This is a genomic window from Nesterenkonia sandarakina (genome assembly GCF_014138825.1).
In the GTDB taxonomy this organism is placed as follows: Bacteria; Actinomycetota; Actinomycetes; order Actinomycetales; family Micrococcaceae; genus Nesterenkonia; species Nesterenkonia sandarakina.
In genome coordinates, this window is sequence record NZ_JACJIH010000001.1 from 1309565 (window position 1) to 1367235 (window position 57671).

General features: G+C 64.4%; 48 protein-coding genes (1 of these 48 cut by a window edge). 17 read left to right on the forward strand and 31 right to left on the reverse strand.

The window, feature by feature from the left end; translation table 11 throughout:
* Positions 1–73: 73 nt before the first annotated feature.
* The 3 genes from HNR24_RS05965 to HNR24_RS05975 all read right to left on the reverse strand — a co-directional run bounded on the left by HNR24_RS05965 (position 74) and on the right by HNR24_RS05975 (position 2206).
* On the reverse strand, positions 74–301 hold the full coding sequence (locus HNR24_RS05965; RefSeq protein WP_179441967.1) for a hypothetical protein: 228 nt from the start codon (positions 299–301) through the stop codon (positions 74–76).
* 131 nt (positions 302–432) lie between these two features.
* Complete coding sequence (locus HNR24_RS05970; RefSeq protein ID WP_182495295.1) at positions 433–1338, reverse strand: serine hydrolase; 906 nt, start codon at positions 1336–1338, stop codon at positions 433–435.
* Entirely contained in the window at positions 1328–2206 is an 879-nt protein-coding gene (locus tag HNR24_RS05975) for a serine hydrolase (protein ID WP_182495296.1), read from the reverse strand. Before HNR24_RS05975 ends, HNR24_RS05970 begins: the two co-directional genes overlap by 11 nt.
* Positions 2207–2542: 336 nt before the next feature.
* On the opposite strand from HNR24_RS05975, the gene HNR24_RS05980 reads away from it, so the two are divergent.
* Both HNR24_RS05980 and HNR24_RS05985 read left to right on the forward strand, forming a co-directional pair.
* Entirely contained in the window at positions 2543–2986 is a 444-nt protein-coding gene (locus tag HNR24_RS05980) for a YajG family lipoprotein (protein ID WP_182495297.1), read from the forward strand.
* Positions 2987–3207: 221 nt separating this feature from the next.
* The gene (locus tag HNR24_RS05985; RefSeq protein WP_182495298.1) at positions 3208–3741 is read left to right on the forward strand and encodes a hypothetical protein; all 534 of its coding nucleotides are present in this window, start codon (positions 3208–3210) and stop codon (positions 3739–3741) included.
* A 32-nt stretch (positions 3742–3773) separates the two neighbouring features.
* Here HNR24_RS05985 and HNR24_RS05990 read toward each other — a convergent pair whose 3' ends face one another.
* On the reverse strand, positions 3774–4667 hold the full coding sequence (locus tag HNR24_RS05990; protein ID WP_182495299.1) for a dihydrodipicolinate synthase family protein: 894 nt from the start codon (positions 4665–4667) through the stop codon (positions 3774–3776).
* 64 nt (positions 4668–4731) lie between these two features.
* The gene (locus HNR24_RS05995) at positions 4732–5049 is read right to left on the reverse strand and encodes a hypothetical protein (protein ID WP_058888556.1); all 318 of its coding nucleotides are present in this window, start codon (positions 5047–5049) and stop codon (positions 4732–4734) included.
* Between the two features lie 100 nt (positions 5050–5149).
* Here HNR24_RS05995 and HNR24_RS06000 point away from each other — a divergent pair, with 100 nt between their 5' ends.
* The 8 genes from HNR24_RS06000 to HNR24_RS06035 all read left to right on the forward strand — a co-directional run bounded on the left by HNR24_RS06000 (position 5150) and on the right by HNR24_RS06035 (position 17521).
* A complete protein-coding gene (locus tag HNR24_RS06000; RefSeq protein WP_425571812.1) occupies positions 5150–5467 on the forward strand; it encodes a cupin domain-containing protein in 318 nt (105 codons plus the stop codon).
* A gap of 81 nt (positions 5468–5548) precedes the next feature.
* On the forward strand, positions 5549–6247 hold the full coding sequence (locus tag HNR24_RS06005) for an 8-oxoguanine DNA glycosylase OGG fold protein (protein ID WP_182495301.1): 699 nt from the start codon (positions 5549–5551) through the stop codon (positions 6245–6247).
* Between the two features lie 130 nt (positions 6248–6377).
* Complete coding sequence (locus HNR24_RS06010) at positions 6378–8840, forward strand: ATP-dependent DNA ligase (protein WP_182495302.1); 2463 nt, start codon at positions 6378–6380, stop codon at positions 8838–8840.
* Positions 8841–8928: 88 nt separating this feature from the next.
* Positions 8929–9405 carry a pyridoxamine 5'-phosphate oxidase family protein gene (locus HNR24_RS06015; RefSeq protein WP_182495303.1) on the forward strand — a complete coding sequence of 159 codons (477 nt, stop codon included), beginning with the start codon at positions 8929–8931 and terminating at the stop codon, positions 9403–9405.
* Between the two features lie 653 nt (positions 9406–10058).
* Positions 10059–12491, forward strand: coding sequence for a type I restriction-modification system subunit M (locus HNR24_RS06020; protein WP_182495304.1), 2433 nt, complete (start codon positions 10059–10061; stop codon positions 12489–12491).
* Positions 12488–13711: a restriction endonuclease subunit S gene (locus HNR24_RS06025; RefSeq protein ID WP_182495305.1), complete on the forward strand. Its 1224-nt coding sequence runs from the start codon at positions 12488–12490 to the stop codon at positions 13709–13711. The genes HNR24_RS06020 and HNR24_RS06025 overlap by 4 nt, the downstream gene beginning before the upstream one ends.
* Positions 13708–16794 carry a type I restriction endonuclease subunit R gene (locus HNR24_RS06030; RefSeq protein WP_182495306.1) on the forward strand — a complete coding sequence of 1029 codons (3087 nt, stop codon included), beginning with the start codon at positions 13708–13710 and terminating at the stop codon, positions 16792–16794. Before HNR24_RS06025 ends, HNR24_RS06030 begins: the two co-directional genes overlap by 4 nt.
* A complete protein-coding gene (locus HNR24_RS06035; RefSeq protein ID WP_182495307.1) occupies positions 16781–17521 on the forward strand; it encodes a M48 family metallopeptidase in 741 nt (246 codons plus the stop codon). The genes HNR24_RS06030 and HNR24_RS06035 overlap by 14 nt, the downstream gene beginning before the upstream one ends.
* A gap of 38 nt (positions 17522–17559) precedes the next feature.
* Here HNR24_RS06035 and HNR24_RS06040 read toward each other — a convergent pair whose 3' ends face one another.
* Positions 17560–18102, reverse strand: coding sequence for a hypothetical protein (locus tag HNR24_RS06040; protein ID WP_182495308.1), 543 nt, complete (start codon positions 18100–18102; stop codon positions 17560–17562).
* Between the two features lie 84 nt (positions 18103–18186).
* Between HNR24_RS06040 and HNR24_RS06045 the strand changes: the two genes are divergently transcribed.
* Positions 18187–22137 carry a PDDEXK-like endonuclease domain-containing protein gene (locus tag HNR24_RS06045; protein ID WP_182495309.1) on the forward strand — a complete coding sequence of 1317 codons (3951 nt, stop codon included), beginning with the start codon at positions 18187–18189 and terminating at the stop codon, positions 22135–22137.
* Positions 22138–22242: 105 nt separating this feature from the next.
* Here the strand turns inward: HNR24_RS06045 and HNR24_RS06050 are convergent, their stop codons facing one another.
* The 8 genes from HNR24_RS06050 to HNR24_RS06085 all read right to left on the reverse strand — a co-directional run bounded on the left by HNR24_RS06050 (position 22243) and on the right by HNR24_RS06085 (position 32167).
* Positions 22243–23706 (reverse strand): hypothetical protein, encoded by a 1464-nt coding sequence (locus HNR24_RS06050; RefSeq protein WP_182495310.1) that lies wholly within the window; start codon positions 23704–23706, stop codon positions 22243–22245.
* Positions 23696–24754 carry a hypothetical protein gene (locus HNR24_RS06055; protein WP_220477168.1) on the reverse strand — a complete coding sequence of 353 codons (1059 nt, stop codon included), beginning with the start codon at positions 24752–24754 and terminating at the stop codon, positions 23696–23698. Before HNR24_RS06055 ends, HNR24_RS06050 begins: the two co-directional genes overlap by 11 nt.
* A gap of 55 nt (positions 24755–24809) precedes the next feature.
* A complete protein-coding gene (locus HNR24_RS06060; protein WP_182495311.1) occupies positions 24810–25739 on the reverse strand; it encodes a restriction endonuclease in 930 nt (309 codons plus the stop codon).
* A 344-nt stretch (positions 25740–26083) separates the two neighbouring features.
* Positions 26084–26782, reverse strand: coding sequence for a DUF6308 family protein (locus HNR24_RS06065; protein ID WP_182495312.1), 699 nt, complete (start codon positions 26780–26782; stop codon positions 26084–26086).
* A gap of 302 nt (positions 26783–27084) precedes the next feature.
* Entirely contained in the window at positions 27085–28959 is a 1875-nt protein-coding gene (locus tag HNR24_RS06070) for a DUF262 domain-containing protein (RefSeq protein WP_182495313.1), read from the reverse strand.
* 129 nt (positions 28960–29088) lie between these two features.
* On the reverse strand, positions 29089–30147 hold the full coding sequence (locus HNR24_RS06075; protein ID WP_182495314.1) for a polyphosphate kinase 2 family protein: 1059 nt from the start codon (positions 30145–30147) through the stop codon (positions 29089–29091).
* A 62-nt stretch (positions 30148–30209) separates the two neighbouring features.
* Positions 30210–31100 carry a polysaccharide deacetylase family protein gene (locus HNR24_RS06080; protein ID WP_182495315.1) on the reverse strand — a complete coding sequence of 297 codons (891 nt, stop codon included), beginning with the start codon at positions 31098–31100 and terminating at the stop codon, positions 30210–30212.
* Between the two features lie 44 nt (positions 31101–31144).
* A complete protein-coding gene (locus HNR24_RS06085) occupies positions 31145–32167 on the reverse strand; it encodes an asparaginase (protein WP_182495316.1) in 1023 nt (340 codons plus the stop codon).
* Between the two features lie 341 nt (positions 32168–32508).
* Here HNR24_RS06085 and HNR24_RS06090 point away from each other — a divergent pair, with 341 nt between their 5' ends.
* A complete protein-coding gene (locus HNR24_RS06090; protein WP_182495317.1) occupies positions 32509–33993 on the forward strand; it encodes a benzaldehyde dehydrogenase in 1485 nt (494 codons plus the stop codon).
* An 88-nt stretch (positions 33994–34081) separates the two neighbouring features.
* Here HNR24_RS06090 and HNR24_RS06095 read toward each other — a convergent pair whose 3' ends face one another.
* A complete protein-coding gene (locus HNR24_RS06095; RefSeq protein WP_182495318.1) occupies positions 34082–34687 on the reverse strand; it encodes a TIGR03085 family metal-binding protein in 606 nt (201 codons plus the stop codon).
* Between the two features lie 55 nt (positions 34688–34742).
* Between HNR24_RS06095 and HNR24_RS06100 the strand changes: the two genes are divergently transcribed.
* Positions 34743–35288: a TspO/MBR family protein gene (locus HNR24_RS06100; protein WP_182495319.1), complete on the forward strand. Its 546-nt coding sequence runs from the start codon at positions 34743–34745 to the stop codon at positions 35286–35288.
* Between the two features lie 98 nt (positions 35289–35386).
* On the opposite strand, the gene HNR24_RS06105 is transcribed toward HNR24_RS06100, so the two are convergent.
* Positions 35387–35647 (reverse strand): glutaredoxin domain-containing protein, encoded by a 261-nt coding sequence (locus tag HNR24_RS06105; RefSeq protein ID WP_058888544.1) that lies wholly within the window; start codon positions 35645–35647, stop codon positions 35387–35389.
* A 68-nt stretch (positions 35648–35715) separates the two neighbouring features.
* Entirely contained in the window at positions 35716–37242 is a 1527-nt protein-coding gene (locus HNR24_RS06110; RefSeq protein ID WP_182495320.1) for a TIGR01777 family oxidoreductase, read from the reverse strand.
* A 113-nt stretch (positions 37243–37355) separates the two neighbouring features.
* On the opposite strand from HNR24_RS06110, the gene HNR24_RS06115 reads away from it, so the two are divergent.
* From HNR24_RS06115 to HNR24_RS06125, 3 genes are all read left to right on the forward strand, one after another.
* On the forward strand, positions 37356–37712 hold the full coding sequence (locus HNR24_RS06115; protein WP_058888542.1) for an HNH endonuclease: 357 nt from the start codon (positions 37356–37358) through the stop codon (positions 37710–37712).
* A gap of 81 nt (positions 37713–37793) precedes the next feature.
* A complete protein-coding gene (locus HNR24_RS06120) occupies positions 37794–39977 on the forward strand; it encodes a RecQ family ATP-dependent DNA helicase (RefSeq protein ID WP_182496117.1) in 2184 nt (727 codons plus the stop codon).
* A 181-nt stretch (positions 39978–40158) separates the two neighbouring features.
* Complete coding sequence (locus HNR24_RS06125; protein ID WP_182495321.1) at positions 40159–41829, forward strand: FAD-dependent oxidoreductase; 1671 nt, start codon at positions 40159–40161, stop codon at positions 41827–41829.
* Here the strand turns inward: HNR24_RS06125 and HNR24_RS06130 are convergent.
* The 5 genes from HNR24_RS06130 to HNR24_RS06150 are packed head-to-tail and all read right to left on the reverse strand — an operon-like array spanning position 41816 to position 46012.
* Positions 41816–42724 carry a ribokinase gene (locus HNR24_RS06130; protein WP_182495322.1) on the reverse strand — a complete coding sequence of 303 codons (909 nt, stop codon included), beginning with the start codon at positions 42722–42724 and terminating at the stop codon, positions 41816–41818. The two genes, HNR24_RS06125 and HNR24_RS06130, sit on opposite strands and share 14 nt — an antisense overlap.
* Before the next feature lie 17 nt (positions 42725–42741).
* A complete protein-coding gene (locus HNR24_RS06135) occupies positions 42742–43020 on the reverse strand; it encodes a metal-sensitive transcriptional regulator (RefSeq protein WP_058888539.1) in 279 nt (92 codons plus the stop codon).
* Between the two features lie 33 nt (positions 43021–43053).
* Positions 43054–43896: a sulfite exporter TauE/SafE family protein gene (locus tag HNR24_RS06140; protein WP_182495323.1), complete on the reverse strand. Its 843-nt coding sequence runs from the start codon at positions 43894–43896 to the stop codon at positions 43054–43056.
* Positions 43893–44564, reverse strand: coding sequence for a rhodanese-like domain-containing protein (locus HNR24_RS06145; RefSeq protein WP_220477169.1), 672 nt, complete (start codon positions 44562–44564; stop codon positions 43893–43895). The genes HNR24_RS06140 and HNR24_RS06145 overlap by 4 nt, the downstream gene beginning before the upstream one ends.
* Positions 44565–44620: 56 nt before the next feature.
* Positions 44621–46012: an MBL fold metallo-hydrolase gene (locus tag HNR24_RS06150; RefSeq protein WP_182495324.1), complete on the reverse strand. Its 1392-nt coding sequence runs from the start codon at positions 46010–46012 to the stop codon at positions 44621–44623.
* A gap of 326 nt (positions 46013–46338) precedes the next feature.
* Between HNR24_RS06150 and HNR24_RS06155 the strand changes: the two genes are divergently transcribed.
* On the forward strand, positions 46339–47685 hold the full coding sequence (locus HNR24_RS06155) for an MFS transporter (protein ID WP_182495325.1): 1347 nt from the start codon (positions 46339–46341) through the stop codon (positions 47683–47685).
* A gap of 593 nt (positions 47686–48278) precedes the next feature.
* Here HNR24_RS06155 and HNR24_RS06160 read toward each other — a convergent pair.
* The 9 genes from HNR24_RS06160 to infB form a co-directional block, all read right to left on the reverse strand.
* A complete protein-coding gene (locus HNR24_RS06160) occupies positions 48279–50513 on the reverse strand; it encodes a polyribonucleotide nucleotidyltransferase (protein WP_182495326.1) in 2235 nt (744 codons plus the stop codon).
* Positions 50514–50794: 281 nt separating this feature from the next.
* Complete coding sequence (gene rpsO, locus HNR24_RS06165; RefSeq protein WP_058888534.1) at positions 50795–51064, reverse strand: 30S ribosomal protein S15; 270 nt, start codon at positions 51062–51064, stop codon at positions 50795–50797.
* Positions 51065–51279: 215 nt separating this feature from the next.
* On the reverse strand, positions 51280–52197 hold the full coding sequence (locus HNR24_RS14250) for a class I SAM-dependent methyltransferase (RefSeq protein WP_182495327.1): 918 nt from the start codon (positions 52195–52197) through the stop codon (positions 51280–51282).
* A 15-nt stretch (positions 52198–52212) separates the two neighbouring features.
* A complete protein-coding gene (locus HNR24_RS06175) occupies positions 52213–53340 on the reverse strand; it encodes a bifunctional riboflavin kinase/FAD synthetase (protein ID WP_182495328.1) in 1128 nt (375 codons plus the stop codon).
* Positions 53337–53807, reverse strand: a complete 471-nt coding sequence (locus HNR24_RS06180; protein WP_375139265.1) for a hypothetical protein — start codon at positions 53805–53807, stop codon at positions 53337–53339. The genes HNR24_RS06175 and HNR24_RS06180 overlap by 4 nt, the downstream gene beginning before the upstream one ends.
* Positions 53789–54154, reverse strand: a complete 366-nt coding sequence (locus HNR24_RS06185; RefSeq protein ID WP_058888530.1) for a hypothetical protein — start codon at positions 54152–54154, stop codon at positions 53789–53791. Before HNR24_RS06185 ends, HNR24_RS06180 begins: the two co-directional genes overlap by 19 nt.
* Positions 54151–55170 carry a tRNA pseudouridine(55) synthase TruB gene (gene truB, locus HNR24_RS06190; RefSeq protein ID WP_182495329.1) on the reverse strand — a complete coding sequence of 340 codons (1020 nt, stop codon included), beginning with the start codon at positions 55168–55170 and terminating at the stop codon, positions 54151–54153. The genes HNR24_RS06185 and truB overlap by 4 nt, the downstream gene beginning before the upstream one ends.
* 27 nt (positions 55171–55197) lie before the next feature.
* Positions 55198–55689 carry a 30S ribosome-binding factor RbfA gene (gene rbfA / locus HNR24_RS06195; protein ID WP_182495330.1) on the reverse strand — a complete coding sequence of 164 codons (492 nt, stop codon included), beginning with the start codon at positions 55687–55689 and terminating at the stop codon, positions 55198–55200.
* A gap of 143 nt (positions 55690–55832) precedes the next feature.
* Positions 55833–57671: the 3' portion of a translation initiation factor IF-2 gene (gene infB, locus HNR24_RS06200; protein ID WP_182495331.1), read on the reverse strand. The gene runs 1011 nt beyond the window's last position; 1839 of the gene's 2850 nt are visible here — the last part of the coding sequence; its start codon lies off the right edge, out of view — the gene reads right to left on this strand; it ends in the stop codon at positions 55833–55835.

The following is a 57671-nucleotide window of genomic DNA, read 5'->3' on the forward strand; positions in this document are numbered from 1 at the left end:
TAGAAGAATCCGTCGAGCATGCAAAAGAGGCACCGCCGATGATCGGCGGTACCCCTTGAGAGAAATGCTGGAATCAGCGCTTCTTGCCCTTGTTCTCATACTGCGAGAGCGCCAGGCCCAAACCGAAGAAGGTGGGGGCCCAGTGGCCTACGAAGATGCCCCAGCGATCAGCCTGCGGCTTGGAGTCATCCTTCTTGAAGCGGGAGACGGTCCAGCTGCCGAAGGACAGCGCGACCGAGGCGAGCGCAGCGTTGTAGGCGTGCTCCGAACGGAAACCGAGATTGTGCAGTGTGGTCAGCATGTGACTCCTCACATCGAATCGTTGTCAGTACCCGAATGAATTTGGCACCTGACTAGAACCTATGGGCGTCACCTGGTGATTTGCTCTGCGTTGCCTCGGCGCCGACCGAACCACCGCAATAATGGAGCTGGTCAGCGGCCTGCTGAGTGGTAGGCCGCGAGGCCCAGGGTCCCGAGCATGGCGGAGACGTCCCGCGGAGAGACAACACCCGCCGACGACGGCGGCAGGTGGGCTGCCACGTGCACCCACTCCCCTGCCTGGTTGGGCAGAGACAGGACCGAGCTGTATCCGCGCTCCGCGCCGGCATCAGTGAGCTCCCAGCCGAACAGCGTCTGGTGCGGCACTCGACGCGGACCGTACCCGGGCAGTGCCGAGGCCAGGCCGGCGGGTTCGAAGACCTTGCCCATCCACGCGTCGATCCGGTGCCGGGTCTCGGAAGAGACACCTCGGGACGCGGCCGGGAGACCCTCGGGGTTGTCGGCGGTGCCCATGGCGCGCAGCAGATGAAGGGTCGCGGCGGGGGTGGTGGTGCCAAGCAGCCCCTCGCCCCACGACTCATCACGTTCCAACCCGGAGAGCTGCACCGCGTGCAGTCCCAGCGAGGCGACCAGGCCTTGGGCTTCGGCGAGCAGGTCGACTCCCTCAGCGGCGGCGAAGTCCGACAGGGCAAGGACGCAGGCGCCGTCTCCGGTGGAGAGGACCAGGTTCACCGCATCATCCACGCTGAGCGTCAGCTCCCCGGTCATCAGGCGCAACGTGCCCGTACGGGCTCCGGCGCGATGCTCCGCGGTGACGGTGATCGGACGCTCCAGGAGGCCCTCGTCGCCCTCGCCCAGGTGGGCCAGGGTCAGGCCGAGCAGCAGCTTGCCCGTCCCGGCGAGGTCATGCGGCTCATCAGCATGGGATGCGGCAACCACCCCGGTAGAGCCAGCAGACCCGGTTTCCCGAGCCGATCCGGCGGCGCCCACGGCGAAACGCAGCTCAGGATAGGCGGACACGCATTCCTCAAGACGCAACATCTTCAGCTCAGCGACCACGGGCCCACTCCTCGACTGCCAGTCCCAGCTCGGCAAACAGATCAAAGACCGCGACTCGCCCGGGGATCCCGGAGGGCAGCACCGTGGGGATGTTCTCGGCGTAGGCGGCGACCGCGGCCAGCGGTGCACCCGAGGTCGCGAGTGCGAGTCCCACCTGGGAGAGGCTGCGCAGTCCGCGCCCGTTCTTCTCCGCGAACCGGATCTGGGTGCAGGCGACGCCGAGTGCGGGGGTGAAGAGTCCGAGCATCGCGTCGCGCGCGAACTCGCACAGCTCTTTCGAGAGCAACAGCTGCGCGGCGGTGCCTTCGTCGATGCACCCGCGGCCCAGCTGCTCCAGCAGGTGGGACTGATCCCGCGCCGTCGTCGTGGTGAGGGTGTCCAGGGAGTGGCTCCAGGTGAGATCGCCGGTGCGGGGGAAGATCTCGCGGTGCAGGGTGGCGTGGAGACCCATCCAGGCGCAGTAGTCGTTGACCCATTGCAGCGGGTCGGGACGGACCGAGCCGATCGCGGCGAAGACCAGCTGGGTGCAGATGTTGTCCGAGGTGCTCATCATCTGCAGCAGCGAGTCGCGCAGGCTCAGCGTGATCTCGGCGGAGAGACTGCGCATGATTCCGGCCTGGACGCCGTCCTTCATCTCTTCGGTGATGGTCGAGCGGTCTTCCAGGCTGAGCTCGCCGGTCTCGACCAGCGCGAGGCAGGCCAGGAGCACGCTGACCTTGCGGGTGCTGAAGGAGGCGACGGCACGGGTGGCGTCCTGACCGATCACCTCACCGGTGCCGATCGCGCGGATCTCCCAGGACAGCGCGAAGGGCTGGTCTGTGGCCAGGCGCGTGACCGTGGCGTCGAGCTGCTGGAGCGACTGCTGCACAAGACTCCTCATCACCACGCGTGCCGGACAGACCCAGCATAATGGCGGCCCCTCACCTAAGGACTCCGAGAGTCTCCGATCAGGGGCCGCTATCTTGCGAAGTGTGCCTCAGTGCTGCGCGACACCATCCACTTTTCGGCGATCTCACATCTTCATCCACTCGTAGACGAAATTCTATAGACTGTTGATTCACTCGCTGAAGTTTGCCAGGACTCACTTAGTGTTGGGTGAAAGCGTCGTTGATGTCAGTAGTTTTCTCGCACAAGTTTGTGTCGAAGCGATGCACACTGGGGATTCTCCATGTAGTTCCCCGCTCTTCGAAATGGAAGGACCGCCGTGCGGAACCTCTTTATAACTTTGGCAACTTTGAGCGCTCTGGCCTTGAGCGGGTGCGTTTCACCTGGCTCGTCATCCGAAGAGCCAGCTCAGTCAGCGGCCACGGTGACGGCTCCCGCTCCCGAGCAGCCAACAGCGACGGTCACAGTCACTCCTGAACCTGAGCTTCAAGAAGTCGGGGTTGTGCCTCAGGAGTGCCTCGATACGATCGTCCACGCAAACACTCGGTCCGGGGAGTTCGATGAACTTGTAGATATCTTCATCGAAGGGTTGGAAGCCGCTGACCTGCGTGATTCATCCCGCCTTGAAGCGATGACTATTGATCTTGAAGACCTGCTCGATCGGGCCGAGACGAGTGGCGAGTCCTATAAGGCTGATGCGCTGGAGTGTGCTGGTATCGCCCGAGATAATGGGCAGGACATTCCCGATGAGCTATATGAGTAATAGCCAGGCCGTCTCTGCCGATCGGTCCAACTGTGAGTCCAGGGTCACTCATCCAGACCTAACCAAACAAAGTCATTGAATCCATCTGGATAGGGCTTAGATCCAAGGACGCGCCTACTTCGCGACCGCAGGTCAGCCAGATCAGGTATCACTTATCGGCGTGGCATAGCCCCTCCCCTGCTGAGCCCGGTTCAAGACACCCCCACGAGAATGAGTCAACCGTGAAACCGTACGTTCTGGCCGTCGCCGCCATCACCCTAAGCCTCTCCGCCTGCTCCACTGATCCTGGTGAGAACGAGACCAAAACTGAGACTCCGGAGGTCAGCACGGAATCTCAGTCGCCTGGGTCGGCCGAATCCACGGTAGCACCCGAACCCACGGAGCCAGTTGAATCTACCGAGGCTCCTGAACCCACGGAACAGGGACCTTCGGAGAACGAGCAATACGTCGAGCTCTTCCTCGAGGCGCTGGATGCCCTAGATATCGAATACAGCGAACCCGAACGGGTCGAAGCCGGGGGGCTGTCCTCGGCCTCCTATGACATGACGGTCAATGGATCAAGTTCTGGGATTCAGGTTTTTGCCACCGAAGAGACCCAGGCAGCATGGGTAGAGGCCAGCAACTCACTTGGTGGCATCTGCGTCGTCATTGATGGTGCAGCCTTGTCGCTCAACTCCTCAGAGGGGATTGCGGATTCGGCCGACATCGCACCCCAAATTGCAGAGGAAGTCGGGGGCACGGCCCACGGAAACTGACCCGTCGATTCTGGCATGAAGACAGGAGCCCTTCACCCGGTGAGCTCCAGCTCCTCAAGGACCTGCACGAGGCGTGCCCGCGCGGACCTGTCGAGGCCCTGGACCGGGCGGGGCAGGCAGTCGGCGGCGGCCAGGCCCAGGTGTTCGATGATCGCCGCGGTGACCCGGTAGCTGCCGTGTGCGGCGAACAACGCCCAGAGCGGCTCCAGTCGGGTTGATTCTGCGAGCGCCCCTGCGTGGTCCCCTGCGAGCGCGGCCCGGGTGATCTTCAGTGCGGGGGTCGGCAGCGTGCCGCCGATGACGGAGTACCAGGCGTCGCAGCCAGCAATGAGCCCGCGGGCTGCGGCGTCGTCGCCGGAGACGCCGAGGGTGACCGTGTCGGGGATGTGGGTGCGGATGGTCGCCACGCGCTCGGCGGCGAGGTCGGGCTCAGCCGGGACGCCGGGGATCTTGATCGATGCCACGTGAGGCAGGGTGGCGATCCGGGCGTAGAGCTCATCGGTGAATTGCACGTGGGTGGTGCGGGGATTGTCATAGACCACCAGGGGCACCGACAGCTCTGCGGTGACGTCCTCGAAGAGCCCGAGGACCTCCTCGGGCGTGAGCGCCTGATAAGTGACCGGGGCCAGCAGGACAGCACTGGCGCCGGCGTTCTGCGCGTCCTCGGCGAGCCGGTGCACCTGGGCGGTGCGCAGCGCGCCGATGCCGACCATCACCGGGACAGCGCCAGCACGCTGCACCGCGGTCTTCGCGGCGCGCCGCCGTTCCTCGCGGTCGAGGTACATATAGGACCCGGTGGATCCCAGCGCCGTGATCGAGTCGACTCCCACTGCTGCCAGGCGCTCGATGAGACCGGCATAGGCCGCCTCGTCGAAGGCGTCGTCGCGCAACGGGGTGTGCGGGAACGCGCTGAGGCCGGTGAACATCGCGGCTCCGATCCTTGAGGCTGGAGATCATGAGGGTTCACGACCCTCCGGGTTCCAGCATGCCTCAGATGTCGTCTTCATAGGCGCGGCCGCCCTCGTCCTCCCAACGGGTCAGCTGACGGACCCGGGAGGCGTTGTATTTCCGCCGGACGCCGTAGCCGCCCTGATCGTCCTCGTCGAAGAACACGACGCCGAACTCTTCCAGCGCCCGGCGCAGTCGCTTGTTCGCGTCGGGAGACAGGGCGAACCCGCGATGCTCGAAGTTCCGCACCAGCTGCGGCTCAAGCGAGGCGGCCTCCGCGATCTCTTCGACCGACACCTGGGTGAGCGCGCGTGCTGCCCGGCCCAGGTCCGGGGTCAGTGAGGCTTCGAAGCGCTTCATAGATACAGTGTGGCAAACCACACACCGCAGGGGAACGGCCGCGAGATCAGCATCGCGGTGACATCGAAGAGATCGGACGATCACGATGCAGAAGACGTCATTGATCGCACTGGCACGGCATGAATTGGAGCAGGCCCGCGAGGCCTCCAGCGGCAGGAGCGCGAAGACGGTGTTCGGCGGCCACGAGCATCAGCTCCGGCAGACACTCATCGCGCTGCGCGCCGGTGAGGGGCTCGCCGAGCACGAGAACCCCGGGGAGGCCACGCTGCAGGTGCTGGAGGGCCGGGTTCTGCTCAAGTCAGGTGAGGCGTCCTGGAACGGGTCACCCGGAGATCTGCTGACCATTCCGGACGGCCTGCATTCGCTGGACGCGGTGGAAGACGCCGTCGTCCTGCTCACGGTGGTCAAACAGCGCTGAAACCCACCCGAGAACCCTCGTAGCCGGCTCAGCGTGCGGCAGGTGGGGCCCACAAGAGGCTGGGCGCATTAGGGTTGGACCATGATCAATGAAGACGCACGACTGCCCCAGGACATCCTGCACTCACTGCCCGGCTCCAACGCGGTGATGAAGCACGGTGTCACTGTCGACGCCGCCCGCTGGCGCGCCGAACTCGCCAAGCGCAACCTCCCCGAGCTCACCGGCATGCTCCGCAGCCTCGACAAGGTCTCGCTGACCCGCCGCGACGTGTTCGAGATCGGTGACCGCGAGCGCACCGCCGACAACGCCTTCCAGCTGTTCTACTACTCGCTGTCCTGGGGTCTCGGACCCAAGGTCCCGCGTCTGCACCACCGCCTGGACAACTTCGCCTCCCACCGCGAGGAGGCCTCCGAGCTGCTCCTCTCTGCATGGAACGCAGCCCGCAGCGAAGAATTCGCGAAGGACGCCTTCAGCATCCTGACCACCGAGGACGGCGCCGGCCGGATCCCGTGGTTCGGACCTGCTTTCTCCACGAAGTTCCTCTACTTCGCCCAGGGCGCGGCCGCCGCGCCCAAGCTGATCAGCCTGGACCGCGACATCGCCGCGAACCTCGCCCGCGATGCCTGGCCCGACGGCACCACCGACGTCTGGGTCCCCGAGGTCTACGACAAGTACTGCACCCTGATGACCGAATGGGCCGATGAGGCCTCCCAGGACTCCTCGGTGGACCGCACGGTCCGCGCCGATGAGATCGAACTGGCAGTCACCCGCCGGGCATAAGGCACTCCCCCTTCGGGACATCACTGCGGCGGGCGCTTCTCGACGGAAGCGCCCGCCACAGTCATGTCACGCCCCGGCAGAGACACGTCTCACCCAGCCAACGCCCAGCCTCCACCACCAGGGTTGACCCATGGCAAGCAACCGGCAGCAGACTGTCACCGTGGGCGGTCACAAGCTCCGGCTCTCCAACCTGGACAAGGTCCTCTTCCCCGCCTCGGGCACCACCAAGGGTGAGGTGGTCCACTACTTCCAGACCGTCGCGGACGCGATGCTCCCGCACACCAGGAACCGCCCCGCCACCCGGAAGCGCTGGCCCGACGGCGTCGGCACCGAAGCCAAGCCGAACGAGCCGTTCTTCCGCAAGAACCTCGAGGACTCCGCGCCGGCCTGGGTGCCGCGCCAGGAGCTGGAGCATTCTGATCACAGCAACACCTACCCGCTGGCGAATGAACCAGCCGTGCTGGCCTGGTTCGGCCAGGTCGGCGCCCTGGAGGTCCACGTCCCGCAGTGGCGGTTCAGCAAAGACGGTGAACCGCGGAACCCGGACCGGTTGGTCCTGGACTTGGACCCCGGTCCCGGCGCAGAGCTTGCCGACTGCGCACAGGTGGCCCGCTGGTGCCGCGAGATCCTCGATGAGATGAACCTGCCCTCGGTCCCGGTCACCTCCGGGTCCAAGGGCATCCACCTCTATGCCGCGCTCAACGGCAGCTACACCTCCGAGCAGGTCTCCCAGGTGGCCCATGAGCTGGCCAAGGCTCTGGAGGCCGATCACCCGGATGAGGTGGTCAGCGATATGAAGAAGTCGCTGCGCCAGGGCAAGGTGCTCATCGACTGGTCGCAGAACAACCGGAACAAGACCACCATCGCCCCCTACTCATTGCGCGGCCGCCCTGGGTCATCCAACGGACCATATGTGGCCGCCCCACGCACCTGGGAGGAGCTCGAGGATCCCGACCTCGCCCAGCTGGACATGCACCAGGTCATCGACCGCATCGCCGAGGGCACGGATCCGTTGGCTAACTTCACCGCCGACGACGACGCCGCGGACGCCCTGCCGCACACGCAAGACGCGCTGTCGACCTACCGGTCGATGCGCGACGCCGCGAACACTCCTGAGCCTGTCCCCTCTGACTCCCCTGCCTCCCGGAGCGAAGGTCCGAGCTTCGTGATCCAGGAGCACCACGCCACCGCGCTGCACTATGACACCCGACTGGAGCGCAACGGGGTGCTGGTCTCCTGGGCGGTGCCCAAGGGGCCTCCGTTGGAAGTCGGCCAGCAGCGGCTGGCGGTAATGACCGAGGACCACCCGATCGAATACGCCGAGTTCGAGGGCACGATCCCGAAGAACGAATACGGCGGCGGTGAGGTCACCATCTGGGACACCGGCACCGTGGAGATCGAGAAGTGGGAGCAGGCCGAGGGCTCCGGCAAGGTGGTCTTCGTCCTGCATGGGGCACCGAAGGGCGGTCTCGGCGGGGTACCCCGGCGCTATGCGCTGGTGCAAACCGACGAGGCGGGCAAGAACTGGCTGATCCGAATGACCAAGGACCAGCCCAAGGCTGAGAAGTCCTCGAGGACCTCGTCTACTCCGAAGAAGTCCACGAAGCGCTCAGGCAAGCGCGGCACGTCCGACGAGGACGCCACGTTCCCCGACCCGCTGCCCTCCCCCATGCTCGCCTCCCCCGGCAAGCCCACCGACATCCGCGGCAAGGGATGGATCCTGGAAGGCAAGTGGGATGGCTACCGCGCGATCGCCGCAGTCCACGCCGACGGCCGGGTGGAGATCCGCAGCCGCAACGGCAAAGACTTCACCCAGACCTTCCCCGAACTCTCCGAGATAGCGGACCTCATCCCCGCCGGCACCGTGGTAGACGGCGAGATCGTCGCCCTGAACTCCGGCAGCCGCCCGGACTTCGGTCTTCTGCAGCGCCGGGGCAAGCTGACCAAGGCCAAGGAGATCGAGCAGACCGCGAAGAAGATCCCGGTGCACCTGATGCTCTTCGACGTGCTGCACACCGCAGAGCACGGCGACCTCACCGGTGAGCCTTATGCACGCCGCCGGGAGATCCTGGAACAGCTCGCCGAGAGCGGCAAGCACGTGCAGGTCCCAGGTGACCTGGGTGATTCCCTGGACGAGGCCATGGATGTCAGCCTGGAGCTCAAGATCGAAGGACTCGTGGCCAAGCGCGCCGACAGTCCCTACCGCGCCGGGCGACGCTCTGAGGACTGGGTGAAACTCAAACACGAGAGCCATGCCAACGTCGTGATCATCGGCTGGCGCCAGGGCAAGGGTGGCCGCGCCAAGACCTTCGGCTCCCTGCTGCTGGGCATGCCCGACGACGACGGTGAACTCCACTACGCCGGACGTGTCGGCACCGGCTTCAGCGAGGTGGAACTCATTGATCTCCGTGCCCAGCTGGAGAAGCTGGTCCGCAATACCTCACCCGTGGATGACGTGCCGGCCGAGGACTCCTCGGACGCCACCTGGGTGACACCGAAGCTGACGGCCGAGGTACGCCACTCCGGGGTGACCAGGGAGAACCGGCTGCGCCACCCCACATGGAGGGCCGTTCGGACGAATAGCGGGCCCTGAACTTTGCTCAGCGCGGACGCGCTGTACTCAAGACCTCTGATCCGTAGACTGCGAATGAAGACGCACATACCCAACCCAGGAGATCGATATGACTGATATGACTGCAAACGACCTCGTCAAGAAGCTGAACAGCATCGGTACCTGCATGTTCACCACAGTGGATCAGAACCACCGGATCGTCTCCCGCCCGATGGGTGTCACCGAGATCGATGACCAGCACAAGTTCTGGTTCTTCACCCCGCTGAACTCGGACAAGATCGAGGACATCATCGGCGAGGGGGAGGTTAACCTCGGCTTCGTGGATTCCCACACCTGGGTCTCCATCGCCGGCAGAGCCCAGGTGATTGATGATCTCGAGCGCAAGAAGGAGCTGTGGGACCTGGGCCCGAAGGCCTACTTCGAGGGCGGTCCCGAGGACCCCAACGCCGTGCTGATCGAGGTGACCCCGGAGACCGCCCAGTACTGGGAGGGACCGGGCAAGGCTGCGGCTTTCGTGAAGATGGCGAAGGCATCGCTGTCCTCCGAGACCCCGAGCATGGGCGACCAGGGACGCGTAGATCTGTAATTAGCTCAGAGTTGAGAATGGGTGGGTCACTTCTGTGGCCCGCCCCTTCTTGCACTGTTGGACAGAACTCTCCTGGACCGCCTTCCTTTCGAAGACCTCCAACAGGGGCCCAACACAGAGACAGACACTCGGGCAGCCTCGCTCATCGGTGCTTCTCTCCGAATTCAACTGGCGATTCATCACCAGGAATGTCCGCGCTATCCATGTGGTGGCCTTTTGTCCTGTCGTACAGAAATTGGCCCCCTGCGGCCAAGCCGGTTGCCCTGACCCGACGACGTTGCCAGTCTGTGCGCACTGTTTCATTCCGGCAGCTTAGCCCTTGCCGTAGCGGTTACCCCACGCTGCATCGCCCATCTGCAGCCTCCCAATATGTTTCTGGTGCGGGCATAAACGCCAGGACTGGCTAAGGGTTTCCCGAGAATGCACTATCTTGCAATAATACGAGCCGTTCTCAACAACCCGTTTTGAGTAGATCCACTCCCGAAGGCGACCGTTTCCACTCCCTTTCAGCCCGGTGCGGTGGTAGGGCCCGTTTCCTGGAGCGCCGGTAGGGTGGGACTATAAGTACCTGACGCGCCTCTGGGTGGGGAGAATCATATGTATCAGCAGTCAACTTTTGCACAGTCAAGCGGCTCGAGGGTGGTGGCGTGGTAATGGCTCTTAAGAAATCAGATCTCTACAGGTCCCTATGGGCGAGCTGCGATCAGTTACGGGGCGGTATGGATGCCAGCCAGTATAAGGACTACATTCTGACCCTGTTATTCGTTAAATATGTCTCCGATAAGGCCAAGACGGACCCCAGCAGCCTGATCGATGTGCCAACTGGAGGATCCTTCGACGACATGCTGGCGTTCAAGGGCGACAAGGAAATCGGCGATCGGTTCAACAAGATCATCGGCCGCCTGGCAGAGGCAAACGACCTTCGCAATGTCATCGATCTAGCGGACTTTAACGACGAGGAAAAGCTCGGCCGAGGCAAGGAGATGCAGGATCGTCTTTCCAAACTGGTGACGATCTTCAAGGATCTCGACTTCCGCGGCTCTAGAGCCGAGGGAGATGACCTTCTTGGAGATGCATACGAGTACCTCATGAGGCACTTCGCCACTGAGTCGGGCAAAAGCAAAGGCCAGTTCTATACACCTTCGGAAGTCTCACGCGTCCTTGCCAAAGTCGTCGGAATCGGAAGCCATACACGCCAAGATGAAACTGTCTACGATCCCGCCGCTGGATCGGGGTCGCTACTGCTGAAGGCCGCCGCCGAGGCGCCGCGCGGCATGACGATATACGGCCAAGAAAAAGACAACGCTACTTGGGCATTGGCCAAGATGAATATGATCCTTCATAGTCATGAGATCGCGGACCTTGCGAAAGGTGACACCATCACTAGCCCGCAGCACGCCATTGGCAACACGCTGCGGACATTTGACTTCGTGGTGATGAATCCACCCTTCTCCACGAAGTCGTGGAGCAATGGTTTGGAGAACGACTACGGACGCTTTGAATACGGTCGCCCGCCTGAGAAAAATGGCGACTACGCCTTCTTACTCCATGCCCTCAAGTCGCTGAAGTCTTCTGGCAAAGCGGCGATCATTCTGCCGCACGGTGTGCTTTTCCGCGGAAACTCCGAGGCAAGCATTCGCAGACGTCTGCTCACTCAGGGTTTCATCAAGGGCATCATTGGCCTGCCGCCAAATCTCTTCTATGGCACCAGCATCCCGGCCTGCATTGTGATTCTTGATAAGCAACACTCCCGATCGCGGAGAGGCGTCTTCATGGTCGATGCGTCCAAGGGTTTCATTAAGGACGGTAACAAAAACCGCCTGCGCAGCCAGGATATCCACAAAGTCGTTGATGCGTTCAATAAAGGCATCGAAGTCGAGCACTATTCGCGGATGGTACCTATAAGCGAGATCGCCGATCCGAAGAACAACTTCAACCTCAACATCCCCCGCTATATCGACTCATCGGATCCCGAGGATACACAGGATCTTCATGCACATCTGCACGGCGGCATTCCCGATGCGGACCTTGACGCGCTAAACGAATACTGGGGACCCTTTCCTCGGTTACGCAGCCAGCTGTTCAAGCCGAACCGACCCGGCTATAGCGACCTCGCTATTGATGTCAGCCAGGTGCAACAAAGAATCCTCGACGCTGCTGGGTTTCACAATCTCCGAAATCAGGTGACGGGCATCGTATCCGATTGGTTCGCAGGGCACCTAAGCGAACTGACAGCGATCAGTCCTGACACAAAGCCAGTCGAACTGATCGCAGCTCTTAGCGAGGATTTTCTCGAGCGCTTCAAATCGGTTGCACTACTCAACCAATATGACGTCTACCAGCAGCTTATGACGTACTGGCACGATGTCATGCACGATGACGTCTTTCTATTGATGAACGAGGGTTGGGTTGAGGCCGCGAAGCCACGCAAAACTATCGACGACAAGGACCGCAAACTCTCCGAAAACCCCGACTTGGTGCTCGGACTGGGGCGCAAGGCCACAAGGTACAAGATGGACCTCATCCCGCCTGCGCTAGTCGTCGCTCGCCACTTCGCCACCGAACAGGTACGCATCAATGAGCTTCACCTTGCCCAAGATGAAGCCAGCCGCGCGGTCGAGGAGTACATTGAAGAACACGCTACGGAAGACAGCGTGCTCGCCGAGGCGATGGAAGACGAAAAGATTAACAAGGTGCTCGTCACCAAGCGGCTCCGGGAGGTCAAGCACGAGGGCGATGCCGGCGAAATAAAGGCACTCCAGCACCTGGTGACGCTTTACGACACCGAAGCCGTAGCCAAGAAGTCCGCCAAGGAAGCCCAGGCCACATTCGACGAGCAGATCCTGCGAAAGTACGGCGATTTCACCAAAGCGGATGTTCAGACGCTAGTCCTCCACGACAAGTGGTACGCAACCATCTCCAATCGAGTCGACGGCGAAGTAACAGCGCTCACCCTCCATCTGGTGAATCGAATTCAGCAACTGGGCGAACGCTACGCCGAGACCGCTGACGAGTTAGACACGGAACTGAAAAAGCTCGAAGCGAAGGTCGCCCAGCACCTTGACAGCATGGGAGTCAAGTCGTGAGTGTCCCGTATACGCCTACCGACTGGGAGTTGGTAAGTCTCGGAGACCACTTCGAGATCACGTCGAGCAAACGCGTGTTTCAGCGTGACTGGCGGCCGACTGGGGTCCCATTCTACCGAGCCCGCGAGTTGGCGATTCTTGGCGATAGGGGCCGCGTCGATAACGAGTTGTTCATCGATCGCGGCATGTTTGACCGATATCGAAAAATGTACGGAGCTCCAAGTCCGGGGGATTTCTTAGTAACCGGTGTTGGAACACTTGGCAAGACGTATGTAGTTCAAGCCGGAGATGAGTTCTACTTCAAGGACGGAAATATCATCTGGCTCAAAGCGTCCGCTTCCGTTGACAGTGCTTTTCTTAAACAGCTGTACCGGACGCCATTTGTTCTTGACCAGGTTTTTGGTAATTCAGCGGGGTCGACCGTCGGAACTTACACGATCACCAATGCGAATACCACAGTCATTCCTCTCCCATCGAAGAGTGAACAGGTCGCAATAGCGCGCGCCCTCGCGGATGCAGACAGCCTGATTTCGGCCCTCGAATCCCGAATCGTCAAAAAGCAGGCGATCAAACAAGGCGTGATGCAACAACTCCTGGGGGGTGAGACCCGCCTCCCTGGTTTCTCCGGAGGTTGGCGAGAAGAGTCCATTGGCCAGCTTTGTTCGATGCGCAGCGGCGCGCCAAAACGGAGGATAGAGAGTGGTCGCTACTGGGTTGTAGATATGGGTTCAGTGACACGCAACTCCGAGCTTGTCGTATCGCGTAGGAGCGACGATGGTTCTGATCTTCTTCGCGCCGGTGAACTGGTGATGCCTAAGGACGACATTGGTGGCGGGAATATAATAGGGCGCACAGCACTGATCGAGCGGGATCACACCTACGTGCTGGCAGACCATGTTTATGCACTGACGCCGCGAAATATTGATCCTGCCTTCTTAAATCTTGCGATCAACTCCTATGAGGTCAACACCTCACTTCGCTCAAAAGTGACTGGAAGCGCGCAACTCGGTTTGTCTCGACGCGGCGTGCTCGATCAGAATGTTGTTTACCCGCGCGATGTCGTGGAACAACGGGCGATCGCGGGCATAGTAGCTGACGTAAATCGCGAGATTGACACACTACGGAGACGTCTCGTCAAGACCCGCGGCATCAAGTCGGGCATGATGCAGGAACTATTGACTGGTCGCACGAGACTGCCCGTCGAAGAGGTTTCGACATGAGTGATGTGGGCCAGATTGAACGCAGGTCTCAGGAGCGCATCGTTACGTTGCTCCGTGACCAGTTAGGGTATGACTACCTTGGCAATTGGCAGTATGAAGAGCGCAGCTCGAATATTGAGTCTGCCCTGCTGGCCCAGAATCTTCGTGCTCGCGGTTATAACGACAGTCTTATTGACCGAGCCCTGCACGAGTTGACGAAAGCTGCCTCAGTCGGCACCGGCCACGATCTGTACCAAGCAAATCGCGAGGTATACCAGCTGCTTCGTTATGGGGTGAAGGTGCGTCTCGGTGTAGGAGAACAGTCAAAGACGGTCTGGCTGGTTGACTGGACTACTCCTGAAGCGAATCACTTCGCTGTGGCCGAAGAGGTCACAGTCGCAGGCGTGAACCGCAAGCGTCCGGACGTAGTGCTATACGTGAACGGTCTGGCAGTCTCAACCCTTGAACTGAAACGCTCGAAAGTCGCCGTATCGGAGGGCGTTCGGCAGACGATCGGCAATCAGCGGCCAGACTTTATTCGTTCATTCTTCTCGACCGTGCAGCTGGTGTTTGCTGGCAATGATGTCGAAGGTCTGCGCTACGGCGTCATCGGAACTCCGGCGAAGTATTGGCTGGAATGGAAGGAACCTTCGAAAGTTGCCGATCCACTGGATCGTGCCCTGCTCCAAATGACTAGCAAGCACCGGCTGCTTGAGTTAATCCACGACTTTATGGTCTATGACGCCGGGGTGAAGAAAACCGCGCGTCACAATCAGTTTTTCGGAGTGAAAGCATCGCAGCAAAGACTGGCCAAACGTGAGGGCGGAATCATTTGGCATACCCAGGGTTCTGGTAAGTCGCTGACCATGGTGTGGTTGGCAAAATGGATCCGCGAAAACCAGCCAGACGCTCGGGTGCTGCTCATTACCGATCGCACTGAACTAGACGAGCAAATCGAGGGCGTCTTCAACGGCGTAGACGAGCAGATTTATCGAACCAAAAGCGGCACCGATCTACTGGAAACCCTCAACAAAAGTAGCGAGTGGCTTATATGCTCGCTAGTCCACAAGTTCCGAGCGTCGGATATCGAGCAGAGTAGCGGCAACCGTGACGCGCAGTTCTTGCGTGAGCTTGGCGCAAGCGTTCCGAAGGACTTTCGAGCCAAAGGCAATCTTTTCGTATTCGTAGACGAAGCTCACCGAACCCAGTCCGGCAAGATGCATACGGCCATGAAGCAGCTGCTCCCAGAAGCTATGTTCATCGGTTTCACAGGTACCCCGCTGCTCAAAGCTGACAAGGCAACCAGTATCGAAACCTTCGGATCGTTCATTCACACGTACAAGTTTGACGAGGCTGTCCAAGATGGTGTTGTGCTTGACCTCAATTATGAGGCACGGAACGTGGACCAGTCACTGGTCTCCCATGCGGCGGTAGACAAGTGGTTTGACGCGAAAACCCGAGGCATGACGGATTTGTCTAAGGCGGAACTCAAGAAGCGCTGGGGTACGGTGCAGAAAGTCAACTCTTCTGCTTCGCGAGCGCAGCAAATAGTCCAGGACATACTCCTGGACATGGAAACTAAGCCACGCCTCATGAACCAGAGTGGGAACGCCATGCTGGTGGGCTCGAGCATCTACCAGGCATGCAAGTTCTACGAGATGTTCTGTGAAGCCGGTTTCAGAGGCAAGTGCGCGATCGTGACCAGCTACACCCCGAACGCCACCGACATCTCTAAAGAAGATGCGGGGGCTGGTAAGACTGAGAATCTCCGTCAATACGAGATCTACCGTCGCATGTTGGGTGACTACTTCGGTGAGTCTGAGGACACCGCCATGCGCAAGGTGGAGCAGTTCGAGCTGGAAGTCAAGAAGCAGTTCGTAGAGAATCCAGGCCAGATGCGCCTTCTTATTGTAGTTGACAAGTTATTGACCGGTTTCGACGCACCCAGTGCTACCTACCTCTATATCGACAAAAAGATGCGTGATCATGGTCTGTTCCAAGCGATCTGCCGGGTGAACCGGCTCGATGGTGACGACAAGGACTACGGCTACGTCATCGATTACCAGGACCTTTTCAATTCACTCGAGAACGCAATTACGGATTACACGTCCGGCGCCCTAGACGGTTACGAAAAGAAGGACATCGACGGCCTTCTGAAGGATCGCATCCGGACCGCCCGGGAAGACCTAGATGAAGCACTAGAGCGAGTCCGCGCGATCTGTGAGCCGGTGCAAGCGCCTCGTGGTACCCGGGAATATCAGCACTACTTTTGTGCGTCAGAACCAGGGGACGCAGATCAAATTAAGTCTAACGAGCCTAAGCGTGTTGAACTCTACAAATCTGTGTCAGCCGTTTCTCGTGCTTACGCCAACCTGGCAAACGAGATGGTTGAAGCGGGCTTCACGGACGCGCAGACTGAATCTATTAAGAGAGAGATCGCTCTGTACGCGGACGTTCGCGCTGAAGTGAAGCTCGGCGCTGGTGAGGATGTCGACTTCAAGCAGTACGAGGCCGATATGCGCGTGCTACTGGATCGCTACATCCGCGCGGACGCAGCTAAGACTGTTACGGATTTCGGAGACGCGGGCCTGATCGAACTAATCGTCAACCTTGGAGACAAGGCAATCGACCGGCTGCCAGAGCGCGTGAAGAAAGACCCAGAAGCAGTCGCCGAGACGATCGCAAACAACATGCGCAAAGTCATCATTGACGAGCGTGCCATGAACCCGAAGTACTACGACAGTATGAGCGAACTGCTCGATGCGATTCTCGCTGAGCGTCGCGCGCAGGCGCTGGATTACCAGACGTACTTGGATAAATTGATCGACGCAGCACAAAAACTTGGCACCCGGGAATCTGATACCAAGTATCCCGACTGGGCCACGGATGGCGGCAAGCGCGCCCTGATCGACTTTTTCTGGGGTAGCGAAGACCTTGCAGTGGTGGTAGATCGCACTGTGAACCAGACCAAACCGCACGGATGGGTCGGAAATAGAATGAAGGAGCGACTTATTTTTCGAGAGATGCAACAAGTACTTCCTGTCGACTTCGACCGTACTGATGAGTTGTTCGAGCTATTGAAGGCACGCGATGAGTACCAGTAGTGCATACCTGACCGTTAGGGGCATCGACGTAGATGTGGTCTACAAAGACATCAAGAACCTCCATATAGGTGTATACCCACCTATGGGTCGAGTTCGCGTGGCGGCCCCGCGGCGCTTCGACGACGACCAAGTGCGTATTGCCATTGGACAGCGCCTGTCTTGGATTAAGCGTCAACAGAAAGAGCTCAAGGCAACACCGCGCCAAAGTGAACGCGAAATGCTAACTGGAGAATCCCACTACGTCTGGGGCCGACGGAAACGACTGAAACTAGTCGAGCGTCCGGGTCGAACCCATATCGAGATTCAGGGTGACCGACTGGTTCTCTTCGTGGCGGCGTCGGTCACGCAAGACAAGCGTCGCGAAGCACTTTCGCGCTGGTATAGGGAGCAGCTTCGCCAAGAACTGCCGACTCTTATTGCCGAATGGGAGCAGACACTAGACGCCGTGGTCCCCAAGTGGAGTATCCGCCGGATGAAGACGAAGTGGGGTTCATGCAATCGCGAAACCCATCACTTGTGGTTCAACGCCGAACTTGCCAAGAAGCATCCCGATTGCTTGGAGTACATAGTCGTCCACGAGATGTTGCACTACTTTGAACGCAGCCACGGCGAACGCTTCACTTCTCTGCTGGTTTCGGTGATGCCGGATTGGAGTCAGAGACGCGAGGAGTTAAATCGCGCTCCCCTGGCCGAGGAGCTCTGGAAAGAAGGGCGAACCGATGCTTGACGATGGCGGTCGCAACAAGGTTCTTCACACAAGTAACCTCAGCGTTCCCAGGTCAACGAAGGAGAGGTCGAGTCTGTGAAAAGTAGCGAAATTCGGTTTATGAGTATCCAGTACCTGATTCTGGCGGCGAAAAATCGACAGAAGCTCCCTACCGGCAGAGGAATTTCTACTTGAGCGACCTCCAATCCCACTCGGCAGGCGATTCCATTGTCGAGAAAAGCTTTAACCTCCTGGAGTACCTCTCCGCAGTGGCCCGCGAGATCGGGCCTGCGCCTGTCCGGAACGTGCACGGCCACGATTTTGCGCTGCTCCCAGCCCAGGTCCCGCAACATCCGGCAATCACCGTACAGCTGACTGATGAGACCTCTGAATACCTGCGTGTTAAGCGGGTCAAGGCACCGGATCCGATCTTCGTACCTCCAGCATTGCGTGTACTCCTCGGCGCAACAGAAGTTGAGACTCCTGACCCGGAACCTCAACTCACTGATGCCGCCCTCGAGGAACAACTCCGGCGAGAGATTCCCGACACCCCTGATGACCACGAGGGACACAGTGAGCGCGATGAAGAGCGTTCGGCCCACCGCCGTGCAATCCGCGAAGAGTTCGACAGCTGGAAGCAGTCAAGCTGGGAACCCTGGGCGGTCCGAACCCGACTCGACCTTCGCGTGAGAGAGATCTACAACAACCTCCATCACCTGCACCATGACATGGCCACCGAATCTGCCACCCATGAACTGGTCTGGGGTCAACTATTACTCAGCCACCGCGGCCAAGAGGCCACCGTCGTCGCCCCACTGATCGCGACTCGGGCCACAGTCGAAGTGGATGAGCAGGACGCCTCGATTCGCGTGATCGCCGATGGGACCTCGGAGATGGAGTTGGATGCTGTCGAGGGCATCGGACTGCCTGGTGTGGAGACGCTCAATACGCTGCGCGGTGAACTCCGGCATTCCGGGATCGACCTGACGACCTCAGAGGCACGGTTGACCCTCCGCGAGAAGATCGTCGCTCCCATGGGCCTCGACGCAACACTCTCCGATTCGACCGACCCGGTGAAACCCGGCCCAGAGCCCCAGCTAAACGACGGCTGGGTGTTGTTCCGCCGCCATCGTCCGCTGCGCCAGGAACGCTTCTACGATGAACTCGCCCACAAGATTCAGGCAGAGAACTTTGTCCCGGAGGCACTAGCCTCCCTCGTGGTCGACAACGACCACGTAGACCGCGCGCTCGTGGAGCAGGGCCAACCAACCGGCGTCGACGACGGCACCGCAGACCGGCTGCTCATGCCACTGCCTACCAATGAAGAACAGGAACGGATCGCGCGGCAATTGGCCCGCTCCCGCGGAGTGACGGTCCAAGGCCCTCCCGGGACCGGAAAGTCTCACACTATCGTCAACCTGATCTCCCATCTTGTTGCTCAGGGCAAGCGAGTTCTGGTTACGGCCGAGAAGGAACAGGCGCTTTCAGTCCTTCGCGACAAGATTCCAGAACCCTTGCGCGACCTGTCGGTTTCGGTCCTCGGGTCAACACCGGCAGCCCTGGAACAGCTCAGGTCTGCGGTGCAAGCCACCCAGGATTCGCTGTCCTCGCTCGAAATCGAGCGCGAATTGCCACTAATCGCCGAACGCGGACATCAGATCGACGGCCTCCGGGAAGAGCTCCGCCGGATCGATGCCTCGCTGGTCGAGGCGCTGCGCAGCGAGCAGCGTGAATTCCCTCTCCCCTCCGGACCTGCCAAAGCCCCGCAAGTGGCGCAATGGCTAGCAGAGAACCGTGAATTCGACGTCATCCCGGACAGCCTCGACGCCGACACCTCCTTCCCACTGGATCACCAGGAGTTCGCAGAGCTGGTCAGCCCGCTGCGCAGCATCTCCCCAGAGGACGCTGCAGCGGCGGTACAGGATCTCCCCACCGAGTCTTGGGTGCCGGTCGGAGACGAGATCGCCGCGACCCTCGAGAGGCTCGACGGACTGCGCCAACGCGTCACCACGCTTGAAGACAGCGGACTGAGAGTAGAGTCTCTCGATTCTTGGAGCCTGGAACGACTCCGTGCCGAGGCCTCCACCCTGCGCGACCGGGCTCAAGAGATGGACGCAATCACCGGCGACTGGGAAGACGTGCTCGCCGCCTCCGTGCGCGAAGGAAGCACTTCGGTGGCGTGGGTGCAGCAGCACAACCCGCATCTCCTTGAACGTATTTCCGCGGCCCAGGACATGGCCTCGAAACTCGTGGGCGTGACCGCCTCGGTCCCCGAAGGTGACCCGACCCTCCAGCTTGACTTGCTCAAGCAGTGGTCTGAACGGCTACAGGCGGGCAAGAAGATCTCGATTTTCGCAGCACGCGAACTCAAAGAGCTCAGCGCACAGGTCACGATCAATGGTCACAGTCCCACCACCGCTGGGCAGGTCGATCTCGCGGGGTGGCAGGTGCGTCTACGGGCCCTGCTGGCTGAAATTCACCGACTGATGACCCAGACCTACACGCCAGCCGACATTCCGGTCCCTGCCGTCGGTGACGCCACGCTCTTCCATGCAAGCTCGCGTGCACAGCGCGTCTCCGAGGTCCTGGCGTTCTGGTCCGGAACCTACCCGGAGCTGCGTATGTTCCTCGGCCAGTTGGTGCCGCTCCCCGACTCCTCCCTGAACCCCGCGATCGTGCGCCACACGGCGGGGCTGCTCGATGACGCCGCAGCCCGGATCGAGGAACGTTCAGTCTCCGCTGAGCTTGATCAGCTCACCACCCGGCTCTCAGAACGGTCGCGGTCCCAAGACGCGTCCCCGCTCTGGAAGGCCCTGCGCTCGGCCGTAGACACTGGCAACCCTCAGGAATGGGATCGGTGCACGGCCGAAGCGCAGCGGCTGCGCAGGGTGCGCACACTCGTTCTGCGGTACACCGACTTGATCCAGAAGATCAAGGACAGCGGGGCTCCCGAATGGGCCTCCGCAGTCCTCCACTCCCGGGCTGACCCTCAGATCACTCCGGACTACACCGGAGCTGCTCAGTCTTGGCAGCTCGCCCAAGCGCGAACCTGGCTGAAGGCGCTGCATACATCCACAGATGTCTCAGCACTGATGGACCGTTCGCAACAGGTGACGCGCACCCTTTCCGATGCTGTCATCGATGTTGCCAGCCGCTCGGCGCGCGTGGAACTGAAACGGAACTTGCGTGATCAGCAGCGCCGTGCCCTGGATACCTGGCTGACTGCCGTCAAGAAGATCGGCAAGGGGACCGGCAAGAACGCTCCGCGATTTCGGGCGGTGGCCCGTGAGGCGCTGCCCGCGGCGATGGGTGCGATGCCCGTGTGGATCATGCCGGTACACAGGGTGCTGGAGAACTTCGATCCGCAGGTCTCAGATCTCTTCGATGTGGTGATCGTGGACGAATCTTCGCAGTGTGACCTTTTGACGCTGGGCGTCCTAGCACTGGGCAAGAAGACTGTGGTGGTCGGTGATGACAAGCAGACCTCTCCGCAGCGCGTGGGTGTCCGGGTGGACAAGATCTCCGAGCTGCAGGACCAGCATCTGCGTGGTATTCCCGGCGCGAAACTGCTCACCCTTGACGAGTCGCTGTATTCCCTAGCCGGTCGGGCATACCCCTCGACCATCGCGCTGCGCGAACACTTCCGCTGCGTCCCAGAGATCATTGAGTTCAGCAACAGGTATTACAGCGGCGGAATTCAGCCGCTGCGCGAGGTCACCGTGCCCCAGATCGGCGAGCCGGTCCAGGTGGTCCATGTCCCTGAGGCGGTCTCGGAGAAACGCGGCGCACAACGAATCAACCTTGACGAGGCGGGTGCACTCGCCGATGCCCTGGCCAAATGTGTAGCCGATCCTGAATATCAGGGGCTGACCTTCGGCGTCGTCACCATGATGAGCGGACCGCAGGCTCAGCACCTCCAGGACATGATCCGCGAACGCATCGGTGAAGAAGAGTTCGAGTCTCGTCAGCTGCGTGTGGGAACACCCCCTCACTTTCAGGGCGATGAGCGCAACGTGGTGTTCATCTCGATGGTCGCTCACGACAATTCCTTCGCCTTCACCTCCGGCCACAACGCCCAGTGGATGAACGTGGCAGCGTCACGCGCCCGGGATCAGCTGTGGATCTTCCACAGCATGGACCCTAAGACGCTGCACCATGAGGATCAACGCGCTGCGCTCATCGAGTACGGCCGGAGCCGCAGCCGCGAGGAGCGCTCCGCCGACCTCTACGACGAGACCGACTCCCAGTTCGAGCGCGATGTCTTGAGGCAGTTGCTGCAGCGGGGATTCGACGTGGAGCCGCAGTACCGCGTAGGCCGGTACCGTCTGGACTTCGTGGTTCAGGTCGCACCCGGGGAACGCCTTGCCATTGAATGTGATGGCGACTCATTCCACGGGCCGGACGCCTGGGACGCCGACGTGCGCCGCCAGCGGGTCCTGGAGCGGCTGGGATGGACCTTCTGGCGGGTTCGTGCATCAAAGTACTACTTCGATCCGGAGGCAGCGATGAAGCCCCTCTGGGATCGGTTGGCTGAGATGCGCCGACGGGCTGAAGAGCGAGCCGAGCAGCGCGAGATGAAGAAGCAACGGGAAGAGCAGAGGGCTTTGTCGGAGGTGCGAGCTGTGGGAACCTCCTGAGATGACACTCCCGCTCACTCACCGGGGAGGCGAGCCGTGTTGCACCAAGACGGCCCTGTTCGCGATCTTGGGCCGACAGGCAGCTGGACGGCTGGAGATAGCTCGCTAGTCGAGGAAATAGGCAGAGACCTTCTCCTGCGAGTCCAAGACGTCCTCTGAGTCCACACCTAGCTCCACGGCGAGTTCCACAGACCCGGCTAGAGCAATCTCCACGTCTGGCGAGAACGCCCTCTCCAACAGGTCTATGTAGTCCGTCAGGGTCGACTCGAGAGCCTCGAGAAGCTCCTGTTGCTCAGAAGCCAGCTGGGCATCCAACTCCCGCTGTTCCTGTGCATAGCGCTCGACCAGTGCGGCTTCTCTCTCAGAGAGCGAGGTAGAGACCGCTCGGTACATGACGGTGCCGACGGTATTGCCAATCACTGCACCCAGGACCGGGACCGGGACGAGTATCTGCCCGAGGACGGAAGACAGCGCACTGACGGAAGCCTCCAATGAGATCAGCTCAGTATTCTGGATGAATTCCAGCTCGTTGATCTTCCCGACGCGCAGCAGATGCGCTTGCTCGGCGATCCCGAATCCAGCGGTCACGATGGAGCTCGCCACCGCTGCTGGAGTGGCCGTGAAGTTCGACAGCGCGTAGAGGCTGACACCACGAACAGAACCCTGGACCGCACCTAGTCCCGTAGCGCTCGCAACATCGATCCAATCCTGTTCGCTGAAGTCCTTGAACTTCTTGCCCTCCCGACGCTTGGCGGCCAATGCCAGTACGAGAGCAGCCCCTCCTTCGGCCGCCGCGGCTGTGGCGGTCGCCGTTCCCGCCTGTCGCAGTGAGGGGCGGCTCTGCTGATAGGCCTCATCGCGCAGCGACCGGTCCGTGGAGTGCAGAGAATTGCGCTCCGCCCCCAAAGTGGACTCGTAGACCTCCCTCTGTACCTGGTGATATTCCAGCGTCGACGGTTCAAGGGCATCGATGCTCACAGACCCGTCGGCAAAGAAGTCGCGCACCCGCTGCCAATCCTTGAGCGAGGGACCATCACCGCTCCGCGTCAGGAACTTGCCGGCCTCCTCAGCGGGCAGATCATTCAAGGCGCGAATCGCCTCGTAGTGGTCAAGAGGTATCTGATACTTACCGCCGTCGGCGAGGAAGTCGGGGTACTTCGAGAGATGTTCTGAGATTGCGCCCAGTCCAAGACGCCCACCGGATGCCACGAACTTCTGCTGGATCCCGAGACCTTCGCGTACGAGGTCAACAGGGCTGTTGTTGTTTATCCATTGATAGACAGCACCCTGGCCCTGAACCTGACTGCGAGCATTGCCGACTCCTACTTCGGCAACTTCAGCGATGAAGCCATGCATCCCCTTGACTCCGCCGCGGTTGGTGAACACCACTTCCAGGTTGATGGTCCTTACTGCCTCATCGATGCTTCTCAAGGCGTCTCGCAGGTTGGTGTCCTGGCGCCTGAGCGAGCTCAACAATGTGTCCAAACGAATCTGGTTCAGGTGGTTCACCCAGGCGGCAACGGCTTGTTCCTGATTGCTCTTCGCGAGGTTGTCTTTCTCATTCGTCATGGGCTGGCTCCGCGTCGATACGACTGCTGAGCAGGGCCGCGCAGGCTTTGGTGTTGTTTACTATCGCCACCAAAAGGGATTGCTGCTGCGTTGTCAAGGTGCGGAAATCAGCGTTGGAGAACCCGACTGACTGTCGGTAGCTGTTCCGGAGTCGTTCGCGAAGATCCTCGGTGCGCTGGAGGAGGTCTCCAAGCTGTGCATCCATCCGTTTCACTGAGGCCGTGTTCTGTTTCACCGAGGTCAGCGCCTCTTGCTTTGCTTCGCGGTTCTCAGACTTCTTCTTTGCGAAGAGCGCGATGGACGTCAGCAGGGTGGCGCCTGCGATCGTCCATCCAATGGGGCCGGCCAACGCCAGCAACGTACCCCCGGCGGCTGTGCCTCCACCACCAGCGGCCAGGGCACCGCCTCCGAGCCAAGCCAGCGCGGACTGTGACGCTGCGGCTCCAGACAGCGTCGAGATCGCAGTCCCTGTTGATGCCGTTCCGAAAGTTGTAGCCACCCACATAGCCGCTGTCGGGGCCACGCTTGCGACAGCAGCACCTGCGGCAAACCCGGCTCCGCTGCTGAATGCCGACTGTCTGGCGGCTTCGAGGTCCCTCAGACCGAATTGCTCCGCCTCTAGGAAACTGATCCTGTGAAACTTGATCTCTTCGAGGTCGACGTCGAAGGATTTGGGTGTGTTAGCGATGCTGTTCACCATGTCTTCGATGAGCTGGATCAGGTCGGTGGAACGCTCCCTCTGCAATAGAAGAGAGAGACCTTTATCGCTCATCAGGGTGAAGGCGTTGTTGTACTCGGCGATGGCCTCCTCATATTCATCTGGCTTTTTGTCTGTCAGATTCTCAATGCTGCCCATCGCAGAGTCCTTGAAATCTCCGACTTGCTCAGCGAGGTGAGCCGAAGTATTACGTGCGAATCTGCCGATGTCCCCGGCGGTCTTACCGAGGCCGACCTTGGGGGTGTCAATTCTGGGTCGCTTAACCATCGCTCTCCACGCTCCTCTTGCAGTCCTCTTATCCGGCACGAGGATACCGGTGACCGCGGACACGAATCGTCTCGGACTCGATTCCCCACCCACCACGGACGGGACAGGGCGTAGGCCCTTATTCGAAGAAGTCCTCGTCAATCTCGACGACTGCATACGACTGTTTCACCTGGACTCCTACGCCGTATTTGATCATCAATTCCGCGAGTCGCTTTCCGTCGATAAGAACAATTCGCGTAGGGACAGCGCTCGCATAATCCCGAGCCGCTTGAGTGAATCGGCTCGAGGTGATGAAGACGCCGCGATGTGCCCCGAACCCATGGAGGGCCCCCATGAAAGCCTGGATTGATTCACGACCCACTGAGTTGCCATCTGCGTAGCGCTTGGCCTGAACGTAGATCTGGTCCAGACCGAGCGCATCCTGGTCTATGACCCCGTCTACCCCACCATCACCAGTGCCCCCGATACGCTTTCCGCGCTGTTCTGCGCCTCCATATCCCATTGCCAGCAGCACGCTCACCACCGCGTCCTCGAAAAAAGTGGGGTTGCTTTCGCGAAGGCGACGAAGTAACTCTTCTGCGACATTCTCTCGCAGCTGCGCGACCCCTGATTCGACTTGTTCAATAGGGTCCAGGTCGTTCGTCTCCGGAGTCGGTGTGGCGATCGAACTCAGCCCGGTCGCTGGCGTGGTCTGAGGCCAATAGTCCTTGAATAGCTGTGTGGCTTCACTGAAACTGAGCGTTGCATTCGGGTTCTGGGTGAACCACGAGCGTCCTGTCTCGGTGATGCGATAGACAGCGCGCTGAGGGCGTTCCACCCAACCGGCCTTGTAAAGGTTGGTCAGTGCCCAGCCAACCCGGTTCTCAGCACGACCGTCGCCTGCGGCCAGAGTCTCCTTCCGAGCCTCGTTGGAAATCTTCGCCGCGTCGAGAACGCGTTCGACCAGATCTCGCCGCGGGACCGTCTCCCCGGAGTCGAGCACCCGTAGAACGTAGGGCAGGAAGTGAGGCCAGATTGGAACACCAGACTCTGTGGGCGATTCGCTCATAGTTTCCTTCGGGATACACAGGCTTTGGGCAGAATGTACGTTCCATTAGTCTGACGTAATCCAGACGACAGAGCGCCATCCGCCGCAGCCGGGGGAAGAAATCCGTCAGAAGGTCGACCACCGATCGCATCCCACGGCGTCTCAGCTGTCGCCCCGCACCACAAACCCATGCGTAAGCCGGTCCCTCGAGAGCATAAACCCGCCGCGGACTGACCTGTGATACGGCTAGTCGTGCCTCCTAGTTTCACTCCAGTTGAAAAACTTACGGCTGGGGAGCGGTTTACGTCAGATTAGACGGTGGTAGGTCTAAAGGGTCAAGATCAGGAACTTGACTGGCTCCCGTACTAGATTCCCCTGCTCTCATCCCCGGCGAATCGCCAGAGCGCCGCGTCCAGCAACCGGAGCGGTTCCGCTTCGATGGTCAGGTCTATCCCTCTATGTGCCTCCCGCGCTCGATCCGGGAGCTCGGACAGCCGACCTTGAATCTCCTCGTCACGCAGAAGCTCACGAAAGACGTACCAGTCCCGTGCTCGATCGTTGAGGTGCTGAATGCCGAGGTACTTGCACACGACGCTGTCTCTAACTGGGTAAAGGTCGGGCCGCTTACGTGCCGTGATCTTGCTCGCCGTCACCCATGGATTCGAGGACGCGGTGCCCGCTTGTGCCAGTGAGGACTTGACCAAGTCATAAAACTCACACATCGGCGCGAAGTCAGCAACCGTGGTCGATTCGAGCTTCACAGGCGGTAGTGCCGACATGAGGCGGGAGAGTTCTCGCTTGGTGTCTTCGTCCTCCAGAATTCTTCGCACCGCACGCGGTGGGATTGTCACTGAGAGAGTCCCTGTGGCCAATAAGTCGGTCGCCGTCACGGCGTCCGGGTCGAGAGGTCTCAGTTGAGTGAATGTCGACCCCGCGAAGTTGCTCTCGGGATCGTAGAACCTTCCGACTTTCTCTGGCGTGCCCTCATGCGACAAGGCCCGCAGCGCCTGATCACGCGCCCGAGTCTGGACTTTTTCGTGTACCGAGGGAAAATCTACGTCCATAGGTCTTCAAATCCTTCGTTTGCCGAGCATCTACTTGAATAATTAATTAAAGATATCTCAACATTAAAGGGAAAGTCCCACACGAGGACATGGTCTGTGCCGAGTCGGAGGCCGCGTAGCCGTTATTATTAAACCTCAATGGGATGCTTAGAGACTCTGGTCTATCCCGGATTCCGAGCAGTGCGGTTCACCCGGAAACTGACCAGACCCTCCTGGAGTTGCACCGCTGAGCGGAAGCTTGCCGCTGCCGCTTCGACCGTAATTCCTCAACGCATCGTCGGGACGCGACGTTTCAAGCCCCGCTATCGGTACTTGTCGAGACGGGAGGGCGAGCAAATCCGTTCCACCAGACCTTCCAACAGCTCTTGGCGTTGTCTCTGTTCCTCTTTACCAAAGCGCCCATAGGGGCGGAAAGGCAACCCGCTTCTCCGGACAAATGCACTGAACTGCGGCTGGTGCTCATACGCAGCGGCGGTCAGGCTCGCGGCGTAGAAGTTCTGCTTCGCGTAGTGCGGCACCTTGTCCTGAAAGACTCGGTCTTGGTAGCTGCGATTGACGTCCGCGGGCAGCAGGACAAGCCCCGCGACCTGATTGCGCCACTCAAGGAAGTCCTGCTCAGTTTCAAACTCATCCTGGTATTGGTCGTACCGGTGCGCCCAGATATGCTCCACATCCCAAGGGTTCGACTGCTGCCGATCCACCAGGTTCATGAAGTTGTCGGGCCTCCCGGACTCCGACTCCACGTGGGCAGTAACCCGGGCCAAAAGATGGTAGATGTAGCGGTGAGAGAACTGGTTCACCGCCAGTCCCTTCAACCCAGAACGTCCCCTGGCTTGGGCACCATCGAAGGACACCTGTTCGGCATCCTCTTGCAACTTGCGTTGAAGCACCTCGACTAGCTCAGGCAAAGGCAGACGCCGGATATCCTTCGTCAGCATCCACATCGAGTAGGCCACGTTCGAGTAAGTGATCCGTATGTAGTTGGCCGCACGGCGCATTATCCAGATGTCCAAGTACGTCGCAGTGGCCGCGATCTTGTCACGGACGGTCGCGTCGTTATCCCCGACGATCAATGGCGCGAGGAGAACCGTCGATTGGAGCGTGAAGTTATTGTGGGCGTTGTAGAAGACCGGTTCCAGATGTGGCGTGTAGTCACGACTGGCCGCGAGGATCCTCTTGTAGGCGTTGGCAAAGAACTGCATTTCGGTCGTCATGAAGTGCAGGTTCTCCCCACCTTCTCCGACGTTAAGTCGTTGAGCCTGATCCCGTGCCCAACGGTGGAATGCGTTGCCGATCAGTTCCCAGTCCTTGTCTGCTGCGCCGGCCTTGCGTTCGCGCACGGACTGGGCATACTGCGCTCGCAACCAAGCTTTGACGAAATTAGCATCACGCTCCGCATCCGGCTCTGATTCCCAGGAGATCAGGTCGTTGATGGTCTTCTTCCACGTCGTGTTTGCGTGTGCACGGTCCCCGGAGTCTCGAATTGACCCAAGCAGGAAGGCTTTGAGCATGTCTACAGGACTCAGAGGCTTACCTCTGTCGTTCATGGTCTCGAAGATCGCGTATGCGTAAGAGTCCGAGGACGTCTCAATCTCAATGAGCCCGACGTTCTCAATCAGCCAGTAGATGAAGGTCTCCAGCCCATCGTTCAGCTCACCGTGGAGGTCTATCTCCTCTATGTCGCGGTAGCGGGCGAGCATGGTCTGCACTGATTCTTCACGCGCGGTTGCATCTGCATCTTCACCCTCGAAGAGTGCACGAAGAACGGGTACGCGCTCTTGGATGTCGAGGTTGAACTTGGCCTGACCCCGCACGTCAGAATGAATCAGAGGTTGCAGCGTCGGGACCGCGCTCAGTCCCAGCTCTTGGGAGGTTCGGTAAAGATGTATCAGCAACAGCGTGAGGGACGTTACCCGCTGCTGCCCATCTACGAGGTAGCTCTTGGCTCCACGTTTGGTCACAATGATGGAACCGAGAAAGTACTCGCCGTACCCCTCAGTGTCCGAGGGGCCATGGCCCTGCCGATAGTCAGCGAGGAACTTGTTCAACAGGTCTGTGATCAGCTCCTCCACGTTGCTTCGCTCCCACTTGTACTCCCGCTGATACTCGTCGATCGAGAATGAACGGCTCTGCAGCAACTGTCGAATGGAACGGTAGTGCGGAGTAATGCCTGTCATGCGCGTTTCGCCTTCCTCCAAGATCTGTGGATTCAGACCGTCGATATTCTCAGGTATGACTTGGTACGGAGTTCATTGATCCCTCGCCGATCTAAGAGGGCTCGTATGGTGCCCCTAGGAACCAGGCCATCAGGACTTCAGCAGCCGCTCCAGCTCGGCCTCCACGTCATAGTCCGCCGCGGGCCAGCGCAGCTTCAGATCCGAGAACGCTGCGATCAGCAGCTCCTGGACCGCGAGCCGGGAGTACCACTTCCGGTCTGCGCCGATCGCATGCCAGGGGGCGTGGTCGGCGTCGGTGGCTTCCATGACCCGCGAGTAGAGCTCCTGGTAGGTGTCGAACTCGGCCCGCGCGTCGGCGTCGGAGGGGTCGTACTTCCAGTGCTTCTCCTCCCGGTCCAGCCGGGAGACCAGCCGGTCCAGCTGTTCCTCCTGGGAGATCAGCAGCTTGACCTTGATGATGACGAAGCCCAGCCGGACGAGCTCGCGTTCGAAGAGGATCAGCGCCTCGATCCGACGCTCGATCTCCTCCGGACTTTCACTTCCGGTGATGCTGGGAACCAGCACATCCTCGTAGTGGGAACGGTCGAAGACGCCCACGTGACCTGGCCGCGGCAGGCGCCGGATGACCCGCTCCAGATAGTGCTCGCGCTGCTCCGCCGGGGTGGGTTTGCCGAATCCGGCCACCTCGATACCCATGGGGTCCATGGAGCTGACCACCTGCTTGACCACTCCGCCCTTGCCGGAGGCATCCATGCCCTGCAGCACCAGGAGAACCCTCGGGCCCCGGTCCAGGTTGTTCAGCGCGGTCTCCACCTCGGGTGAGAACAGCCCCTCGCGGCGGGCCTTCTCCTGCGGGGTCCGCCGCGGAACCCGTCCGGCGATGGCCTTGGCCACCTCCCACCGATCGTTCTCGGAGGCGGCGACCACATGGGCCCACATGAGCTCCTGCAGGTCCGCGAGCATCGCTGAGCGTTCGGCGAGCGCGTCCTCGCCGTCGTCCTTCTTGCCCTTGAACCCGATCTTCTCGCGAGTCGGAACGTCTGCCAGCGTGAGCGGTGAAGGGTACTGGTTCACCCGCCAGAGAGCACGGGGATCGCCGTCGAACGGGGTCTTCTTCGCGCCCTTGGGTCCGCGGACACCGTCCAGGGGGACATCGAGCCGGTGGGGGTTCTTCTCATTCTTGGACACGGTGTCTCCTTATGGCAGATGTCGCGCGGGCCGGTGCGGCCGCGGGCGTGGCGGTGAACAGGTCAGTCGGTGGTACGTGGGGAGCGGCGCAGGAAGTCATCGGCGATGTCGTTGAACTGCGCCCACTTCACGCCCTCGTGGGAGTTGATGTGTTCGATCAGCCGTTCCAGCATCAGCAGTACCTGCGGGCGTCCGGAGACGTCGGGGTGGATAGTGATCGTGAAGACCGCATAGTCGTTCTCGCGGTAGACCCAGTCGAACTGATCCCGCCAGATCTCCTCGAGCTGGCGCGGGTTCACGAAGCCGTGGCTGTTGGGGCTGGACTTGATGAACATCATCGGCGGCAGGTCATCGAGGTACCAGGACGCCGGGATCTCCACCAGGTCGGTCTCCTCGCCGCGGATCAGCGGCTTCATCCAGGAGCTGGCGGGCTGGTCATAGTCGATCTTCGACTGCTCCCACTTGTCCCCGACCCGCACGTAGTAAGGCTCGAAGTCCCGGTGCATCAGCGAGTGGTCATACTTGATCCCCTGCTCCAGCAGCAGCTCATTCGTGACGGTGGAGAACTCCCACCAGGGAGCCACATAACCCGTGGGACGGCGGCCCGAGCGCTTCTCGATCAGGTCGATGCAGTAGGTCAGGATCTCGGTCTCCTGCTCCCGGGTCATCGCGAGCGGGTTTTCGTGGCTGTAGCCGTGGACCCCGATCTCGTGCCCGGAGGCGACCACCTGGTCGAACTGCTCGGGGAAGGTCTCGATGGAATGCCCGGGCCAGAACCAGGTGGAGGGAAGGTCGTATTTGGCCAGCAGCTTGTTCAGCCGCGGCACTCCGACCTCACCGGCGAACATGCCGCGGGAGATGTCCCCCGGGGAGTCCTCTCCGCCATAGGAGCCGAGCCAGCCACCGACCGCGTCGACGTCGATGCCCAGTGCTACGTAGATCTCTTTGGCCATGATCTGTCCCTCTTTCCTGTGTCGTGCAGTACCTCTGTGAAGTTCTAGTTCCGGTCGCTCAGCCGCGCCTGGAGCTTCTCCTTCGCCTGTGTGGGTGCATGGGTGCTCAGCAGCAGCGCCATCAGGATCCTCGCCTGGGTGGCAGGCAGGTCTCCCAACGGCACGGCTCCGGCTGCGACGGCGTCCACCGCTCCCCCGCCTCCGTAGATCACCGCAACCGCTCCCGCCCCGGTGCGGGTGCCCAGACCCACCAGCACGCCCTGCGCGGTGGCCTGGGCGATCGCGTCGGTCAGCGGGAGACCGGGGTTGCCTGCGCCTGCACCGAGCACTACGACGCCGGTGGCACCGGTCTCCAGTGCGGCGTGCATCAACGCGGCGTCGGCCCCTGGGTAGCCCAGCACCATGTCCACGCGCTGCTGCTCGAACTCGGCGCTGGGCAGCGGGAACGGGTCCGGGGCCAGCGCCTGGGCGAAGTAGCGGGGGCCAGACTCGAGGACGACGCCCAGCGCACCGGCGCTGCGGTGGCCGAAGGGCTGAGGGGCCAGGGTGTGGTTCTTGCGCAGTCCAAGTGCGCTGTGGATCTCGCCGCCGAAGACGAGCAGCACGCCTTGACCTCTTGATGCCGGGGAGGCGGCGGTCCGGATGGCGTCGTGCAGGTTGCGTGGTCCGTCGCTGTCGGAGTGATCGGGGCTGCGCTGGGCACCGGTGAGCACCACCGGGCGCGGATCGTCATGGGTGAAACCGAGCAGCGCGAGGGTCTCCTCCATGGTGTCGGTGCCATGGGTGACGACGACCCCGTCGACGTCTTCCCGGCTCAGGATTCGGGCCACCGCGTGGGCGATCCGAGAGATGTCGGCGAAGCTGAAGTTGAAGGAGTTCTGGACTGCGATGTCCTCGGACTCCAGCTCGACTCCTGCTCCGGTGTCGCCGGGACCGAACTCATCCAACCCGCGGATGCTCAGGGCGCTGATCAAGTCCGCGGCGCTGTCCTTGGCGCGGGACCCACCGGCTGAACTCTGGCGCGAGGAGATCGTTCCCCCGGTGGCCAGCACCACGATGCGGGTCATGTCAGCCTCGATTCTTGTGGTCGCCTCTGTCTTCTCTGAGTCCATCACAGACCGACGATCAGGACAATGAGGTGTGCTGGGAGACGGTGCCGAGCGGGCCGGGGCTGGCGTTCGAGACCAACCGCTGTGGGGACTGGATCCGCGAACAAGGCGCCGAGGGGTGCCGTGCTCCTGAGGGCCCTCACTGGCCCGCGCACCCCCGACTGCTGGGTCTCATTACTCGTCTCGCCAGACGCTCAGGACATATTCACGCCTGGCACTTGAATACCGCTGTGTCACAGATCACTATGAAGATAGTCATGACTGCGGCGCAGTCCTCCCCTGTTGAGAGGTCACCCCTGATGTCCACCACCTCCACGCTTGACACCACCACTCTGCTCCAGGATTCCCGCTGGGACAGTACGATCTTCACCGGTCAGTGGCAGACCGGCGGCGGTGAGCCGATCCCGATCACCGAGCCCGCCACCGGGGAGAGCCTCGGCACCGCAGGCAGCGCCACACCGGAGGACGTGAACCGCTCCGCCACCGCGGCCGCCGCCGCGCAGAGGCAGTGGGCCGCGATGCCGCCCTCGGAGCGGGCAGCCGTGCTGCGCCGCGCCGGGACCCTCTTCGAGGAACATGCCCAGGAGATCGAGACCTGGATCGTCCGGGAGACCGGCGGCGTGGCGACCAAGGCCGCCCTGGAGACCCACATCGCCGCCGCAGAGTGTTTCGAGGCCGCCGCGCTGTGCACCGCCCCCGCCGGTGAGGTGCTCAGCACCGATCAGCCGCGCTGGTCCTTCGCCCGGCGCCGCCCGGCCGGCGTCGTCTCGGTGATCTCCCCGTTCAACTTCCCGCTGATCCTCTCCATCCGCTCGGTGGCCCCGGCGCTGGCGCTGGGCAATGCGGTGCTGCTGAAGCCGGATCCGCGCACCACCGTCTCCGGCGGGGTCAGCATCGCCCGGGTCTTCGAAGAGGCCGGACTGCCCGCGGGCGTGCTGCACCTGCTGCCCGGCGGCGGCGAGGTGGGCAAGGCGCTCACCGAGGCCGAGCAGGTGCGGATCATCTGCTTCACCGGCTCCACCGCAGCCGGGCGCCTGGTCGGCGAGACCGCCGGCCGGTTGCTCAAGCGCGCCCACCTGGAGCTCGGCGGGAACAACGCCCTGGTGGTCCTGCCCGGCGCCGATCTGGACAAAGCCGCCTCGGCCGGAGCGTTCGGCTCCTTCCTGCACCAGGGACAGATCTGCATGACCACCGGGCGGCACCTGGTTCACGAGTCCCTGAAGGACGAGTACATCGCCAAGCTCTCCGAGAAGGCGAAGAACCTGCCGGTGGGCAACCCCGCCGAGGAGGGCACCGCCATCGGCCCGATCATCGACACCGGGCAGCGCGACCGGATCCACTCGATCGTGGAGGACGCCGCGGCCAAGGGCGGCACCGTGGAGGCCGGCGGAGAGTTCACCGATCTCTTCTACTCCCCCACCGTGATCTCCGGGATCACCGCGGAGAACCCGGCCTGGACCGAGGAGATCTTCGGACCGGTCGCCCCGGTGATCTCCTTCTCCACCATCGAAGAGGCGGTGGAGATCATCAACAGCAGCCAGTACGGCCTCTCCGTGGGCGTGCTCGGCGACGTCGGGCTGGCGATGCAGGTCGCGGACCAGGTCAACTCCGGGAAGGTGCACATCAACGAACAGACCGTGGGCGATGAGGCCACCGCGCCCTTCGGCGGGGTCGGTGACTCCGGGACCGGCTCCCGGGTCGGTGGTGCGAGCGCGAACATCGAGTCCTTCACCGAGACGCAGTGGCTGACCGTGCGCTCGGAGATCGCCCCCTACCCGTTCTGAGCAACGCCTGCGGGCTCAGCTGCGGGGGCCTGAGGGCTCGCCTGCGGGGCCGGTGTCCGGCCCCGCAGGGCGTCCCGCCGGCACGCGCTCAGCTTTCGCTGACGCTGACCTGGGCCTTCTCCTCACGGCCGGAGGCCCAGAGCAGCAGCTCCTCGGGGGCACCCTGGACGCTCAGCGGAGCCGCGGAGGACGGGCCGCACGTCGTCGTCCCGTAGCCGGGGCTGGTGAAGGTGATCCGGCGCTTCGCATTGCGCGCGCCCAGCGCGAACATCGCGGAGCTGCCCTGCTTCCAGAGCCGGCGGCGCAGCTTCTCGGGGATGCCGCGCGGGTGCTTGGGGTCGAAGTCTGGTTGGGCGCGCAGCACGTCCTCGGTGTGGATGTAGAACTCGGCGGTGTTCATCAGGTCATTGAGCACCGGGAGGTTCTGCGGGAAATACGCCGGAGGGCCGGCTTCCGCTCGATTCACCAGCGACTGGTACCCGGTGCCGCGCAGCGTCTTCAGCGCGGCGCGGGCGCGTTCCCCGACCACCGGCAGCATGGGCCCCACGATCAGGTCCGGGCGGGAGTCCCGGATCACGATGTGCAGCGCCAGATCTTCAGCCGCCCATCCTTCGCAGAGCGTCGGGGCGTCGGCGGGCACGCTGCGCAGGGCCGCGGCCAAGGCCTGGCGCTGCTCGGAGGCTGTGGAGGTCATAGGCCCAAGTGTAGGGTCGGGGGCAACACTTTTGGGTACGGGAAGGACCATCGAGATGACTCAGCGCACGCACGCCACCACCGGGTACGACCCTGATCAGACCCCGGATTCCACGCTGAAGCAGCTCATCGCGCTGATCCTCTTCGTGGGCATCCCGCAGGCCGTGGGATTCCTCGGCAGCATCCTCACCTCGGATCAGACCGACGGCTGGTACGCGGAGGCAGATAAGGCCGCCTGGACCCCGCCGGACGCGGTGTTCGGGCCGGTCTGGACCGTGCTGTACCTGCTGATGGGCGTGGGCGCCTGGCTGGTCTGGCGACGCCGGCACAGCGTCAACGCCACCCCGGCCCTCGCGCTGTTCGTGGGCCAGCTGGTGCTCAACAGCATCTGGTCCCCGCTGTTCTTCGGCGGTTACCCGATCTTCGGCACCGCCGCGCTCTGGGCCGCCATGGTGCTGATCGCCGTGCTGATCGTGGCGATCACGCTGACCATTTGGCGGTTCTGGCCGATCTCCCGGCTGGGCGCCTGCCTGCTGCTGCCGTTCCTGGCCTGGACGCTCTACGCCTCCACGCTGAACTTCTACATCGCGCTGATGAACTAGAGCAGCAGAGTCTCAGTCCCGCGTCCGACGGCGCGGCTGGGCTGTCGAATGCGGCTCACCGGCTGCCGGGTCGGGCTCAGCAGCTGCCAGGTGCGGCGTCAGTCCGCGAGCAGAAGCTCCCGCAGCTTGGCCTCGACGTCGGCGTTGGAGGGCTCCACCTGGTGGGAGCCGTCCGGGTAGAGGACCACCGGGATCTGCTTGCGTCCGGAGATGTCCTCGGCCACCTGCGCGGCGGCGGCGTCCTGCTCGAGATCGATGTAGTCATACTCGATCTTCAGCGCGTCCAGCTGGGCCTTGGTGCGCCGACAGTCCCGGCACCAGTCGGCGCCGAACATGCGGATCTTCGTCTGCTCTGTCATATAAGCTCTCCTTCTCACGCACGGCCTGCCATGCGGTTGTTCCGGCACGGCCCTGCCGTGCTGCGGTCTCAGCTGCCGAGCACGTGCTCCAGGGCTTCCTGCAGGGTGTGGTGGCGGAACGCGTAGCCCAGCGACTGGGCCTTCACCGAGGTGACCTGCTGATCCGCCCCGACGATCTCCTTCGCGCCCTGCTCGCCGAGCACCAGCTTCGGGCCGAAGGCCGGGACCGGGATCGCCGAGGGTCGTCGCATCACGGCGGCCAGGGTCTTGGAGTACTGCTTCGCGGTGACTGGCTCCGGGCCCACCCCGTTGACCGGTCCTTCGGCGTGCGGGTTCAGCGCCAGGTGCACGAAGAGTGAGGCGATGTCATCGATGCTGATCCAGCTCTGCCACTCTTTGTCTCCCAGCGGCCCACCGGCGCCCACGGTGTAGAGCGGAAGCAGCTGGGACAGCGCACCACCGGCGGGAGTCTGCACGATTCCGGTGCGCACGATCCCGACCCGCACGCCGGCCTTCTTCGCAGGTGCGGTGCTCTCTTCCCACTTCTTGCAGACCTCGGCGAGGAAGTCCGTGCCCGCCGGTGAGTCCTCGGTGAGGATGGCGCTGCGCAGCGCCCGATCCGCCGGCGTCGCGCCGTAGTAACCGATGGCGGAGCTGCTGATCAGCACGCGTCCGCGCTGGTCCGCCTCCTCCAGGTGCGCCAGGGTGGTCGCGATCAGCGAGGTGCCCTCCACCCGGGAGTCCAATACCTTCTGCTTGTGCTCCTCGGTGAAGCGGGAGGCCAGCGGGTGCCCCGCGAGGTGGATCACGGCGTCCACATCGCGCAGCGACTCCGGGTCCAGGGTGCCGGCCTCGGGGTCCCAGGTGATCTCCCCGGCCTTGGCCGCCGAGGAGCCTGACCCACCGCGGACCATCCTGCGGACCTCGATCCCGGCACCGCCGAGCAGGGCGCAGATCTGACGCCCGATCAGCCCCGAGGCGCCGCTGACCGCGACCACCTTGATCGGGGCGGCCTCGGGCAGGTGGTGGGAGTCTTGGTCCTGCTGGGAGGCCAGGCGACCGTGGGACTGGTGGAAGGCGAGGTCGTCGCTGCTCTGCCGGGCGCGGTAGGCGAAGATCCGGTTCAGCTCGGCCTCGAACTGGCGCGCCACCAGCTTCTTCGCCGCGGCCGGGAGCTTGTCCACCAGGGGCAGTTCGTAGGTGACCTTCTCGCGCAGGACCATGCCGGCGCCGTCGTCTTCGAAGCTGCGGTCATGCCGCCAGGACTTCGCAGGACCGGAGATCATCTCATCGGAGAAGCCGTGTCCGGGCTTGAAATTGGTGTGCCGCGAGCGCCACTTGGTGTACCCGCGCATCGGCAGCGAGCTGGCGGAGCCGGCCATATCCATCAACCCGGCCAGCGTGGTGCCGAACAGGCTCGGCATGTTGATCCCGAGCACCGACTCGGACCCGTCCTGGAGGCCGTTGCTGGGCTCCTCGATCACCCGGCCCGCAAAAGGCGGGTGCAGCCGCACCAGCGCACCGGGACGGGCGTACCAGTCGAAGACGTCTTCACGGGAGAAGGGCAGGTGGGTCTCGTACTCAAAGATCGGCATATTGCCTCCTGTAGGACTGGCGCGGCAGCTTAGCCGGAACGCTACCAGGCGGTACTGCCCGGTGTCTGGGAGTCGAACCCGTCAACGGGCCTCCCCGGTGCTAATCTCAGCCCATGCCGGTTCGCCAGACTCGTCGCGCCCGCGCCGCGCGGCGCCGCACCCGCCGCGTCGCCGCCTCCGGAAGCGACCTGACGCAGGAGCAGTGGTTCCGCATCCTGCAGGCCTGGTCACGCTGCGCCTACTGCGGGGCCGACGGAGCCGCGTTGCAGAAGGACTGCGTCTCCCCGATCTCCCGCGGCGGCCGCTACACGATCGAGAACGTCGTGCCGGCCTGCGGGTCCTGCAACGCGAGCAAGTCCAATGACGAGGTCACCTCCTGGATGCGACGACGACGCCTGGACGAGCCCGCGTTCCTGCGGCAGTGGGTTCAGATCACACGGGCGCTGCGCGCGGAGGATGCCGCGAGCTGATCCGGGCCTGAGGCTGTGCCTCACGCTGGGTCGCAGCCCGGGATCCGTGTCCTACCCCTGTGACAAAGTGGTCACGTGAGCATCTCCAGCACGAACACCGCCGCCCCTGACTCCTCCGCCGCCGAACGCGATCCGGCCTTCCACACCGAGGCCCGCGAGCGCCTCGCCGCGCTGGCCGGAGCCGAGGTGGACTTCCGGGAGGGCCAGTTCGAGGCGATCTCCGCCCTGGTCCAGGACCGGCGTCGTGTGCTGGTGGTGCAGAAGACCGGCTGGGGCAAGTCCGCGGTCTACTTCCTCGCCGCCCACCTGCTGCGCAGCCGCGGTCGAGGCGTCAGCCTGATCGTCTCCCCGCTGATCGCGCTGATGCGGGACCAGATCGCCGCCGCCACCCGGGCCGGAGTGCGCGCCCAGGCGGTCAGCTCCGCGAACGCCCACGAATGGGACTCCATCATGGAGTCCCTGCGCAATGACGAGCTCGACGTGCTGCTGATCTCCCCGGAACGCCTGGCCAACCCGCGCTTCCGCGACGAGGTCCTGCCCGGACTGCTGCAGCGCATGGGCATGTTGGTGGTCGATGAGGCGCACTGCATCTCCGACTGGGGCCACGACTTCCGCCCCGACTACCGCCGCATCGGGGAGATCGTGCGCAATCTCCCCGCCGAGGTCCCGGTGCTGGCCACCACTGCCACCGCGAACTCCCGGGTGGTCGATGACATCGCCGCCCAGCTGACCCCCGCCGGGGAATCCGGCCCTGAATCCGGCGGAGCCCAGCAGCCGGACAAGGAGGTCATGGTGCTGCGCGGCACGCTCAGCCGCGACTCGCTGCGCCTCGGTGTGCTCACGCTGCCGGATTCCGAGCAGCGCATCGCCTGGCTGACCCAGCACCTTGACGACCTCACCGGCAGCGGGATCGTCTACGCGCTGACCATCTCCCAAGCCACCGACCTCGCCGCGCACCTCAACGCCCACGGCTACAAGGTCGCCGCCTACACCGGGCAGACCGACCCGGATGAGCGCCAGCAGCTGGAACAGGCCCTGAAGGACAACACCGTCAAGGCGCTGATCGCCACCAGCGCGCTGGGCATGGGCTTCGACAAACCCGACCTCGGGTTCGTGGTCCACCTGGGTGCACCCTCCTCCCCGGTCTCCTACTACCAGCAGATCGGCCGCGCCGGGCGCGCCGTGGACAGCGCCGACGTGCTGCTGATGCCCGGCAAGGAGGACATCCGGATCTGGGAGTACTTCGCCCAGGCCTCCATGCCCACCCAGGAACGCGCCGACGCCGTGCTCGAGGCGCTCTCCCCCGAGACCACGCTTTCGGTGGCCAAGCTCGAAGCCATGGTGGAGATCCGCCGTTCCCCGCTGGAGCTGCTGCTCAAGGTCCTGGAGGTCGACGGCAGCGTCCGCCGGGTCTCCGGCGGCTGGCTCTCCACCGGGCGCCGGTGGACCTACGACGCCGAGCGCTACGACACCATCCTCGCGATGCGCCGGGCCGAGCAGCAGCTGATGCTCGACTACGAACAGCTCCCCGCCGGGGTCTGCCGGATGGTCTTCCTGGCCCACGCCCTCGACGACGACGAAGCCCAGCCCTGCGGCCGCTGCGACACCTGCGCGGCACCATGGTTCCCGCATGATGTCTCCTCGTCAGCGCTGGCCGAGGCCAAGGACAGCCTGGACCGGGTGGGTCTGGAGATCGCTCCGCGCAAGCAGTGGCCCACCGGGCTGAGCGCTCTGGGGATCGACCTCAAGGGCAAGCTGCCAGCCGAGGCGCAGGCCCAGCCCGGCCGCGCCCTGGCCCGGCTGAGCGACCTCGGCTGGGGCACCCCGGTCCGTGAGGCGCTGCAGGGTGAGGACGCCCAGGTCTCCGAGCAGCTGGTCCGCGGAACCATCCGGGTGCTCGCCGAGTGGGGGTGGGCGCGACGCCCCGACGTCGTCGTCTCGATGCCCTCCCGTCAACACCCGCTCCTGGTGGAGTCGCTGGCCGGCGCCCTCGCGCAGGTGGGGCGACTCCCCTACGCCGGGGCGCTGGACTGGGCCGATGGTGGACCCACCAGCACCCCGGACACCAACAGCGCCTTCCGGCTGGCGGGGCTGCTGGGGAGGTTCACGGTCTCCGGTGACCTCGCCGAACGCATCAGCGGCGCCTCAGTGCTGCTGGTCGACGACGAGGTCATCTCCCGCTGGACCTTGACCGTGGCGGCGGGAGAGCTGCGCGCCGCCGGTGCCGCCGAGGTGCTGCCCTTTGCGCTGGGGATGCGCGGCTGAGCCGGGCGGGGCACGGCGCATAGGTGCGAACCGGCGCCGAGCGCAGCGGATCAGGGCCCGTCAGGACGGGGGTATGGGCGTGAATGCTGGATACTCCCAGCTCCAGCCCGCAGGATGAGGACCGAAGCGTCAGCACAGCTTCTACTCCCGGCAACACCCTGAGGAAGGATGATCCGCCCCGATGAATTCCGACGCCGCGCACACCACCCCGGAGCCCTCGACCACGCACCGATCCATCTGGCTGGACAGCTACGCGACCGTGTCCATCCCTGCCGACACCTTCACCGAGAGCGCCCACTATGACACCGTCGTCGCCGGGGCGGGGCTGACCGGGCTCACCACTGCGGTGCTGCTGGCCCGGGCCGGGCATAAGGTCGCCGTGCTGGAGGCAAGGACCGTGGGCGCCGTCGCCACCGGGAACACCACCGCAAAGCTCTCACTGCTCCAGGGCACCACGCTCTCCAGCATCCGCAAGCACCACTCCGACGAGGTGCTCCAGGCCTATGTGGACGGCAACCAGGAGGGCGTCTCCTGGCTGGTGCGCTACATGCAGGAACACGGGGCGCCCTTTCAGCAGCGCACCGCCTACACCTACGCCACCACCGAGTCCGGGCTCTCTGCCGTGCAGCAGGAGTTCGAGGCCTGTCAGCAGGCCGGGCTGCCGGTCACCTGGACCGACCAGACGGACCTTCCCTTCCCAGTCAGCGGCGCCGTGGCGCTGGCCGACCAGATCCAGTTCCACCCCATGGATATCCTCGCCGCACTCGCAGCTGAGCTGCGGGAACGCGGAGGTGAGCTCATCGAGGGGGTCCGCGTCACTGGAGCAACCTCGAATGCTGCCGGAACCGGTGCGGCCACCAGCACCTCCGAAGGCTCTCCGCGGGCCTCCGCCGAGGACGACACCGAAGGCTCGCCCCTGAACCCGGCGGTCGACGACCCGGCGGTCGATGAGCCGGTGGTCGATGCGCCGGCGCTGCGCATCGAGACGTCCCAGGGCCCGGTGACCGCGGGCCGGCTGATGCTCGCCACCGGGGTTCCAGTGCTGGACCGCGGGGGTTACTTCGCCAAGCTCAAACCCAACCGCTCCTACGCGATGACCTACCGGGTCCCGCGGGGCTCGGGACGCATCCCCAAGGGGATGTATCTCAGCGCCGACACCCCGGGCCGGACCCTGCGCACCGTCCCGATCAACGGCGAAGAGCTGCTGCTGATCGGCGGCAATGATCACGGTGTGGGTCGGTCTGCCTCCGAACGCGCCGCCGTGGAGGACCTCGAGGCGTGGGCGCAGCAGCATTTCCCCGGCGCAGAGCGCACCCACGTCTGGTCCGCTCAGGACTACCGCGCCGCCCAGTACGTCCCCTTCTTCGGCACCCTGCCGCGCGGAGGTGGGCGGATCTACCTGGCCACCGGGTACAACAAATGGGGCATGTCCAATGCGGTGGCCGCGTCCCTGGCGATCTCCGCGCAGATCCTGGGTGGGCATATGGCCTGGGCCGAGACCCTCAGCGCCCGGATGGTCACCCCTTCCGACGTGTTCACCGGGATCAAGGACAACATCGAAGTCGGCGGGACCATGGTGGCCGGCTGGGTCGGCGCCGAGGTCCGGGCACTGCCCCAGGACGCCCCCGCCGAGGGCGAGGGTGCGGTGGGACGTGAGCACGGGAAGCCCGTCGGGGTCTCCACCGTGCAGGGCCAGACCTGCAAGGTCTCCGCTGTCTGTCCGCACCTGGGCGGGATCCTGAAGTGGAACGACGCCGCCCTGTCCTGGGACTGCCCGCTGCATGGTTCGCGCTTCGCCGCCGATGGCGAACTCCTGGAGGGCCCCGCCGTCACGAACCTCAGCCGAGGCTGAAGTTCCGCGGGTAGGAGCTCTGGGCGCCCACTCCGGTGGTGGCGGAGGCGGCGAACCGCGCGGCGATGCCCGCTGCGTCCTCCAGGCTGTCCCCGCAGGTCAGCCGGCCCAACAGGGCACCCGCGAAGGCGTCACCGGCGCCGCTGGTGTCCACCGCCTGCACCGGGACGCTGGGCACATGGACCGGGTCCTGGCCCGCGGTGTGGATGCTCGCGCCCTCGGCTCCACGGGTCACGATCAGGGTCTGCACGCCCAGCGCCTGGGCTGGATCTGCAGCGGCGGAGCGTGGCGGGCGGTTGGGAGCGCCGGTGTCCCCAGTAGTCCCGGTGACCTCGAGCAGCTCTGCGGCTTCACCCTCGTTGACGATCACCAGGTCCACGTGGCGCAGATCCACCGGCTCCCCGCTCAGCGGTGAGGCGTTCAACGCAACCCTGGTCCCCGAGGCCTGCGCACGGGCAGCGGCCTCGTGCACCGTCTCCAGAGGGACCTCCAGGCTCAGCAACATCCATTCGGCGTCAGCCAGCAGCTCCGCCGGGCAGTCCTCGGCCTGGAGCTCCGTGTTCGCGCCCGGGACCACCACGATGGTGTTCTCGCCATCCGCGCGCACGCTGATGAAGGCCATCCCCTGCGCGCCGCGGCCTGGGGTGACAGCGTCCACATGCACACCCGCCTCGCGCAGCGAGCGGACGGCCTCCGCTCCGGCGGCGTCGGAGCCGCAGCGCGCGATCAGGTGCGACTGCGCCCCGACCAGCGCGGCGGCCACCGCCTGGTTCGCACTCTTGCCTCCGGTCGCGGTCTCCGACGTCGAGGCCAGAAGGGTCTGACCCGGGGTCGGGAACTCGGACACCCGGACGGTGATGTCCCGGTTCACCGACCCCATGATGAGCAGCGTCATGCTGGTCCTTCCGGCGCTCAGGAGAGCGAGAGGAACAGCTTCTCGAGCTCCTCCACGGTCAGCCCGTCTTCGGTCTCTGCGGCACGTTCAGGTTCGGTGACGCAGAACTGCATGGCCGAGGAGACCACGCTGAACCCGGCGCGGTCCAGGGCGGTGGACACCGCTGCAAGCTGAGTGACCACGTCGCGGCAGCTGCCGCCGTTCTCCACGGCGTTGATCACCGAGTCCAGCTGCCCGCGGGCCCGCTTGAGTCGGTTCACGATCTTGCGCTGGGTCTCCGGATCGGCTTCTCTCATCGCTCTCTCCCTGCTTCTCGCACTGGTTCATCTCTATGATGCCAGCTGCGCTCGGCGCTGGCGGTACAACAGGGTCCCGAGCAGCGCGAGGATCACCGCGCCTGCTCCCAGTCCCACGGTCAACGGCAGCTCCTGGAGGAACACCACGATTCCCATGGCCAGTACCAGGTATCCGAAGGCCTTCTTCAGCGCCTTCTCGGGAACGTGCTTGCCGAAGGCGGTGCCGATCAGCGCTCCGATCACCGTGATCCCGGTGATCATCAGCACCGGACCCCAGTCGATGCTCACCGATGTCAGGTACCCGGCGAGTCCGGTGAAGGACTTCATCGAGATGATCAGCAGCGAGGTGCCCACAGCGGCGGGCATCGCCAGCCCGCCGAGGAGCACCAGCGCCGGGACCACCAGGAACCCTCCCCCGGCGCCGACCATGCCAGTCACCAGACCCACCACCAGGCCCTCGAGGAGGATCTTGGCCAGCGGCAGCTTCTTTCGCGGTCCGGCGGCGGCCTGAGCCCGGCGGTCCAGGATCATGGCCAGGGCGGTGGCCACCATCATCACGCCGAAGGCGACCATCAGCACCACGCTGGGCAGTCGACTCCCCATCAGGCCACCGCCGAAGGCGCCAGCCATCGCGGCGGCTCCGAAGAGGAACCCGGTGCGCCACTGCACGTTCCCGCGCCTGGCATGCGCCACCACACTCACCGCGGAGGTCACCCCGATGATGAACATCGAGGCGGCGATCGCCTCCTTCGGCGGCATCCCGGCCACGTAGGTCAGCAGCGGGACCGCCAGGATGGTGCCCCCGCCGCCGAGCAGACCCAGCGAGATGCCGATCCCGACGGCCAGGACCATCGCCAGGATCAGGCCCCCGCTCACCCCCGCGACGCCTGAGTCTGGGCTCCAGGGCCGCGGCCGGCCTGGATGGCCGTGGAGCGGGGAATCTCGGCGAGCAGCTTCTCCACGGTCGGATCAGCCTCCACCTTGTTCCACGGCATCTTGTTCAGCGCCGCCGCCATCGCGCAGGAATCGGTCAGCGCGGAGAACGTCAGCCCGGCACCGATGGCCCCGGCCAGGTAGCCGACCTTCGGAGAGATCAGCTTGCCGCCGAGAAAACCGGTGAGCACCAGCGAGCCAGCGACCATCCGGACCTGACGGTCCATCGCCCAGCGCTGCCGGCCACGCTCGGTGTGGTCGCGGTGCGAGGCCTCCAACGCGACGACGCCGCCGTCGAGCACCCGCGCCGTGTCCACTCCTGCAGCGCGCAAGTGCTGCAGGGCCTGGTTGGCGCGGTTGCCGGTCTGGCAGATCAGCACGATCTCCCCGGTGAACTGCTCGGCCAGGGTCTCCTTGTTCTTCTGCAGCAGGTCCAGGGGAACGTTATGGGACCCGGGAACCCGCAGCGATTCGTGCTCCGCGGGGGTTCGCACGTCGACGAGCAGCGGGGTGCTCGGTGAGCGCAGCTTCTCGGCCAGTTCGGTGGGGCTCATCGGGGATGCGGCCGCCGTCGTCGTCGGGCTCAGGGTGCTGGTGGTGTTCGGTGCCATAAGGCCGGTGGTTCCTCTCAAGAGATGGATGTCCTTCTAAGACCAGAACAAACGGGTCAGTGTGATGTGTTCCAGTCCGACCAGCCGGCATAGCTGCCGACGAGCTCACGGACGTCGTGACCCTGCCGGCGCAGCGCGCTGGCGGCCACCGAGTTCCGGACCCCGGACTGGCAGTAGGTGACGATCGGACCCGAGGCCGGCAGCTGGTCCTGGTGCCAGAGCACCCGGCCGGCGCTCAGCTGCTTGGAGCCGGGGACATGGCCCGCGGCGTGCTCGGACTTGTTGCGCACATCCAGCAGCAGCGCTGACTCGAAGTCCTCCAGCTCCGCGGGGGTGATGGTGGCAGGCTGGGTCTGCGGCAGATCAGCCAGGCTGATCGTGTAGCCCTTCACCGCGTCGATGCCCACCCGCATCAGATGGCGGCGCATGGTCTCGGCCGTCTCCTGGTCAGGCGCCAGCAGGATCAGCGGCTTGGACTCGGTCTCCGGGTCATAGGCCCAGGCGCCGAAGCTGGCGGCCTTGCCTCCGGCGGGGATGTTCAGCGCCCCCACCACGGTGCCCTGCTTGACCTTGGTGTGGGAGCGGGTGTCCACGAAGATCGCTCGGTCCTCCTCCAGGGCGCTGCGCACCTGGTCGGAGGTGAACACCGGCAGGGTCTCCAGCGGACCCAGGACCTTGGGGCCGTCCTTGTTCTCGCGCTTCATCCGACCGAAGTAGGCGTGGGCGTCGGGCTGACCGTCGAGCAGCTCATCGATGAAGCCCTGCTCGTCGTCCTTGGCCAGGTGCTTGGACCACCAGGCGTTGGCCCGCTCGTAGCCCACCGTGGTGGCGGGCAGCGCGCCCAGTGCCTTGCCGCAGGCGCTGCCGGAGCCATGTCCGGGGTAGACCAGCACGTGATCGGGCAGCGTGAGGAACTGCTCCTTGAGGCTTCGGTAGAGCTGCTTGGCCCCCTCGAAGCGGGTGTCGACTCCCCCGGCGGCCTCGTCGAGCAGGTCTGGGCGGCCGAGATCTCCTGCAAAGACGAAGTCCCCGGAGATCATGTAGCCGGGCGCATCGGAGAACGCGCCGTCGGTCACCAGGAACACCAGGTGCTCCGGGGTGTGGCCGGGAGTGTGGCGCGCCTCGATGGTGATGTTGCCCAGGGTGATGGTGTCTCCGTGGGTCAGCCGGGTGGCGTCGAAGCCGTACTGCCAGTCCTCGCCGCCCTCGCCTGAAACGTAGGCCTGCGCGTTCGCGGCCGCCGCGAGCTCGCGGGTGCCGGAGAGGTAATCAGCGTGGATGTGGGTCTCGGCAACTGCGGTGATCCGCATGCCGTGGCGCTGGGCCAACTCGAAGTACTCGCTGACATCGCGGCGGGCGTCGATCACGATCGCCTCGCCCTTGGCCTGGCAGCCGATGAAGTAGCTGGCCTGCGCCAGGTCCTCGTCATAGATCCGTTCCAGAAGCATGAGATCGCTCCCCTTCCTTGAAAGTCTGCGGATACCCCAGGGGGTATGCAGCTACTCTGACACATACCCCCTGGGGTATACAAATCCGAGAGTCTCTACGCGAGTCCTGGCTGCATCGGGTGTGAGATGAGAGACGAAGTTCACGAGGACGAAACATCACCCGGTACGCTGGAGACCTGCCCTCCCCCGGTCCTGCCCCAGGCGGCCCGCGCGTGGACGCGAGCAGCAATCTTGTGTATCTACCTGATCCGACCGGCCCACCGAGGCGCCGCTGCGGGTCAAGGCGGCACTGAGCACGACAGAGCCGACACCGGAGGATCACCACCATGCCCGCGAACACGCCCGCGAGGAACGACGACGCCGCCCAGCCGCCCGCCGCGGATCCGCAGACCGCGCCGGATCGGGACTCGACGGCCGACCCCAGCTCCGCGGCCCCCCGCTTTCCCGACGCCGAGCCGCGGCTGACGCTGCGCGGCGCGGTCGGCCCGGCCTACTTCCCGGTGGCCCTGCTGGCACGCTTCCCCTACGCGATGATGGTGGTCGGAGTGCTGACCCTGGTCGTGGCGGCCCGGGACTCGATCAGCCTGGGCGGTCTGACCTCGGCCATGGTGGGGCTGGGCACCGCGATCTTCGGCCCGCTCATCGGCGCCGCCGCGGACCGCGGGGGTCAGCGCCGGGTGCTGCTGGTCGCCGGCTCCGCCAGCAGCCTCTCGCTGCTGGGGATGGCCTGGGTGGTCTACAGCCCGCTGGGCACCTGGGCCGTGCTGGCCTCGGCGTTCCTGGTCGGGGCCACCGCCCCGCAGGTCCCGCCGATGTCCCGCAGCCGGCTGGTGGGCGTGATCTTCCGCCAGCTGCCCCCGGCCAGGCAGCAGAAGACGATGAACTCCACAATGGCGTATGAGTCTGCCGCCGATGAGATCACATTCGTCTTCGGCCCAGTGATTGTGGGCCTGCTCGCGGCCAGCCTGGGCGGTCCGGCCCCGATGATCGGTGCCGCGGTCCTCACGCTGTGCTTCCTGATCAGCTTCGCGCTGCACCCCACTGCCGAGGCGGTGCCCAAGAACGCGGCCACGCACCGGGAACCGGCCCCGGTGGCCGCGCTGTTCGCCCCGAGGCTGCTGGTGCTGCTGGCCGGCGCGCTGGGCATCGGACTGATCTTCGGCTCCACCTTGACCACGCTGACCTCGTTCATGGCCGATCTGGGCTATGCCGAACGCGCCGGGCTGGTCTACGGGGCGATGGGCATCGGCTCAGCGATATTCGCCCTCGCCGCCGCCCTGTTCCCCGCCAGCTTCACCCTGCAGGCCCGCTGGCTCAGTTTCGGCGGCGTGCTGCTGCTGGGAACCATCGGGCTGCAGTTCGCCTCGGCCCTGCCGGTGCTGATCCTGGTGCTGCTGGTGATGGGTGTGGGCATCGGCCCCACCCTCGTCACCCAGTTCAGCCTGGTGGCCGAGCGCAGTCCGCGCGGGCGCTCCACCACCGTGATGTCCATGCTGACCACCGCGATCGTGATCGGGCAGTCCTCCTCCTCGGCGATCACCGGGTTCATCGCAGAGAACCTCGGAACCCAGGCCTCCGCCGTCGTCCCGCTGGTGGCGGCGCTGCTGATCCTCTTCGCCGCGGTCGGCAACGCCCTCTGGGTGAGCAACGCCCGGGACTACTCCCAGGACTGACCCCAGCACTGATCCCCCGGTCGCCCGCCAGGACTGACCCCACCCGGCCGCACCCCCTCGGGACGCCCTGGCACCCCGCCGCACCCCCTCGGGACGCCCTGGCACCCCGCCGCACCCCCTCGGGACGCCCTGGCACCCGGCCCGTGGAATCCATTGTGCGATCTGTGCAGGTTTTTCCGGAGATTCCGGCCCGGGGAGCGTTCAAATTGCACAATGGACGCGCGGTGGGGCCTCCAAGTGGGTCTCCAAGCGCTGGCGACGGTGAGCTGCCTCGCGGAGGGGCACACTGCGGGCCTGCCATCGAGTGTGCAATTTTGGGGAGTTTCACGGTGCAAAACGGGCGAAACGTCCCCAGAATTGCACAATGGATGCGAGGTGGGCACTCCACGAGTGGCGCACCCGTCGGGGCGCACCCGTCGGGCGCACAGGACGCCGCGTGCAAGATGAGGCGCACCGGACGAGGGACCCAGGAAACCCGACGCAGAGCCCCTGCCCGCACGCACAAAGACGGCCGGCGAGGCCCCTGGAAGGGAACCTCGCCGGCCGTCTTAGTGGCTCAGCCCGTGGGCTGAAGCTATCTCAGCAGGAGCTGATCAGGCGTCGTCGTTGGAAGACTCGGCGGAGTCCTCCTCCACGACGGGTGCCAGGCTGAGCTTTCCGCGGTCATCGACCTTGGAGATCTCGACCTGGATCCGCTGGCCCACGCCGACGACGTCCTCGACGTCGTCCACGCGCTTGCCATCGTTGAGCTTGCGCAGCTCGGAGATGTGCAGCAGGCCATCCTTGCCCGGGGTCAGCGAGATGAACGCGCCGAAGGTGGTCAGCTTGACCACGGTGCCCAGGTACCGCTCGCCGATCTCGGGGACCTGCGGGTTGGCGATCGCGTTGACCGCGGCGCGGGCTGCCTCAGCAGCTTCACCGTTGGTCGCTCCGATCAGCACGGTGCCGTCATCCTCGATCGAGATGTCGGTGCCGGTGTCCTCCTGGATCTGGTTGATCATCTTGCCCTTCGGGCCGATGACCTCGCCGATCTTGTCCACGGGGACCATCACCGAGATGATGCGCGGCGCGAACTCGGACATCTCATCCGGAGTGTCGATGGCGGCGGCCATGACACTGAGGATGTGCAGCCGAGCCTCGCGGGCCTGCTTCAGCGCTGCAGAGAGCACCGAGGCCGGGATGCCGTCGAGCTTGGTGTCCAGCTGGATGGCGGTGACGAACTCGGAGGTGCCGGCGACCTTGAAGTCCATGTCGCCGAAGGCATCTTCGGCGCCGAGGATGTCGGTCAGCGCGGCGTAGCGGGTCTCACCGTCGACCTGGTCGGAGACCAGGCCCATGGCGATGCCGGCCACAGCGGCCTTCAGCGGGACACCGGCGTTGAGCATCGACAGCGTCGAGGCGCAGACCGAGCCCATCGAGGTGGAGCCGTTGGAGCCCAGCGCCTCGGAGACCTGGCGGATCGCGTAGGGGAACTCCTCGCGGGTCGGCAGCACCGGGGTGATGGCGCGCTCTGCGAGGGCACCATGTCCGATTTCGCGGCGCTTGGGCGAACCCACGCGGCCGGTCTCACCGACCGAGTACGGCGGGAAGTTGTAGTTGTGCATGTAGCGCTTGGTCTTCACCGGCGACAGGCTGTCGATGTTCTGCTCGAGCTTGAGCATGTTCAGCGTGGTGACACCCATGATCTGGGTCTCGCCGCGCTCGAAGATCGCCGAGCCGTGCACGCGGGGAAGCACCTCGACCTCGGCGGTGAGCTGACGGATGTCCGTCAGGCCGCGGCCGTCGATGCGGACCTGGTCGCGCAGGATGCGCTGGCGGATGACCTGCTTGGTCGCTGCGCCGATGGCCTTGGCGACTTCGCCGCCGCGACCCTCGAACGGCTTGCCCTCGCCGGCGAGCTCCTCGCGGACCTCGGCCTTCAGCTCGGAATCGGCAGCGTCGCGCTCCTGCTTGTCAGCGATCTGGTAGATGCTGCTCAGGCGCTCGGTGGCGGAGGACTCCACGGCGGCGAGGACGTCGTCCTCGTAGTCCACGAAGGTCGGCAGGTCGATGGCGGGCTTCGCGGCGCGAGCTGCCAGGTCGGCCTGGGCATCGCAGAGGACCTTGATGAACGGCTTTGCCGCTTCCAGGCCTTCGGCGACGATGTCCTCGGTGGGCGCGGTGCGGCCCTGCTCCTTGATCAGCTTCCAGGAGTCGTCGGTGGCCTCGGCCTCGACCATCAGCACGGCGATGTCGTCCTCGACGACCCGCCCGGCGACGACCATGTTGAACACGGCGTCCTTGAGCTGGGAGTGCTTCGGGAAGGCGACCCACTGGGCGCCGGAGCCGTTGTCGACCAGGGCGACGCGCACGGCGCCGATCGGGCCGGCGAAGGGCAGACCGGAGAGCTGGGTGGACATCGAGGCGCCGTTGATGGCGACCACGTCGTAGAGGTCATCCGGGTTGATCGAGAGAACGGTCTCCACGACCTGGACCTCGTTGCGGATGCCCTTCTTGAAGGCGGGGCGCAGCGGACGGTCGATCAGGCGGCAGGCCAGGATCGCGTCGGTGGAGGGGCGTCCCTCGCGGCGGAAGAAGCTGCCGGGGATGCGTCCCGCGGCGTACATCCGCTCTTCGACGTCGACGGTCAGCGGGAAGAAGTCAAAGCCTTCGCGGGGGGACTTGCCCACCGAGGTGGCCGAGAGCAGGCTGGTGTCGTCGTCCATGGTGACCAGGACGGAGCCGGCGGCCTGCTTGGCGAGGCGGCCGGTCTCGAAGGAAATGGTGCGTGTACCGAAGGATCCGTTGTCGATCACGGCTTCGGTGTAGTGAATCTCGGGACCCTGCATGACAGGTGTCTCCTCTCAGTTGCGTGCATTACTGGCGAGCCAGTGAGAGGAATGAATCTTCTTGCACATGGTCGGTCATCGATCGAAGCCCACGGGCCTGGCACGTGCTGTGCCTCCCGGAGGCTACTACCGAGGACCGGAACATATGAGTTCGATCCCTCTCACTGGCGGGTGCGCCACCCACTAGTCTCGCATACAAAGCAGGCGGCTCCTACGGCCGTGAAGACCGTGTGAGGAGCCGCCTGATTCGTTGCTTGGTGATCAGCGTTTGACGCTGAAGCTCATCGGCGAATACCGAGACGCTTGATCAGCGAACGGTAGCGCTCGATGTCCGTAGCAGCAAGGTACTTCAGCAGACGACGACGGCGACCCACCAGGATCATCAGACCACGACGGGTGTGGTGATCATGCTTGTGCACCTTCAGGTGCTCGGTGAGGTCGGAGATCCGACGCGTCAGAACCGCAACCTGGACCTCGGGTGAACCGGTGTCACCCTCGGCGGTCGCGTACTCCTTGATGATCTCCTGCTTGACAGCGGGATCTAAAGCCATGGAAGAGCTCCTTCATTGTTGTACCGCGAACAGGACCGGGCTTTGCCGGTGAAGGCCAGGGACCAGTGTCAGCCACCGCGGACTGCAGCATGACGGCGTCGCCGAAGCGACCTGTCTACGATACAGCAGCCCAGCGGCATGGGCCACCGGCCCCTCCCCCCGAGCGTTTTACCGGGCCTTACGTGCTCTACCGGCCCGACCGTTGGCGCGGTATCTCACGCAGGACCAGGTAAAACGCTGGTGTGCAGGACGGTGAGGTAGGGCAGCGCCACCGGCTCCCCCGGGGTCAGCCCGAGGTGCTCGTCGAGGTACCAGTCCAGGTTCGCCCGGCGGCGCGCCCGTGCGGGCTCATCGGCGGAGAGCCAGGAGCTCAGTGTGGTGGAGAGCTCGCGGATGTCCTCCGGGGTGATCCCCCGCTCCCACCGGGTCTGCGTGGTGTGCCAGGCGTCAAAGCGTGCCGGGTCCACCGGAGGGGTCCAGCCCGGGCGGTAGACGTCCCCGGCGCGCATGATCCGGGTCAGCCGGTGCACCCAGGGCACCGAGGTGTCCAGGTAGTTCGCCACCACGGCGAGCACTCCCTGTGGGCGCAGGATCCGGCGCACCTCCTCCTGGACCAGGGCATCGTCGAACCAGTGCCAGGCCTGGGCGGCGACGACGACGTCGCAGCTCGCCTGGCCGAGGCCGGTGGCCTCCGCCGTGGCCTGGTGGAGCTGGAGCCGGGCGCGCCCGAGCTGGTCCTCCGGGCTGCGGGCGCGCAGCACCTGCAGCATCGCCGCCGAGGGTTCCACCGCGTGCACGGAGGCGCCGCCGGCCAGCAGCGCCCGGGTGAGGATCCCGGTCCCGGCGCCGAGGTCGGCGATCACCGGCGCCTGGGCGTCCCCGGCGGCCTGCGTCCCGGCGGCCAGCCTGGCGGTGTCTTGCCGCATGCCATCCTGCCCCGCGGGCAGATGTCCCGTCGCGGCGGCCAGCAGCTGCTTCACGGCAGCCTCGGGATAGCGCGGCCGGAGCGCGTCGTAGCGCCAGGCCGCTTCCAGGGTGGTGTCATCGTCGAAGGCGGCAGCCAGACGACGGCGTCGTTCCGGATCGGTGATCAGCGCCTGCTGGGCCGGCCGAGGTTTGGGGCGGGAGGGCACGCGCCGGCTCCGGGTCTACTCGGCGGGCAGCCGGGAGAGGACCTCGCGCGTCTGCTCCACGTCCTGGTACATCTGCTCCACCAGCTTGGGCACGCCCTCGTAGGCGACCATTCCGCGCAGCCGCTGCACAAACTCAACCCGGACGTGCTGGCCGTAGAGGTCGAAGTCCTCCACCTCTTCGGCGGGCCGGTCGATCACATGGGATTCCACCACCCGTTCCACGCCGTGGAACGTGGGATTCGAGCCCACGGAGATCGCGGCGGGCCAGCGAGCGCCGGCGGCGTCGACCAGCCAGCCGGCGTAGACGCCGTCGGCGGGGATCATGCCCTCGGAGTCCCCGCCCAGGTTCGCGGTGGGAAAGCCCAGACCGCGCCCGCGGGCAGCACCGTGGACCACCTCGCCGAGCACCGCGTGGGGCCGGCCCAGCACCTCGGCGGCGGCGGCCACATCCCCTGCTTCCAGGGCCTCACGGACCCAGGTGGAGGAGCAGCGGCGTTCGGTCTCGGCCACGGAGCGCCCGGAGAGCGCGAAATCATCCACCCCGAGCACCGTGAAGCCGTAGCGCCGGCCGAGCTCGACCATGGTCTCGAAGTTCCCGGAGTTCCCGCGGCCGAAGCGCACGTCGTGTCCGATGACCACCACGGAGGCATGCAGGGTGTCCACGAAGTAGGTCTTGACGAACTCCTCGGCGGTGAGCCCGGCGAGGTCGAGGTTGTAGTGCAGCACCAACAGCGCGTCGATGCCGGTCTCCGCCAGGCGCTGGAGCTTCTCGGCGGTGCCGGTGAGCATCACCGGGGACTCTTCCGGCCGGTGGACCTGCAGCGGGTGCGGATCGAAGGTGATCGCCACAGCCTGCGCGCGCGGCTGAGTGTGCGCCTGCGTGGGTGCCTGGGCGGGCGACTGGGTGCGCGAAGGCACCTCGCCCGGGGCGGCCAAGGCGGCGTCGTCGGCCTGAGCACCAGTCTCGGCGCCAGTGTCACCCTCGGCCTGCCCGTGGGCGGCGGCGACCAGGCGGGCCAGGACCTGCTGGTGTCCCAGGTGGACGCCATCGAAGTTGCCGATGGTCACTGCGGTGGGTCCGAGCCCGCGCGGGACTTCTTCAAGACCGTTCCAGAACTGCACGTCGCTCAGCCTATCGCTCATCCCTGGTCTTCCCGCGCGGCCTCGGTGCCGGGACGGTGCCGCAGCAGCCAGAACAGACCGATGAACGGCAGCACCAGCGGCACGAATCCGTAGCCCTCACCGAAGTGGGACCAGACGGTGGCCTCGTTGAACAGCTCTGGGTCCAGATAGGTCCACAGGCCGACGCCGAGCACCCCGGTCAGCTCGACCAGCACCGCGACCAGCGCGAGCAGCCAGGCGCGCGGACCGATGCGGGCCAGCGCGATCGTGGCCACGATGTACACCCCGGCGGCGAAGGCGCTCAGCGTGTAGGACACCGGGGAGGCGTCGAAGTCGGTGAGGATCTGGTACAGCGCCCGGGCGAAGGAGGAGACCGCGAAGATGCCGTAGGCGGTGATGATCAGCATCCCCACCCCGCGGTTGCGCGGGGTCGGTGAGGCGTTGCGTGGTGTGTCCTGCGGCGACCGGGTCATAGCGCGCTTCCCCACCAGATCTCCTCCAAGCGGTAGACCATCACGAACACGACGAGCCCGACGAAGCTCATCACCAGGTTGGACCAGCGGGTCTTATCGATCATGGCCCAGATGAACACCCCCACCGGAAGCAGGAGTGCAGTGAGAATATAACCCCAGAACTCCCAGACCTCCCCGGCCACCGAGGCGCCGCCGAGCTGCCTGATCCCGGCGTAGACGGCATAGGCCAGCAGGTAGAGCTCGATCGCGGCCAGCGAGATGATCGAGGAATCAGCCGGATGATCCCGGACCGCGGTCATGGTCCAGCACACCAGCACAGAGAGCCCACAGACGATGGCGCCTATGAGGAACATCACCGTCATCCGGCGTCCCCGCCCGCCTGTGCGGCGCCGGATCCCGGCGTGGTCGCGAAGACCAGCTCGGGCTTGGCCTGGTAGTCGACGGCGTTCGAGTCTGCGGCCTGGGCCGCGTCGGGAGAGGCGGAGGCGCCCTTCTTGGCGGGCACGTCGGTGAGCAGCGCGACCAGTTCTCCGTCGGGCGCGAAGGCGGCGGTGAGCTGCGCGGAGTCTCCGGTGCCGGATGCGGTGATCCGCCGCCCGTAGCCCAGGTTCGTGGTCTCCTCGGCGGTGAGCTTTCGTGCCGGGAAGAGCTGCTGCGCGGCCTCGGCGAGGCCGATGTAGCCGAAGTCCTCGCCGAGCTGGTCCAGCGTGAGGGTCTGCTCGATGCTGTAGGAGCCCACCGCGGTGCGGCGCAGCGCGGTGAGGTGGCCGCCGACCTCTAGCGCCTCGCCGAGGTCGCGGGCCAGGGCTCGCACATAGGTGCCGGAGGAGACCCGGACCTCGATGTCGACGTCGACGAGCTTGCCGCCGTCGATCCGTCGGATGTCGAAGACCTCGAAGTGATGCACGGTGACGCCGCGGGCCTGCAGCGCGACCTCTTCTCCGGCGCGGGCCCGGGCGTGGGCGCGCTGACCGTCGACCTTGATCGCGGAGACCGTGGCGGGGACCTGCTGGATCGCCCCGGTGAGCGTGGCGATCTCGGCGGTGATGGCTTCCGGGGTCACCGCGTTGGCGAACCGGGTCTGCAGCACCTCCCCCTCGGCGTCGTCGGTGGAGGTGGACTGGCCCAGCCGCACGGTGGCGGTGTAGGTCTTGTCCACCCCGACGATGTGGGTGAGCAGCCGGGTGGCGCGGTTGATCCCGACCACCAGGACCCCGGTGGCCATCGGATCCAGCGTCCCGGCGTGACCCACCTTGCGGGTCCCGGCAAGCCTGCGGATCCGACCCACCACGTCATGGCTGGTCAGGCCGGCCGGCTTGTCCACCAGGACAAGTCCGGAACCGACCTCCAGCTCTTCAGGCTTCTGCTTCTTCCCCATGGGCGTCCCGCCGTGCCTTGACCGGGCTCAGCGATCCGCGGCGCTGGAGGCGTCGGCGTCGCCGTCCTGGGCGGGCGCGTCCTCGGCGGGCTCCTCCTCGACCTGCCACCGGTAGGGCTTCTCCTCCGAGGCGGGCTGGGCGTCCTTGCGCAGGGCTGCGACCTGTTCGTCCTGTTCCCGGGCCTTGCGCAGCAGATCCTCCATATGCGCGGCGGACTCCGGGATCTCATCGGCCACGAACTCCAGGGTCGGGGTCAGCCGGATGTTCAGCTGCCGGCCGAGCTCGTAGCGCAGGGTGCCCTGGTTCGCGGCCAGGACAGCCTCGGCGCCGGCGCGGGACTCTTCGTCCGGAGCCATCACGGTGTAGTACACCGTGGAGTGCTGGAGGTCGTTGGTGACCCGCGCGTCGGTGACCGTGATCAGTTCTGCGCGCTCATCCTTGACCCGGCGACGCAGCGCCTCGGCCACGATGACCTTGATGCGCTGGGCCAGTCGTGCGGCGCGTGCTGGATCTGCCATGATGCGCTCCTCTCAAAAAGTGCTTGTCCCTGTCCTGGTCCCGCGCTGCGGCGGGTCAGGTGGGTCTTCTCTGGTGACGACTCCGAGGACCCCGCCGCTGGCAGGGTCCCCGGAGCACGTGCCGGGCGAACCGGCAGGCCTGGTCAGGAGCGCGGAATCTCGCGCATCTCCCAGGTCTCGATGCTGTCACCTTCGCGGATGTCGTTGAACGATCCCAGACCGATGCCGCACTCGAAGCCGTCGCGGACCTCGGTGGCGTCGTCCTTGAAGCGCTTGAGCGACTCGATGGTGAGGTTCTCAGCAACCACGTTGCCGTCGCGCACCAGGCGCGCCTTGGCGTTGCGGCGGATGAGCCCGGAGCGGACGATCGAACCGGCGATGCTGCCGAACTTCGAGGACCGGAAGACCTCGCGGACCTCCGCGGTGCCCAGCGAAGCCTCTTCGTACTCCGGCTTCAGCATGCCCTTCAGGGCTGCCTCGATGTCGTCGATCGCGGCGTAGATCACCGAGTAGAAGCGCATGTCCACGCCCTCGCGCTCGGCGAGGTCGTTCACGCGCTCGGCAGGACGGACGTTGAAGCCCAGGATCACCGCGTTGTCCACGGTGGCCAGGTTCACGTCGTTCTGGGTGATCGCACCGACGCCGCGGTGGATGACGCGCAGCTGCACGTCGTCGCCCACATCGATCTTCAACAGCGCATCTTCCAGGGCCTCCACGGCACCGGAGACGTCGCCCTTGAGGATCAGGTTCAGCGTGTCGATCTTGCCCTCGGCCACGGCCTGGTCGAAGTCTTCCAGGCTGATCCGCTTGCGACGCTTGGCCAGCTGAGCGTTGCGCTCCACCGCCTCACGCTTCTCCGCGATCTGACGTGCCGTGCGGTCATCCGAGGTGGAGAGGAACGTGTCACCGGCGCGGGGCACCGAGGACAGGCCCAGCACCTGCACCGGACGGGAGGGCAGAGCCTCCTTGACGGTCTCACCGTGCTCGTCGAACATCGCACGGACGCGACCGTGGGCGGTGCCGGCGACCATGTTGTCGCCCACCCGCAGGGTGCCCGACTGGACCAGCACAGTGGCCACAGCGCCGCGACCCTTGTCCAGGTTCGCTTCGATGGCCACACCGCGTGCCGCCTTGTTCGGGTTCGCGGTGAGCTCCAGGGCGGCGTCTGCGGTGAGCAGCACAGCCTCCAGGAGCTCGTCGATGTTCAGGTGCTTCAGCGCGGAGACGTTGACGAACATGGTGTCGCCGCCGTACTCCTCGGGCACCAGACCGTATTCGGCCAGCTGACCGCGGACCTTGTCCGGGGAGGCGCCTTCCTTGTCCATCTTGTTCACCGCGACGACGACGGGGACGTCGGCCGCCTTGGCGTGGTTCAGCGCCTCGATGGTCTGCGGCATGACACCGTCATCGGCGGCCACGACCAGCACCGCGATGTCGGTGACCTTCGCACCACGGGCACGCATGGCGGTGAACGCCTCGTGACCGGGAGTATCGATGAAGGTCAGGCCGCGTTCCACGCCCTCGTGCTCGACGTGGACCTGGTAGGCACCGATGTGCTGGGTGATGCCGCCGGCTTCGCCTTCGGTCACCTTCGCGCTTCGGATGGAGTCCAGGAGTCGGGTCTTGCCGTGGTCGACGTGACCCATGACGGTCACGACGGCGGCGCGGGCGGAGAGCTCGTCGGAGCCCTCTGCCGCCAGCTCGTCTTCGATGTTGATGTCGAAGGTCTCGAGCAGCTCGCGATCCTCATCCTCCGGGGAGACGATCTGGACCGGGTAGCCCAGCTCCTCACCCAGCAGGTGGAAGGTCTCTTCGTCCAGGGACTGGTTGGCAGTCGCCATCTCACCGAGCTTCATCAGCACGGTGACCATGGCGGCCGGCTCGGCATTGATCTTCTCGGCGAAGTCGCCCAGCGAAGAGCCGCGGCGCAGCCGCACGGTGACGCTGCCGTCACCCTTGGGAACGCGCACGCCGCCGATCTC

Excerpts from the sequence above, each read along its gene's own strand:
- HNR24_RS06135 (WP_058888539.1), bottom strand. The coding sequence starts at position 43,020 with ATGAGAGAAGCCGATCCGGAGACCCAGCGCAAGATCGTGAACCGACTC.
- HNR24_RS06070 (WP_182495313.1), bottom strand. The coding sequence starts at position 28,959 with ATGACAGGCATTACTCCGCACTACCGTTCCATTCGACAGTTGCTGCAG.
- HNR24_RS05990 (WP_182495299.1), bottom strand. The coding sequence starts at position 4,667 with ATGTTCACCGGCCTCAGCGCGTTCCCGCACACCCCGTTGCGCGACGAC.
- HNR24_RS06020 (WP_182495304.1), top strand. The coding sequence starts at position 10,059 with ATGGCTCTTAAGAAATCAGATCTCTACAGGTCCCTATGGGCGAGCTGC.
- HNR24_RS06095 (WP_182495318.1), bottom strand. The coding sequence starts at position 34,687 with ATGACCTCCACAGCCTCCGAGCAGCGCCAGGCCTTGGCCGCGGCCCTG.
- HNR24_RS06145 (WP_220477169.1), bottom strand. The coding sequence starts at position 44,564 with ATGGCACCGAACACCACCAGCACCCTGAGCCCGACGACGACGGCGGCC.
- HNR24_RS06110 (WP_182495320.1), bottom strand. The coding sequence starts at position 37,242 with ATGCCGATCTTTGAGTACGAGACCCACCTGCCCTTCTCCCGTGAAGAC.
- HNR24_RS06035 (WP_182495307.1), top strand. The coding sequence starts at position 16,781 with ATGAGTACCAGTAGTGCATACCTGACCGTTAGGGGCATCGACGTAGAT.
- rbfA (WP_182495330.1), bottom strand. The coding sequence starts at position 55,689 with ATGGCAGATCCAGCACGCGCCGCACGACTGGCCCAGCGCATCAAGGTC.
- HNR24_RS06010 (WP_182495302.1), top strand. The coding sequence starts at position 6,378 with ATGGCAAGCAACCGGCAGCAGACTGTCACCGTGGGCGGTCACAAGCTC.
- HNR24_RS06090 (WP_182495317.1), top strand. The coding sequence starts at position 32,509 with ATGTCCACCACCTCCACGCTTGACACCACCACTCTGCTCCAGGATTCC.
- HNR24_RS06100 (WP_182495319.1), top strand. The coding sequence starts at position 34,743 with ATGACTCAGCGCACGCACGCCACCACCGGGTACGACCCTGATCAGACC.
- HNR24_RS06015 (WP_182495303.1), top strand. The coding sequence starts at position 8,929 with ATGACTGATATGACTGCAAACGACCTCGTCAAGAAGCTGAACAGCATC.
- HNR24_RS06175 (WP_182495328.1), bottom strand. The coding sequence starts at position 53,340 with ATGAGCGATAGGCTGAGCGACGTGCAGTTCTGGAACGGTCTTGAAGAA.
- HNR24_RS06065 (WP_182495312.1), bottom strand. The coding sequence starts at position 26,782 with ATGGACGTAGATTTTCCCTCGGTACACGAAAAAGTCCAGACTCGGGCG.
- HNR24_RS06105 (WP_058888544.1), bottom strand. The coding sequence starts at position 35,647 with ATGACAGAGCAGACGAAGATCCGCATGTTCGGCGCCGACTGGTGCCGG.
- HNR24_RS06150 (WP_182495324.1), bottom strand. The coding sequence starts at position 46,012 with ATGCTTCTGGAACGGATCTATGACGAGGACCTGGCGCAGGCCAGCTAC.
- HNR24_RS06130 (WP_182495322.1), bottom strand. The coding sequence starts at position 42,724 with ATGACGCTGCTCATCATGGGGTCGGTGAACCGGGACATCACCGTCCGG.
- rpsO (WP_058888534.1), bottom strand. The coding sequence starts at position 51,064 with ATGGCTTTAGATCCCGCTGTCAAGCAGGAGATCATCAAGGAGTACGCG.
- HNR24_RS05995 (WP_058888556.1), bottom strand. The coding sequence starts at position 5,049 with ATGAAGCGCTTCGAAGCCTCACTGACCCCGGACCTGGGCCGGGCAGCA.
- HNR24_RS06160 (WP_182495326.1), bottom strand. The coding sequence starts at position 50,513 with ATGCAGGGTCCCGAGATTCACTACACCGAAGCCGTGATCGACAACGGA.
- HNR24_RS06030 (WP_182495306.1), top strand. The coding sequence starts at position 13,708 with ATGAGTGATGTGGGCCAGATTGAACGCAGGTCTCAGGAGCGCATCGTT.
- HNR24_RS06050 (WP_182495310.1), bottom strand. The coding sequence starts at position 23,706 with ATGACGAATGAGAAAGACAACCTCGCGAAGAGCAATCAGGAACAAGCC.
- HNR24_RS05965 (WP_179441967.1), bottom strand. The coding sequence starts at position 301 with ATGCTGACCACACTGCACAATCTCGGTTTCCGTTCGGAGCACGCCTAC.
- HNR24_RS06155 (WP_182495325.1), top strand. The coding sequence starts at position 46,339 with ATGCCCGCGAACACGCCCGCGAGGAACGACGACGCCGCCCAGCCGCCC.
- HNR24_RS06085 (WP_182495316.1), bottom strand. The coding sequence starts at position 32,167 with ATGACCCGCATCGTGGTGCTGGCCACCGGGGGAACGATCTCCTCGCGC.
- HNR24_RS06060 (WP_182495311.1), bottom strand. The coding sequence starts at position 25,739 with ATGAGCGAATCGCCCACAGAGTCTGGTGTTCCAATCTGGCCTCACTTC.
- HNR24_RS06185 (WP_058888530.1), bottom strand. The coding sequence starts at position 54,154 with ATGACGGTGATGTTCCTCATAGGCGCCATCGTCTGTGGGCTCTCTGTG.
- HNR24_RS06125 (WP_182495321.1), top strand. The coding sequence starts at position 40,159 with ATGAATTCCGACGCCGCGCACACCACCCCGGAGCCCTCGACCACGCAC.
- truB (WP_182495329.1), bottom strand. The coding sequence starts at position 55,170 with ATGGGGAAGAAGCAGAAGCCTGAAGAGCTGGAGGTCGGTTCCGGACTT.
- HNR24_RS06080 (WP_182495315.1), bottom strand. The coding sequence starts at position 31,100 with ATGGCCAAAGAGATCTACGTAGCACTGGGCATCGACGTCGACGCGGTC.
- HNR24_RS06005 (WP_182495301.1), top strand. The coding sequence starts at position 5,549 with ATGATCAATGAAGACGCACGACTGCCCCAGGACATCCTGCACTCACTG.
- HNR24_RS06115 (WP_058888542.1), top strand. The coding sequence starts at position 37,356 with ATGCCGGTTCGCCAGACTCGTCGCGCCCGCGCCGCGCGGCGCCGCACC.